This window comes from Endothiovibrio diazotrophicus, from assembly GCF_054657215.1.
In genome coordinates this window covers 1-57,671 of record NZ_BAAHXB010000008.1, presented here as the reverse complement: position 1 = coordinate 57,671, position 57,671 = coordinate 1, and the positions used below count along the sequence as shown (strand labels likewise).

36 protein-coding genes and 1 pseudogene (1 of these 37 running past the window's edge) are annotated in these 57,671 nt (G+C 69.2%); 21 read left to right on the top strand and 16 right to left on the bottom strand.

Translation table 11 applies throughout. From position 1 onward, the window contains the following. A protein-coding gene (locus ACYQ2W_RS03910) for a sensor histidine kinase (RefSeq protein ID WP_459863426.1) crosses the window boundary here: on the top strand, positions 1-566 show its 3' end. It extends 1,426 nt beyond the left edge of the window; 566 of the gene's 1,992 nt are visible here — the last part of the coding sequence; the start codon falls outside the window, past its left edge; its stop codon occupies positions 564-566. Between the two features lie 181 nt (positions 567-747). Here the strand turns inward: ACYQ2W_RS03910 and folE2 are convergent, their stop codons facing one another. The 8 genes from folE2 to ACYQ2W_RS03870 all read right to left on the bottom strand — a co-directional run bounded on the left by folE2 (position 748) and on the right by ACYQ2W_RS03870 (position 9,440). Then, complete coding sequence (gene folE2 / locus ACYQ2W_RS03905) at positions 748-1,566, bottom strand: GTP cyclohydrolase FolE2 (RefSeq protein ID WP_459863423.1); 819 nt, start codon at positions 1,564-1,566, stop codon at positions 748-750. Positions 1,567-1,569: 3 nt separating this feature from the next. Then, positions 1,570-1,950 carry a 6-carboxytetrahydropterin synthase QueD gene (gene queD / locus ACYQ2W_RS03900; RefSeq protein WP_459863421.1) on the bottom strand — a complete coding sequence of 127 codons (381 nt, stop codon included), beginning with the start codon at positions 1,948-1,950 and terminating at the stop codon, positions 1,570-1,572. Between the two features lie 44 nt (positions 1,951-1,994). Next, positions 1,995-3,893, bottom strand: coding sequence for a 1-deoxy-D-xylulose-5-phosphate synthase (dxs, locus tag ACYQ2W_RS03895; protein WP_459863419.1), 1,899 nt, complete (start codon positions 3,891-3,893; stop codon positions 1,995-1,997). Positions 3,894-4,249: 356 nt separating this feature from the next. Further along, the gene (gene ispA, locus ACYQ2W_RS03890; RefSeq protein WP_459863417.1) at positions 4,250-5,137 is read right to left on the bottom strand and encodes a (2E,6E)-farnesyl diphosphate synthase; all 888 of its coding nucleotides are present in this window, start codon (positions 5,135-5,137) and stop codon (positions 4,250-4,252) included. 7 nt (positions 5,138-5,144) lie between these two features. Next, a complete protein-coding gene (locus ACYQ2W_RS03885; RefSeq protein ID WP_459863415.1) occupies positions 5,145-5,405 on the bottom strand; it encodes an exodeoxyribonuclease VII small subunit in 261 nt (86 codons plus the stop codon). Between the two features lie 157 nt (positions 5,406-5,562). Continuing rightward, positions 5,563-6,729 carry a hypothetical protein gene (locus ACYQ2W_RS03880; protein ID WP_459863413.1) on the bottom strand — a complete coding sequence of 389 codons (1,167 nt, stop codon included), beginning with the start codon at positions 6,727-6,729 and terminating at the stop codon, positions 5,563-5,565. A 128-nt stretch (positions 6,730-6,857) separates the two neighbouring features. Continuing rightward, on the bottom strand, positions 6,858-8,423 hold the full coding sequence (locus ACYQ2W_RS03875; RefSeq protein WP_459863411.1) for a methyl-accepting chemotaxis protein: 1,566 nt from the start codon (positions 8,421-8,423) through the stop codon (positions 6,858-6,860). An 18-nt stretch (positions 8,424-8,441) separates the two neighbouring features. Then, positions 8,442-9,440, bottom strand: coding sequence for a hypothetical protein (locus ACYQ2W_RS03870; RefSeq protein WP_459863409.1), 999 nt, complete (start codon positions 9,438-9,440; stop codon positions 8,442-8,444). A 224-nt stretch (positions 9,441-9,664) separates the two neighbouring features. On the opposite strand from ACYQ2W_RS03870, the gene ACYQ2W_RS03865 reads away from it, so the two are divergent. The 4 genes from ACYQ2W_RS03865 (at position 9,665) to der (ending at position 15,276) form a co-directional block, all read left to right on the top strand. After that, complete coding sequence (locus tag ACYQ2W_RS03865; protein ID WP_459863407.1) at positions 9,665-10,234, top strand: CNP1-like family protein; 570 nt, start codon at positions 9,665-9,667, stop codon at positions 10,232-10,234. Positions 10,235-10,269: 35 nt separating this feature from the next. Further along, complete coding sequence (gene parE / locus ACYQ2W_RS03860) at positions 10,270-12,156, top strand: DNA topoisomerase IV subunit B (RefSeq protein WP_459863405.1); 1,887 nt, start codon at positions 10,270-10,272, stop codon at positions 12,154-12,156. Between the two features lie 81 nt (positions 12,157-12,237). Then, on the top strand, positions 12,238-13,704 hold the full coding sequence (locus ACYQ2W_RS03855; RefSeq protein ID WP_459863403.1) for a methyl-accepting chemotaxis protein: 1,467 nt from the start codon (positions 12,238-12,240) through the stop codon (positions 13,702-13,704). A 174-nt stretch (positions 13,705-13,878) separates the two neighbouring features. Beyond that, the gene (gene der / locus ACYQ2W_RS03850) at positions 13,879-15,276 is read left to right on the top strand and encodes a ribosome biogenesis GTPase Der (protein WP_459863401.1); all 1,398 of its coding nucleotides are present in this window, start codon (positions 13,879-13,881) and stop codon (positions 15,274-15,276) included. A 595-nt stretch (positions 15,277-15,871) separates the two neighbouring features. Here the strand turns inward: der and ACYQ2W_RS03845 are convergent. Both ACYQ2W_RS03845 and ACYQ2W_RS03840 read right to left on the bottom strand, forming a co-directional pair. Beyond that, positions 15,872-16,600 (bottom strand): CsiV family protein, encoded by a 729-nt coding sequence (locus ACYQ2W_RS03845; RefSeq protein WP_459863399.1) that lies wholly within the window; start codon positions 16,598-16,600, stop codon positions 15,872-15,874. Positions 16,601-16,610: 10 nt separating this feature from the next. Further along, positions 16,611-17,771, bottom strand: a complete 1,161-nt coding sequence (locus ACYQ2W_RS03840) for a methyl-accepting chemotaxis protein (RefSeq protein ID WP_459863397.1) — start codon at positions 17,769-17,771, stop codon at positions 16,611-16,613. A 179-nt stretch (positions 17,772-17,950) separates the two neighbouring features. Between ACYQ2W_RS03840 and ACYQ2W_RS03835 the strand changes: the two genes are divergently transcribed. From ACYQ2W_RS03835 to ACYQ2W_RS03805, 7 genes are all read left to right on the top strand, one after another. Next, the gene (locus tag ACYQ2W_RS03835) at positions 17,951-18,328 is read left to right on the top strand and encodes a VOC family protein (protein ID WP_459863395.1); all 378 of its coding nucleotides are present in this window, start codon (positions 17,951-17,953) and stop codon (positions 18,326-18,328) included. A gap of 293 nt (positions 18,329-18,621) precedes the next feature. Beyond that, on the top strand, positions 18,622-18,963 hold the full coding sequence (locus ACYQ2W_RS03830) for a thioredoxin family protein (RefSeq protein WP_459863392.1): 342 nt from the start codon (positions 18,622-18,624) through the stop codon (positions 18,961-18,963). A gap of 10 nt (positions 18,964-18,973) precedes the next feature. Further along, positions 18,974-19,933, top strand: coding sequence for a patatin-like phospholipase family protein (locus ACYQ2W_RS03825; protein WP_459863390.1), 960 nt, complete (start codon positions 18,974-18,976; stop codon positions 19,931-19,933). A gap of 233 nt (positions 19,934-20,166) precedes the next feature. Beyond that, entirely contained in the window at positions 20,167-26,598 is a 6,432-nt protein-coding gene (locus ACYQ2W_RS03820; RefSeq protein ID WP_459863388.1) for an amino acid adenylation domain-containing protein, read from the top strand. Then, positions 26,598-35,672: an amino acid adenylation domain-containing protein gene (locus tag ACYQ2W_RS03815; protein WP_459863386.1), complete on the top strand. Its 9,075-nt coding sequence runs from the start codon at positions 26,598-26,600 to the stop codon at positions 35,670-35,672. Before ACYQ2W_RS03820 ends, ACYQ2W_RS03815 begins: the two co-directional genes overlap by 1 nt. A gap of 338 nt (positions 35,673-36,010) precedes the next feature. Then, positions 36,011-36,259, top strand: coding sequence for a type II toxin-antitoxin system Phd/YefM family antitoxin (locus tag ACYQ2W_RS03810; protein WP_459863383.1), 249 nt, complete (start codon positions 36,011-36,013; stop codon positions 36,257-36,259). After that, positions 36,249-36,683: a PIN domain-containing protein gene (locus tag ACYQ2W_RS03805; RefSeq protein ID WP_459863381.1), complete on the top strand. Its 435-nt coding sequence runs from the start codon at positions 36,249-36,251 to the stop codon at positions 36,681-36,683. Before ACYQ2W_RS03810 ends, ACYQ2W_RS03805 begins: the two co-directional genes overlap by 11 nt. A 382-nt stretch (positions 36,684-37,065) precedes the next feature. Here the strand turns inward: ACYQ2W_RS03805 and ACYQ2W_RS03800 are convergent, their stop codons facing one another. Together ACYQ2W_RS03800 and ACYQ2W_RS03795 are read right to left on the bottom strand one after the other, a co-directional pair. Further along, positions 37,066-37,464, bottom strand: a complete 399-nt coding sequence (locus tag ACYQ2W_RS03800) for a putative toxin-antitoxin system toxin component, PIN family (protein ID WP_459863379.1) — start codon at positions 37,462-37,464, stop codon at positions 37,066-37,068. A gap of 2 nt (positions 37,465-37,466) precedes the next feature. Further along, complete coding sequence (locus tag ACYQ2W_RS03795; protein ID WP_459863377.1) at positions 37,467-37,736, bottom strand: type II toxin-antitoxin system Phd/YefM family antitoxin; 270 nt, start codon at positions 37,734-37,736, stop codon at positions 37,467-37,469. Positions 37,737-37,924: 188 nt separating this feature from the next. On the opposite strand from ACYQ2W_RS03795, the gene ACYQ2W_RS03790 reads away from it, so the two are divergent. Then, entirely contained in the window at positions 37,925-38,242 is a 318-nt protein-coding gene (locus ACYQ2W_RS03790; RefSeq protein ID WP_459863375.1) for a PadR family transcriptional regulator, read from the top strand. Positions 38,243-38,318: 76 nt separating this feature from the next. Here ACYQ2W_RS03790 and ACYQ2W_RS03785 read toward each other — a convergent pair whose 3' ends face one another. Next, the gene (locus ACYQ2W_RS03785) at positions 38,319-38,537 is read right to left on the bottom strand and encodes a hypothetical protein (RefSeq protein ID WP_459863373.1); all 219 of its coding nucleotides are present in this window, start codon (positions 38,535-38,537) and stop codon (positions 38,319-38,321) included. Then, positions 38,534-39,127, bottom strand: coding sequence for an ExeA family protein (locus tag ACYQ2W_RS03780; RefSeq protein ID WP_459863477.1), 594 nt, complete (start codon positions 39,125-39,127; stop codon positions 38,534-38,536). The genes ACYQ2W_RS03785 and ACYQ2W_RS03780 overlap by 4 nt, the downstream gene beginning before the upstream one ends. A 133-nt stretch (positions 39,128-39,260) precedes the next feature. On the opposite strand from ACYQ2W_RS03780, the gene ACYQ2W_RS03775 reads away from it, so the two are divergent. Further along, a complete protein-coding gene (locus ACYQ2W_RS03775; protein ID WP_459863371.1) occupies positions 39,261-41,090 on the top strand; it encodes a right-handed parallel beta-helix repeat-containing protein in 1,830 nt (609 codons plus the stop codon). 278 nt (positions 41,091-41,368) lie between these two features. Here the strand turns inward: ACYQ2W_RS03775 and ACYQ2W_RS03770 are convergent. Then, a pseudogene (locus ACYQ2W_RS03770) lies at positions 41,369-41,458 on the bottom strand (group II intron maturase-specific domain-containing protein); the annotation flags it as partial. Between the two features lie 179 nt (positions 41,459-41,637). On the opposite strand from ACYQ2W_RS03770, the gene ACYQ2W_RS03765 reads away from it, so the two are divergent. The 7 genes from ACYQ2W_RS03765 to ACYQ2W_RS03735 all read left to right on the top strand — a co-directional run bounded on the left by ACYQ2W_RS03765 (position 41,638) and on the right by ACYQ2W_RS03735 (position 56,648). Continuing rightward, on the top strand, positions 41,638-42,075 hold the full coding sequence (locus tag ACYQ2W_RS03765; protein WP_459863369.1) for an antitoxin Xre/MbcA/ParS toxin-binding domain-containing protein: 438 nt from the start codon (positions 41,638-41,640) through the stop codon (positions 42,073-42,075). 8 nt (positions 42,076-42,083) lie between these two features. Then, on the top strand, positions 42,084-42,539 hold the full coding sequence (locus ACYQ2W_RS03760) for an RES family NAD+ phosphorylase (protein WP_459863367.1): 456 nt from the start codon (positions 42,084-42,086) through the stop codon (positions 42,537-42,539). 233 nt (positions 42,540-42,772) lie between these two features. Continuing rightward, a complete protein-coding gene (locus ACYQ2W_RS03755) occupies positions 42,773-47,395 on the top strand; it encodes a non-ribosomal peptide synthetase (protein ID WP_459863365.1) in 4,623 nt (1,540 codons plus the stop codon). Next, complete coding sequence (locus tag ACYQ2W_RS03750) at positions 47,392-47,535, top strand: hypothetical protein (protein ID WP_459863363.1); 144 nt, start codon at positions 47,392-47,394, stop codon at positions 47,533-47,535. The genes ACYQ2W_RS03755 and ACYQ2W_RS03750 overlap by 4 nt, the downstream gene beginning before the upstream one ends. A gap of 158 nt (positions 47,536-47,693) precedes the next feature. Next, on the top strand, positions 47,694-50,318 hold the full coding sequence (locus ACYQ2W_RS03745) for a PI-PLC domain-containing protein (RefSeq protein WP_459863361.1): 2,625 nt from the start codon (positions 47,694-47,696) through the stop codon (positions 50,316-50,318). 298 nt (positions 50,319-50,616) lie between these two features. Then, positions 50,617-50,784 (top strand): hypothetical protein, encoded by a 168-nt coding sequence (locus ACYQ2W_RS03740; RefSeq protein ID WP_459863359.1) that lies wholly within the window; start codon positions 50,617-50,619, stop codon positions 50,782-50,784. Then, positions 50,781-56,648, top strand: a complete 5,868-nt coding sequence (locus ACYQ2W_RS03735) for a non-ribosomal peptide synthetase (protein ID WP_459863357.1) — start codon at positions 50,781-50,783, stop codon at positions 56,646-56,648. The genes ACYQ2W_RS03740 and ACYQ2W_RS03735 overlap by 4 nt, the downstream gene beginning before the upstream one ends. A gap of 352 nt (positions 56,649-57,000) precedes the next feature. Here ACYQ2W_RS03735 and ACYQ2W_RS03730 read toward each other — a convergent pair. Next, positions 57,001-57,671, bottom strand: a 671-nt coding sequence (locus ACYQ2W_RS03730; RefSeq protein ID WP_459863355.1) for a sigma 54-interacting transcriptional regulator, incomplete at its 5' end; no start/stop codon positions are given.

Below are 57,671 nucleotides of genomic sequence, written 5' to 3'. Positions count from 1 at the left end.
TCGCCTTGCTGGAGGAGCTGTTGAGCTGGTCACGCAGCCCCAGCGGCGCCATCGAGGCGCGCCCGACGGTCTTCCCCGTCGCCGCGGCGGTGGAGGAGTGCCGTACCCTGCTGCAGGCCCAGCTCGACCAGAAGGGGTTGCGTTTCCAGGGGCTCGACCCGGCGTGCGAACTGCGTGCCTACGCCGACCGGGCGATGGCCACCACGGTGCTGCGCAACCTGGTGAGCAATGCCGCCAAGTTCACCCCCCGCGGCGGGGCGATCGCGGTCACGGCGACGGCCGACGGCGGCGAGCTGCGGCTGGAAGTGGCCGACACCGGGGTCGGCATGAGCACGGAGGCGATGGCGCGGATGTTCGCCATCGAGGGGCGAATCCACACCTCCCGCGGCACCGACGGCGAGGTCGGCTCGGGCCTGGGGCTGCTGCTGTGCAAGGAGTTCGTGGAGAAGAACGGCGGCACCATCGGGGTGGAGAGCCGCCTCGGCGAGGGCAGCCGGCTCTGGTTCACGCTGCCGGCGGCGGACGGCGTGGAGTTCGCGACGGCGGGGGCCGTGCCCGGCGAGTGAGCCGGGTGCCTGCCGGGCTTTGGATGAGTCGGCCGTCCTGGCCGTAAGGGTCGACCGCGCTCGCACGATCTGGCCCGGTTCCAGGGGTACGGGCCGCTGTGCGAGGGGCGGGTACGGGAGACGGTGGAGCGGCTGCGCCACCGGCCCCACGCCCAGCGTGAGGAGTTCCAGGCGGGGTGGTTTACCCCGTCGTCTCCTTATCCCTCTCGATCAACGCATACGCCGAATGATTGTGAATAGACTCAAAGTTCTCCGACTCCAACACATATGCCGCGATCCGATCATCCGCGTTCAGCCGCGCCGCCACGTCGCGCACCATGTCCTCCACGAACTTCGGGTTGTCGTAGGCGTGCTCGGTGACGAACTTCTCGTCGGGCCGCTTGAGTAGCCCGTAGAGCTGGCAGGAGGCCTCCTCCTCGACCAGGTCGATCAGCTCCTCGATCCACACGAAGTCGCGGGTCCGCGCATTCACCGTGACGTGCGAGCGCTGGTTGTGGGCGCCGCGGTCGGAGATCTTCTTCGAGCACGGGCAGAGGCTGGTCACCGGCACCACCACCTTGATGTTGACGTTGACCGCGCCGCGGTTGATCTCGCCGATCAGGGTCACCTCGTAGTCCATCAGGCTCTCGACGCCGGAGACCGGGGCCTTCTTGTTGACGAAGTAGGGGAAGGTCATCTCGATATGACCGGAGTCGGCCTCGAGCAGATCGGTCATCTCCGCCAGCATCACCTTGAACGATTCGACGCTGATCTCCCGCTCGTGGCGGTTGAGGATGTCGACGAAACGCGACATGTGCGTGCCCTTGAAGTTGTGGGGCAGGTTCACGTACATGTTGAAGTTGGCGATGGTGTGCTGCTCACCCTGGGAGCGGTCCTTCACCCGCACCGGATGGCGGATGTCCTTGATCCCCACCTTGTTGATCGCGATGTGGCGGGTGTCGGCGCTGGCCTGTACGTCGGCAATGCCCACGTTGCAGGGGGCGTCGGTCTGGTCGGTCATGCTTCAGTCTTCCTCTGTGTAGCGTACGCAGGCCGTTTCGGTCTCCCACAGGGTGACGGCACTGACGCGCACACGCTCGTCGTTGATGCGCTCGGAGATGCCTCGGTGGAACCAGGCGGCGAGGTTTTCGGCGGTCGGGTTGAGGCGGTCGAAGGGCTCGATCTCGTTGAGATAGCGGTGGTCGAGCAGGTCGGCCTGGGCCTTCGCCTCGCGTTTGATGGTTTTGAAGTCGACCCCCATGCCGAGGGCGTCGAGCTCGTGCGCCACTACCTCCACCTCCACCTTCCAATTGTGGCCGTGCATGCGGCGGCAGTCGCCGGGGTAGTCGCGCAGGGTGTGTGCGGCGGCGAAGCCGGTGATGACTTTGAGGGTGTAGCGGCTCACGGATGGATTCTCTGGTGGTTCCGATCGGGGTATTTCCGATTGAATTACTCGGATTTTAGCGCATCGGAGGCGGTGCTGTCATCCAGCCGGCGGCGTACCGCGGAGGTGATGCCGGCGGCGTCGAGGCCGTACTCGGCGAGCAGCTCTTCGCGGCTGCCCTGGCCGGTGAAGCGGTGGGGCAGGCCGAGTTGGAGCAGCGGGGCGGTGAGGCCGCGTTCCGCCAGCAGCTCCAGCACGCCGCTGCCGGCGCCGCCGGCCACGGCGTTCTCCTCGACGGTCACCAGCAGTTCGTGGTCGGCGGCCAGTTGGAGGATCAGCGCTTCGTCGAGGGGGGCGACGAAGCGCATGTTGGCGACGCTGGCGTCGAGCACCTCCGCCGCTTCGAGGGCGGGGGCGAGCAGGCTGCCGAAGGCGAGCAGGGCGATCTTCGAACCCCGGCGGCGCAGTTCGCCCCGGCCGATGGGCAGCGGTTCCAGATCGGTCCCCGGGCCCGGCTCCAGTGGCACGCCGGGGCCGCCGCCGCGGGGGTAGCGGACCGCCGCCGCGCCGTCGTGAAGGAAGCCGGTGGTGAGCATGCGCCGGCACTCCGCCTCGTCGGCCGGGGCCATGATCAGCAGTTCGGGGATGCAGCGCAGGAAGCTGAGGTCGAAGGCGCCGGCGTGGGTCGGACCATCGGGGCCGACGATGCCGGCGCGGTCGATGGCGAAGAGCACCGGCAGCCTCTGCAGGGCGACATCGTGGATCAGCTGATCATAGCCGCGCTGGAGGAAGGTGGAGTAGATCGCCACCACCGGTTTCTGGCCCTCGCAGGCCAGGCCGGCGGCGAGGGTCACCGCATGCTGCTCGGCAATGCCGGTGTCGAAGTAGCGCTCGGGGTACTCCTTGGCGAAGCGCTGCAGGCCGGAACCCTCGCACATCGCCGGGGTGATGCCGATCAGTCGCGGGTCGGCCGCCGCCATGTCGCACAGCCAGTCGCCGAAGATCCTGGTGTAAGTGGGGCCTTTGGCGCCGCTGGCGGTGGGTTCGCCGGTCTCCGGGTCGAAGGTGCCGACGCCGTGGTAGCCGCAGGGATTCTCCTCCGCCGGGGCGAAGCCGCGCCCCTTGTGGGTGACCACGTGGAGGATGCGCGGGCCCTTCATGTGGCGCAGGTTGCGCAGGGTGGCGAGCAGGGTGGGCAGGTCGTGGCCGTCCACCGGGCCGATGTAGTTGAAGCCCAGCTCCTCGAACAGGGTGCCGGGGGCGACCATCCCCTTGACGTGCTCCTCGGCGCGGCGGGCCAGCTCCATCACCGGCGAGGGCATGTGGCTGAGCACCCGTTTGCCGCCTTCGCGCACCGAGGTGTAAAAGGGGCCGGTGAGCATTCGTGCGAGGTAGTTGTTGAGGCCGCCGACGTTGGGCGAGATCGACATCCGGTTGTCGTTGAGCACCACCAGCAGGTCGGCGTCGAGGTCGCCGGCGTGGTTCATCCCCTCGAAGGCCTCGCCGGCGCCCATCGCGCCGTCGCCGATCACTGCCACCACCCGCCGGCCGCGCCCCTCGCGGCGGGCGGCGATGGCCATGCCCAGCGCCGCGCTCACCGAGGTGGAGGAGTGGCCGACGCCGAAGGTGTCGTAGGGGCTCTCGGAGCGTTTCGGGAAGCCGGTGACGCCGCCCTTGCGACGCAGGGTGGGCATCGCATCGCGGCGGCCGGTGAGGATCTTGTGGCCGTAGGCCTGGTGGCCGACGTCCCACACCAGGCGGTCCTCGGGGGTGTCGAAGACGTAGTGCAGGGCGAGGGTCAGCTCCACCGTGCCGAGGCTGGCGGCCAGGTGACCGCCGGTACGGCTCACCGTCTGGATCAGGAACTGGCGCAGTTCACCGGCGAGCGACGGCAGGCGCGACTCGGGGAGCGCGCGCAGGTCGGCGGGCGAGTCGATGGAGGCCAGGAGCGGCGGGAGGGTCATGGAAAGGGGGAGCGGCGCTCGGGCGAAAAAGGGGAGATATTATGAGGAGGGGGGCGGGGGGATTCAACCGTAGGAGGCGTCGGGCTTCAGGCGGCGGGTTGGGCGCCCTGCGTCCCCGGGGATGTTCCGGTTACGACGCTCCGCGTCGCAACCCGGCATCTTGACGCTCTGCGTCCTACGGGGGTGCGCTGCGGCTTCGCTGCCTTCGTTCGGCACGACGCGGAGCGTCTTGCGTGGGGCGTTTCCACGCGGAGCGTGGAAACGAGAGGGGTGGGGGAGCGGTCAGCGCTGAATCGCCGCTGCCTTCGTGTCGGTGGATGCGCGGTCGCTTATCCACCCTACGCCTGACGTCTTCTTCAGCTCATCCGCTCGACGATGAACTCCGAGAGTTGGAGCAGGAACGCGGTATCGCCGTCGATGGCGGCGAGGCTTGCCTCGGCTTCGCGGTGCAGTTCGAGGGCGCGATCCTTGGCCCCCTGGAGGCCGAGCAGGGCCGGGTAGGTGGCCTTGTCATGGGCCTGGTCGGAACCGGCGGGCTTGCCGAGCAGCGAGGTCTCGCCCTCCACGTCGAGGATGTCGTCGCGGATCTGGAAGGCGAGTCCGATGCACTTGGCGTAGTGGTCGAGGCGCGCGACGGTCTCCTCCGGGGCGTGCGGCGCGGTCAGGGCGCCGAGGGTGACCGCGGCGCGGATCAGGGCGCCGGTCTTGTGGATGTGCATGTCCTCCAGTTCGACGACGTCGAGCCGCTGGCCGGTGGCGGCGAGGTCCAGCGCTTGTCCGCCGCACATGCCGCGGGAGCCGGCGGCCAGCGCCAGCGCCTCGACCATCCGCAGCCGCGCCTCCGCCGGTGCGGTGAGGGTCGGGTCGTGGGCCAGCAGGTAGAAGGCGTGGGTCTGCAGGGCATCGCCGGCGAGGATCGCGGTGGCCTCGTCGAAGGCCTTGTGCACGGTGGGCTTGTTGCGCCGCAGGTCGTCGTCGTCCATCGCCGGCAGGTCGTCGTGGATCAGCGAGTAGGCGTGGATCAGTTCCAGCGCGCAGGCCGGGCCGTCGAGGGTGTCGAGGGGGGCGCCGAGCATCTCGCCGGCGGCGTAGACCAGCACCGGGCGGATCCGCTTGCCGCCGCCGAGGGTGGCGTAGCGCATCGCGTCGTGGAGGCGGGCGGGGAGGGTGCCGGGGGTGGGCAGTCTCGCCTCCAGGGCCTCTTCACAGCGCGCCTGGTAGCGCTTCATTCGTTCACGCAGCATGGGCGGGTCAGTCCTCTTCCGTCTCGTCGTCGAACGGGATGAGGGTCTGTTGCCCCCCCTTCTCGGAGAGCATCTGTACCTTCTGCTCGGCCTCCTTGAGGGCCTGGTGGCAGCCGCGGGTCAGTTCGATGCCGCGTTCGAAGTCCTTCAGCGACTCCTCCAGGGTGAGCTCTCCCTTCTCCATCCGCTCGACCAACTGCTCCAGCTCGTCCAGCGCACTCTCGAAATCGGGGAATTCGCTCTTCGGTTCACTCTTCTTGGTCGCCACAAACACCTCTCCGGGCGGGTCGTCGACCCCGCTATCGCTCGAATCCGCGCACCTTAGCGCAGCGTCTTCGAGGGGTCAATTTGACTGGGGTAACCAGGAAGATCACAGAGGCTTTCGACGTCGGTTGTCGGCGAGCAAGAAGGGGGGAGGGACTGATTCAGGAGGCGCCCCAGTGGGCGGTCTCGATGCCGTCGCCGAGGTCGGCGTCGATCAGCCGGCGGCGCACCTCCAGCAGCCGTTCGATCAGCGCCGGCTCCGCCCGGCCGTAGCCGTCGGCGTCGGGGACGCGCTTGACCACCACGCCGAGCAGTTCGGTGATCGCGTTGCCGATGGAGTTCTGGCTGATGGTGACGATCAGCTTGCCGTCGTCGTTGCGGTAGATCAGCTGCTTGAAGGCGGGCTGCCAGCGGATCGCGTTGGCGTAGGCGGCGTCCTTGATGCAGCGGTCGCGGACCATCTTGGCGGTCTTCAGGAAGTCGTTGTCGAAGAGCAGCACCTCCTCCACCTGCACCGGGAAGTGGACCTCCTTGGGCGGCTCGGCATTGCGCGTCGAGACCTGGGTGAAGAAGGTGCGGTAGAAGTCGATGAAGCCCTTCAGGATCAGGTCGTATTCTTTCCAGAAACGGACCTCCTTGAGGGACTCCACGCCGCCCTGGATCTCCCAGCAGGGGAGACCCTGGGGGTAGCCGGTGAGGCGCACCATCGACTCCTCGGTGTGCAGCGGCTTGAGGATGCGCAGCTCCAGCGCCTTGTCGAAGAACTCCTTGTATACGTCGCGCATGTTGGCCTGAAACAGGCTGTGCTGGCCGCCGTCGGTGAGGTTGGGGTTGGCCGGGTCGGCCAGTGCCGCGCTGCGTAGCTGCGCCATCGGGAAGACGATGAAGTGGTTGTGCAGCATGCGGATGCTCGGCACGCCGGGGGAGGTGAGCGGCCAGGTGGCGTCCAGGCTCGCCTCGCCGGCGAGCACCAGGTGCTCGGCGGGGTCGGGATAGCGCTCGAGCATGTACTCGATGAGGATCTGGTTCATCCGGTTCCACACCCGCCTGGTCTTCTCGGGGACCTGGGTGCGGCGCACCGGGCGGCCGAGCGGGTCGAGGATCACCTTGGAGGTGTTGTAGATGATCGAGGTGTCGAACTCGTTGGAGTGGCCCAGCGCCTTGCGGTAGAGCAGCAGGTTCTCGGGGTTGACCAGCAGGCCGTTGTTGTGGACCAGGTCGTCGAGGTTCTCGGTGGAGTTGAAGAACTCGTTGGGCTTCATCCCCTCCGGGACCTCCAGGGGGATGGGTCGGAAGGGGGTGACGATCTCGCGCGGGCCGGTTTCCATCGGGGACTAACACCTTGATTCTTGTTTCGGACGGAGGGGCCGATTCTAGGCGGGGCGTAGGGGAGCGGGCCAATACGCAGATTTTTTGTGCCTATTTGCGACGTTGCGTGTGCGACTCGTGACACTGGTCAGACCTTGAAGCGCCCGACCACCGTGCGCAGCTCCTCGCCGAGGCGGCTCAGTTCATTGCTCGCCGAGGCGGTCTGGCCGGCGCCGGCGGCGGTCTGTTCGGAGATCGTCTGGATGTTGGTGAGGTTGCGGTTGATCTCCTCGGCGGTCGCCGACTGCTCCTCGGCGGCGCTGGCGATCAGCGTGTTCATGTTGAGGATGTTGCCCACCGCGCGGGTGATCGCGTCGAGCGATTCGCCGGCGTGGCGCGCCTGGCTGACCGTCTCCTCGGCCTTGCTACGTCCCTGCTCCATCACCTCCACCGCCTGCAGGGAGCCGTTCTGTAGCGCCTCGATCTCCTTGGTGGAGTCCTGGGTGCGTTGGGCCAGGGTGCGCACCTCGTCGGCCACCACGGCGAAGCCGCGCCCCTGGTCGCCGGCGCGGGCCGCCTCGATGGCCGCGTTGAGCGCCAGCAGGTTGGTCTGCTCCGCGATGGTCTTGATCACGTCGAGGACGGTGCCGATGTTCTCGCTGTCGCCCTTCAGTTGATCGATGACATCCGCCGAGCGCTGCACTCCGTCGGCCAGCGCGCCGATGGAGGCGATGGTCTGGCGCACCACCTGGCTGCCGGCGTTGGCCTCGCGGTTGCCCTCCTCGGCCGAGCTGCTCGCCTGCTCGGCGTTGGCGGCCACCTCGTGCACGGTGGCCGACATCTCGTTCATGGCGGTGGCCACCTGGCGGATCTCGTCGGACTGACGTTGTACCCCGTCGCTGGTCTGGGCGGTGACCGCGGAGAGCTCCTCGGCGGCGGTGGCCAGCAGGTCCGCCTTGCGGACCACCTCGCGGACGATCCCGGCGAGGTTCTCCACCAGCCGGTTGAACGATTCGGCCAGGGCGCCCACCTCGTCGCCGCTGGCGATCTCCGCGCGCAGGGTGAGGTTGCCGTCGCGTTCGATCTTCTCGACCGTTCCCTTGAGCCGCCCGAGATTGCTGCCGATCAGGTTGGCGAGGAACAGCGACATGCCGATGCCGACCACTACCATCGCCACCACCAGGGCGTATAGGGCGAGGCTGACGTGGCCGTTGGAACGGTGTACTGCTTCGACGATCTCGTTGACCTCCTTCTTGTGCTGGGCGACCTCGTCGCGCAGCTTCTGCATGATCGTCGCGGCGTGTTGCACCGAGCGGTGCAGGCGCTGGCTGCCATTGAGCTTGTCGTCGTCGATGAAGGCGCGGGAGGCCAGCTCAATCTCCTGATAGAGCTTTTCCAGCTCGTTCACCAGGCCGTTCATGTCCGGGTCCTCGAGCTTGGCGAGCAGCCGCTTGAGGTTCTGGTAGCGCCGTTCGCGCTGCTCCTTGGCCCCGCCCTGCATCAGCACCACGTACTCCATGGAGCTGAGGCGGAACTCGGTGAACTCCTCTTCGATGTCGGAGATGGCGCTCTGCATCTCGACCGCCGTGGCCTCTTCGTCGAGCAGATGCTGGTTGGTGTGCAGTTCGCCGAGCGCGAACAGCGAGACGGCCAGCAGGATCAGCAGCAGGACGCCGTTGCTGGCGAGGATCTTGGTGCGTATGGAATTGAACATGGTGGCGATCTCCCCGCGCTACTGGACGGCAATGACCCGATCCAGCATGTACTGGATGTGCTTCATCTCGCGGACGACGTCGGAGGGCGTCTTGCCGGAAGCGGGCTTGGTGGTGTTGGTGGTGGTGTGGATCTCCATCGGTACCTTCAGCAGGTTGAGTTCGGCGATGATGAACTGGGTCTGGAGGAAGACGTCGATCGGCTTCACCGTGGCGAAATCGGCGACCGCCGGCGGTGTGATCTCCGGCAGGCCGTAGCGTTTGCGCAGTTCATTGAGTCTGGTCCGTATGGCGAGCGCCTCGTTCAGCGCGTCCGCCGGCTTCTTGCCCTCCTCGCGGGGAGAGAGGGCGGTGCCGTCGGGGTTCATGCCGTAGATCGCGGTGACCAGTTGGCGCTTCTTCCCCTCCGCATCCTCCGGCAGCCGCTTCGACAGGGCGAGCAGGGTGGACTGCAGGTCTTCGCGGGCGCGCCGGATGTGGGCATAGACCTCGCTCGGGCTCACTTGGTTCCGGCCGTTGAGCAGATCGAGCTTGTAGTAGAGCTCGAGCATCGCCTGGAGGACGTCGGCGGGGCTCTTGCCGTGGTGGGGGCGGGGGGCGAAGTCGATGAAATCGCCACCGTCGCGGTAGATCTCCTCAAGCTCCTCGAACACCAGTCGGGTCAGGCGGTAGACGTCGGTGGGGGTGTACTCGATGGGCGTGGAGAGCGCCAGCGGCGGCGGCCGGCGGTCGTTGGCCAGGGCGTACTCGTAGAGTTCGGCGAGCGCCGCCACGTGCAGCTCGTAGACGTGCATCGGCTTGGCGTTCTCCTCCCGCGAGCGGGGCAGCTCACCGACGGCGGTGCCACGCTTGGCGAGGATGCGGTCGAGCAGTCCGTTGGCGTACTCCACCCCGGAATAGACGTCGTTGGGGGAGTAGCGGCGCTCGGCGTGGGCCTCGCCGGCGGCGAGGAGCAGGGCGAGGAGCAGGACGAGGCCGATCGATGCCGGCCGGCGGCGGGATCCGGGGGTGTGGGTCATGGGACAGTCCATTCTTTCGGTTGTCGGTTGGCGTTCCAAACCGTGATGTTAGCCGATCGCGCTCCTCTCCGGGCAACAGGGACGAGCGAACGACGCCGTCGTTCCATCCGCAATTGCGGGTCGGGGGAACGCGCGCGGTTCCCCGGGGGGCTGCGAAGCTCTACAATCGTCCGCCTCCGGCCGCATCGGGTGGCCGCAGCGGTGAGCGGGGACGGCGAGCAATCATGGTGAAGATGAGAGCGTGGGTGGCGCTGGCGGCGCTGGTCGCCGCCCCGGTGTGGGCGGGGGATTCCAATCTCTACCGCGATGACGACTGGTCGGGAAACTACCAGTTCGAGGACCCCGAGGCGTGGCAGGAGGGGGCGGTGAAACTTCCTCCCTATCCGCGGGACGGGGATCTGAAGGAGGTGCCGATCAACCGCAAGGGGTTCGAGTTCTTCGTCGATACCAGGCACCTGGCGGTGGGCAAGGACGGCGTGACCCGCTACACCTTCGTCATCCGCTCCACCCGCGGTGGCGGCGCGGCGAACGTCTTCTTCGAAGGGATCCGCTGCGCCAATCGCAGCTACCGGGCCTACGGCTACGGCTCGTCGGACGGCACCCTGCACCGCTTCGAGCGCTCGGAGTGGAAGCCGGTGGGAGCCGCCGATACCTTCGGCTACCGCTCCGAGCTTGCGCGTTTCTACTTCTGCGACGCCAATGTCCTGCCGCTGCCGGTCGAGAAGATCGTCGACCGTATCGAACACGCCGCGGACGAGACCTACTTCGGCGGTTCCGGCTTCCTCTTCAACTGATCCTGTCCCTCTCCCATCGGGTTTTTTGTCACTACATGAGCAGCAGTTACGATGCCTCCGCGATCGAGGTGCTCACCGGCCTGGAGCCGGTGCAGAAGCGCCCCGGCATGTACACCGACACCTCGCGCCCCAACCATCTGGCCCAGGAGGTTCTCGACAACTCGGTGGACGAGGCGATCGCCGGCCACTGCCGGTCCATCGCCGTCACCCTGCACGACGATGGTTCTCTGTCGGTGGCCGACGACGGACGCGGCATGCCGGTGGACCTCCACCCGGAGGAGGGGATCCCCGGCGTCGAGGTGATCCTCACCAAGCTCCACGCCGGCGGCAAGTTCTCCAACAAGAACTACCAGTTCTCCGGCGGTCTCCACGGGGTCGGCGTGTCGGTGGTCAACGCGCTCTCCAAACACCTGGAGGTCTACGTCCGGCGCGGCGGCCAGGAGTACAACATCGCCTTCGCCCACGGCGAGAAGGTCTCCGCGCTGGCGGTGGTGGGCAAGGTGGGCAAAAGCAACACCGGCACCACCGTGCGCTTCTGGCCGGAGCCGAAGTATTTCGACTCGCCGCGCTTCTCGGTGCCGCGCCTGAAACACGTGCTGCGCGCCAAGGCGGTGCTCTGCCCGGGACTCAAGGTGCTGTTCTTTGATGAGAACAGCAAGGAGCGGGAGGAGTGGCACTACGAGGCGGGGCTGCACGACTATTTGGTGGAGGCGCTGTCGGGATGGGAGCGACTCCCCGAGGAACCCTTCGTCGGCACCATGAGCTCGGCCCACGAGGCGGCCGACTGGGCAGTGGCGTGGCTCCCCGAGGGGGGCGAGGCGGTCGGCGAGAGCTACGTCAACCTGATCCCCACCGCCCAGGGCGGCACCCACGTCAACGGCCTGCGCACCGGGCTGACCGAGGCGATGCGCGAGTTCTGCGAGTTCCGCAACCTGCTGCCGCGGGGCGTCAAGCTGACCCCCGACGACGTCTGGGACAAGGTGAGCTACGTCCTCTCGGTGAAGCTGGAGGACCCCCAGTTCTCCGGCCAGACCAAGGAGCGGCTCTCCTCCCGCGAGTGCGCGCCGTTCGTCTCCGGGGTGGTCAAGGACGCCTTTTCGCTGTGGCTCAACCAGCACACCGAGCTGGGCGAGCGGCTCGCCGAATTGGCCATCTCCAGCGCCCAGAGCCGGTTGCGGGCCGGCAAGAAGGTGGTGCGCAAGAAGATCACCCAGGGTCCCGCATTGCCCGGCAAGCTGGCCGACTGCACCAGCCAGGAGCCGCTGCGCGGCGAACTTTTCCTGGTCGAGGGCGACTCCGCCGGCGGTTCCGCCAAGCAGGCACGCGACAAGGAGTTCCAGGCGATCATGCCGCTACGCGGCAAGATCCTCAATACCTGGGAGGTGGACCCGGCCGAGGTGCTCGCCTCCCAGGAGGTCCACGACATCTCGGTGGCGGTGGGCGTCGATCCCGGCTCCGACAACCTCGACGGCCTGCGTTACGGCAAGGTCTGCGTGCTCGCCGACGCCGACTCCGACGGTGCCCACATCGCCACCCTGCTCTGCGCGCTGTTCCTGCGCCACTTCAAGCCGCTGGTGGCGGCGGGCCACGTCTTCATCGCGATGCCGCCGCTCTACCGCATCGACGTCGGCAAGGAGGTCTACTACGCCCTCGACGACGCCGAGAAACAAGGGGTGCTCGACCGCATCAGCGCCGAGAGGAAGCGCGGCAAGGTGACCATCCAGCGCTTCAAGGGGTTGGGCGAGATGAATCCGCTTCAGCTGCGCGAGACCACCCTCAATCCCGACACCCGGCGGCTGGTCCAGCTCACCGTGGAGCCCGGCGACGACACCCACCAGCTGATGGACATGCTGCTGGCGAAGAAGCGTGCCGGTGAGCGCAAGAGCTGGCTGGAAGAGAAGGGCGACCTGGCCGAGGTGTGAGCGTGCCCTGCAACGTCCGCCCTGCGAAGAAAGAGCCCGGGGGGGCGTGGCGCATAACCAAATCGTGTGAAGGGGATATCGATGGCCAGAGAGTTTCGAGTTTGGATCTCGTCGATCATGGTGGCCACCGTCGCCATGGTGGCGACGGTGGCGGCCCGTTACGGGACCGACCCCTTCGTTGTCGCCCTCGCTGCACTGACCCTAGCCTTCACCGTCCGCCTGTGGTGGCTGACCGGTGGCGTCGCCCGCTTCCGCGCGCAGGTCGAGGGGGCGGTGGCGGCCGTGGCGAACGGCGCGTTCGACTACCGCTGCGATCCGTACGGCGTTCAGGGTGGGGAGCGCGAGCTGCTGGAGGAGGCCAACCGCATGTTCGAGGTGCTCGCCCGTTTCACCGCGGCGGTCGACGATAGCTGTCGGCTGGCCCGTGAAGGCGCCTTCGAGCGGCGGAGAGCGGGGGGAAGCGGCTTCGCCGCCATGCCGGGTGCCTACGGCGCCGCCGTGGTCGCCATCGGTGACTCGGTCGACCAGATGGAGCGGCGCAACCGCGCCAACCTGAAAAACGTCATCGTCGGCCAGTTGGAGGAGCTCAACTCGCGCAATCTGATGAAGAACCTGCGCCAGAATCAGGCCGACCTGGTGCGCATGACCGACGCCATGGGTGAGGTGGAGCAGGTCACCCTGGCCACCGCCGAGGATGCCGATCGCAGCACCGGGTCGGTCGACGAGGTGGTCGGGGTGATGGCCGGGATGGTCGAGCGGATCGGCGGCATGAGCGAGTTGATGGGGCGGCTGCGCGGGCGTAGCGAGGAGATCAGCAAGGTGTTGACGATGATCACCGAGATCGCCAACCAGACCAACCTGTTGGCGCTGAATGCCGCCATCGAGGCGGCCCGTGCCGGCGAGCACGGTCGCGGCTTCGCCGTGGTCGCCGACGAGGTGAAGAGCCTCGCCGACAACACCAAGCGGGCCACCGCCGAGGTGGAGGGGATCATCGAATCCTTCGTCAACGAGATGGCCTCCGCCCAGAAGGATGGCGTGGCGATGCGCGCCGCCGCCGACGAGTCGAGCGCCACCGTCTCCGAATTCGCCCACCAGTTCGCCCGCTTCTCCACCTCGGCGCGGGAGGCCGCCGGCCACATCGCGGTAATCCGCGACGTCGCCTTCGCCTCGCTGATCAAGGTGGACCACATCATCTACAAACAGAGCGGCTACCTGGCGATCCTCGAGGGGCGCGGCTCCGCTGCCGCCGAGGCGGTGGCGGTGGATCACCACCAGTGTCGCCTGGGCAAGTGGTACGACAGCGTCGGCCGCAAACTGTTCGGCGATACCAAGGCCTTCAGCCGCCTCTCCGCCCCCCACTCGCGGGTCCACGGCGAGATCCAGCAGGCGGTGGCGCGACTCACCCGCGAGGGGGTCGACGACGACCGCGAGGGCCAGGTGGAGATCATCCAGCACTTCCACGACTCCGAGCAGGCCAGCGAGGAGGTGATGGCCCTGCTCGACGCGATGATGTTCGAGAAGCACGGCGAGCGGGCGCGGGTGGCCTGAAAGCCGGAGGGCGTCCGGGACCGTTCGCGGTGGCGCTCCGTTTAGACGTTGTTGAAAAAGCCGTTACGCCGGAGTGCCGCCCCGACCGGTTACCATTTCCCGCCGGCCGGTGCTGCGGTTCTGCTATAATCCGCGCCCCTTTTCGCCTGCCGTTCAGTGGCTTGGAATCCGCACATGCTGCCCGTAATCGCCCTCATCGGCCGCCCCAACGTGGGCAAATCGACGCTGTTCAACCGGCTCACCCGTAGCCGCGATGCCCTGGTGGCCGATCAGCCGGGGCTGACCCGCGATCGCAAGTACGGCATCGGCAAGCTGGGCGATCACCCCTATCTGGTGGTGGACACCGGCGGCCTCTCCGGCGATGAGGCGGGGATCGACGGCGAGATGGCCAAGCAGTCGGTGCTCGCCGCCGAGGAGGCCCACGTCACCCTGTTCCTGGTGGACGCCCGCGCCGGCATCACCGTCGGCGACGAGGCGATCGCCAACTGGCTGCGGCGCATGGGCAAGCGGGTCCACCTGGTGCTCAACAAGGTGGACGGCCTCGATCAGGACGTCGCCGCCGCCGATTTCTTTTCCCTCGGCCTCGGCGACCCGATCCCGATCGCCGCCGCCCACGGCCGTGGCGTTCACCAGATGATCGACGAGGTGCTCGGCGAGATTCCCGAAGCGGAGTTGGCGGAGCCGCCGACCGAAGAGGAGGGGGTCAAGGTGGCGGTGGTGGGGCGCCCCAACGTCGGCAAGTCGACCCTGATCAACCGCATCCTCGGCGAGGAGCGGGTGGTCGCCTTCGACCAGCCGGGGACCACCCGCGATTCGGTGTTCATCCCCTTCGAGCGTGACGATACGCGCTACACGTTGATCGACACCGCCGGCGTGCGGCGCCGCGGGCGGGTCAAGGAGGCGGTGGAGAAGTTCAGTGCGATCAAGACCCTGCAGGCGATCGAGAGCGCCCACGTGGTGATCATGGTGCTCGACGCCCGCGAGGGGATCACCGAGCAGGACGCCGGGCTGCTCGGCTTCATCCTGGACGCCGGGCGCGCCCTGGTGGTGGCGATCAACAAGTGGGACGGGCTCGCCACCGAGCAGAAGGAGAAGGTGAAGAAGGACGTCGATATCCGCCTGCCGTTCCTCGACTTCGCCCGCCTGCGCTACATCTCCGCACTCCACGGCACCGGCGTCGGCGAGCTGTTCAAGTACATCGACGAGGCCTACCGCAACGCCATGCGCAAGTTCCCCACGCCGGAGCTGACCCGGCTGCTGGAGGACGCCTACGCCACCCACCAGCCGCCCCAGGTGGGGGGGCGCTCGATCAAGCTGCGCTACGCCCACCAGGGGGGCTCCAACCCGCCGATCATCATCGTCCACGGCAACCGGGTGGACAAGGTGCCGGAGAGCTACCGGCGCTACCTGACCAACACCTTCCGCAAGGTGCTGAAGCTGGTGGGCACCCCGCTGCGGGTCGAGTTCCGCGGCGGCGAAAACCCCTACAAGGACCGCAAGAACACCCTCACCCCGCGCCAGCAGGCCAAACGCAAACGGTTGGTGAAGCACCTCAAGGGGCGCAAGAAATAGGGCGCCTTTTGCACCACGAAGGGGGCTGATGCGGTTCGTGGGTTCCTGCGAGCCGTGTGCGTTGGGCGATGTTCTTGAGCACGAAGGGCAAGGAGGGAAACAAAGGGCGGGAAGGAGGGATTGCCGCTGTTATCTCGTTTTATCTCGTTTCCACGCTCTGCGTGGAAACGCGCCTCTTCGACGCTCTGCGTCGTGTCGAACGAAGGCACGGCGACTCGGCTTCCCGTCCACCTTTCCGGACGCAGAGCGTCCAAGCCTGCCGGTCACGACGCAGAGCGTCGTAACCAGAAAAGAAGTTCCCTTATCTCGTTTCCACGCTCTGCGTGGAAACGCGCCTCTTCGACGCTCTGCGTCGTGTCGAACGAAGGCGCGGCGACTCGGCTTCCCGTCCACCTTCCGGACGCAGAGCGTCCAAGCCGGCCGGTCACGACGCGGAGCGTCGTAACCAGAAAAGAAGACGCAGAGCGTCATAACCAGAAAAGAAGTTTCCTGCTCGCCCTTCGTGTTCAGTGGCGTAGCGTGTGCCGAGGGACGAGGCGCACCGGCCTCTACGGAGGGGCGGTACGCCCCGTCCCTCGGCACGCCCTGCCCGGTCTTACTGCCCGGGATTGACCGGCGTGGCGATGACCAGGGCACCGACCACGGGGTGGTCCAGATAGTGGAGTTCGCGAGAGCGCATCCGGCGGTGGTTGCGGATGCGGATGGTCTCCATCAGCGGTCGCCCGGGATCCAGCGACGCCTCGGCCGCGGTGGCGGTGCCGATCGGCGCCTGCTTGCGGTTGCGGTGGAGCAGCAGGTCCAGCTCCAGGTGGAGGTATTTGCCGACATAGACCCGCGCCGCCCCCTCCAGCTCACGGTGGCTGAGGAGTCCGCCCGGGACCGACGGCACCCCACCCAGCCCCACGCCCGCCGGCCGGCCGCGGGCCAGCCAGGCGCCGGGGATCTCCGAGCCGGCCTCAATGCGCACCGGGCGGGTGCGCCGTTCGCCGTAGGAGGGTTGGAGCCAGGCGATGTGCTTGAGGATGCGGTAGCCGCCGGCCTTCTTCATCGCCGTCACGATCCCGTCCAGCTCGTGGCGCGAGCGGAGCACGAAGCGGCCGCTGTAGCTCGTCGAGTCGGCGGAGAGGCCGGAGCGCGGCTCCAGGTCGACCACCTCGCCGAGGTCTGGACTGCCCGGATCGTCCGGCCACTGCTCACTGGTGAGGGCGCCCGTGTTTTCGAACAGCAGCAGCTCGATGATGTACAGCGGCGCCGCCGCGTGGGCGGCGGGGGCGAGAAGGCTCCCCGCGAGGAGGGCCAGCAGGAGGATTAGTTGCGGTTTCACGGGGAGGGGATTATACCCGGATCTCTCGCGCTGCGCTGCGCAGGCGGGCGGCGAGCCGTTCCAGTTGGGCGCTCGCCTCGGAGGTCTTGGCGGCGCCATCGGCGGTGGTCGCGGAGGCCTCGTAGATGACGTCGACGTTGCGGTCGATCTCCGCCACCACGCTCTCCTGATAGCTGGCCGCCTCGGCGATCTTGTTGTTCATGTCCCAAATGGTGGCCACCTCGCCGGCGATCATGCCGAGGGATTCGGCGCTCGCCTCCACCTTCTCCACCCCCTCCTTGGCCTGTGCCTGGGCCTCGCCCATCAAGGTGACGGCGGCGTCGGCCCCCTGTTGCAACTGCTGGATGATGTCCTGGATCTGCTGGATCGACTCGTGGGTCTTGCGCGCGAGTTTGCGCACCTCGTCGGCGACCACGGCGAAGCCGCGGCCGTGCTCGCCGGCGCGGGCCGCCTCGATGGCGGCATTGAGCGCCAGCAGGTTGGTCTGGTCGGAGATGCCGCCGATCACGTCGAGCACCACGCCGATGTTGCGGCTGTTCTCGTCGAGGGTGTTGATCGCGCCGGTGGCCTTGTCCATCTCGGCGAACACCGCCTCGATGGCGCACATCGCCTCGGTGGCCACCAGGGCGCCGTTGCGGGTCTCGCCGCGGGCCTGCTCGGTAGCCTGGGCGGCCTGCTGGGTGTTGCCGTTGACCTCCTGCACCTGGGAGAGCAGCTCGGTCATCGCGGTGGCCAGGCGCCGCGTCTCCTCCTGCTGGCGGCGAGTGCCGTCGGTGGCCTGCTCGGCCAGTTCGTTGAGGTGGGTGACCGCCTCGGCGATCTGATCGCCCGATTCGACGAAGGGTCTGACCAGACCGTGGAGCCGTTCGAGCATGCGGTTGAACTGGGCGGCACAGCTGCCCAGTTCGTCGTTGCCGTACTGCTCGGCACGGGCGGTGAGATCGGCCTGGTCGGCGACCCGCTCGAGGGCGGCACGCAGGGCCCGCAACTGGCGCATCAGGCCGAGCAGGGTGGGGATGCCAATGGCCAGCGAGAGCGCGGCGACCACCGCCGCCACCATGGTCCCGCTGCCGACGCCCTCCTTGGCCGCGAAGATCAGCATCCCCAGCACCGGCAGCACCATGGCAACGGCAAACCGTAGGTGGATGGGGAGCATGGGCGCTGCTTTCATGGCGGTCTTCCGATTGGGGAGAGAGGTCGCGCGACGCGAGGCGGGTGCGGCGGGGAGATTCCGCAGGGCTGCGCCTCGCTCGGGCGGGTAACGCAACGCTAAGAATCACAAAATCGAGTGATACTGTCTACAATTCTCAATATATTAAAATTTAATGGAATATTGACTTGGGGGTCCCCATGAGCCGCTTTCTCTCGCTCCACCACGTCAGCCTGCTGGTGGCCGATACCGAACGGTCGCTACGTTTTTACGCGGGGGTTCTCGGGATGGAGGTGAGCGGACGGCGGCCTGAACTCGGTTTTCCAGGTGCCTGGCTGGAGGTGGGGGAGGGGGGACAGATCCATCTGCTGGAACTGGAGAGCCCGGACCCGGTGAGCGGGCGGCCGGAGCGCGGCGGGCGGGATCGGCACGTGGCGCTGATGGTGGACGACCTGGCCGCATTGCGCGGCGCGCTGGAGCTGGCCGGCATCCCCTTCACCATGAGCCGCTCCGGTCGCCCGGCGCTGTTTTGTCGTGATCCGGACGGCAACGCCCTGGAATTGATCGAGCGCTCGTGAAGGTGCCTATTTGTCTTTATCGCCGTTCTTTCTCCAGATCCGTCCTACCCAGTAGATGGCGACGAAGAAGGGGATCAGGATCCCCGCGACAATAAGAAGAAATTCGCCCATCAAACGGCCTCTTTATGGGGAGTGGGTGACTCGGTGACCGCGGCACGCCCCGGGCGGCGTTCCTTCGATCCCACGCTAAGGATACCGTACAGCGAGGGTCGTTTTCATCCGTGCTCTTGCGTAGGTCGCGGCCGCTGGGGACAATCCGCCCCGATCGAATCTTCAAGCGGACGGGTGGTTTCATGACGCAGCACGTAGCGATAATCGAGGTCGACGAGGGGAACTTTGCCGACGCGGTGGTGGCCGCTTCCCACCAGAAACCGGTGTTGGTGGACTTCAGCGCCGAGTGGTGTGCCCCGTGTCGCGCCATCGAGCCGGTGATGCACAAGATCGCCGACGAGATGGGCGAGCGGCTCACCGTGGCCAAGGTGGATGCCGACGAGAACATGAAGCTGTGCGGTCACTACCGGCTGCGCGGATTCCCCACCGTGCTGCTGTTCCAGAACGGTGAGGAGAAGGGACGCTTCGCCGGGTTCAAGCCCACTCCGCAGGTCAAGGAGTTCGTCGAACAGCATCTCGATTGAAGGGCGCCTCGTGGGCTACAACATCCTTGCGTTGGACGGCGGCACCCGGCCGCTGCTGGCGGTCGGCATCCTGGAGCAGTTGGAGAGCCGCTGCCCCGGATTCCTCGATGCCGTCGATCTGTTTGCCGGTACCTCCGCCGGCGCCATCACCTGCGCCTTCATCGCCTTTGCCCCCACCCTGCGCGACGGGCTGCAGCGGGCGCGGGAGTTCTGGAGTTCGCCGCAGAGCTTTCAGGTCGATCCGCTGCGTTCGCTGACCGCGCTGGCGGGTACCCACGCCTTCTCCGACCAGGCCAAGATCAAGGCGGCGTTGGAGCGCCACTTCGGCGACGCCACCCTCGGGGACCTCAAGTGCTCGGTGCTGATCCCCTCCTTCTGCCTCGACAACAAGAGCGCGGTGGCGGAGTCGCGCGGCTGGACGGTGCGGCTGATCCACACCCTCGACCCGGTGATCGCCGATACCGACCTGAAGGTGGTGGATGCGCTCCTGCGCTCCGGCTCCTCGCCGGTGGTCAACCCGGTCTACCAGGGGTATGCCGACGGCGGGCTGTTCGCCAACAATCCGAGCCTGTGCGCGGTCACCTCCGCGCTCGACTACGTCGGCGAGCGGCTGGAGGCGATGCGGGTGGTCTCGGTCGGTCACGGCCGCTCGCAGAAGTTCATCGACTGCGACCGTACCACCGACTTCGGCTACCACAAGTGGCTGCTCGATCCGACCCATCCCATGGCCCTGCTCAAGGTGGTGATGGACAGCAACCGTCAGGCCGTCACCTACCAGTGCAGCCGTCTGCTGGAAGACCGCTTCATGCGCATCGATCCGAGTCTGGCCGCCGGCACCGACGCCACCGGTATCAACTTCGACCGTTACGTGCTGGCGCTCGACCGCGCGGCCAGGGCGCTCGACTATCTGCCGCACGTGCGCCAGCTCAACTCGATGAAGTGGGTCGATGCGGGGCGCGCAGATGGGTGACGGGGCCGAGAGCCCCAACGGTTGAACCCGCAAAGAGACTCAACCGCAGATTAACGCAGATTTCCGCAGATGAATGCTCCGTCCAATCTGCGGAAATCTGCGTTAATCTGCGGTTCACTCAGAGGGGCGAGTCGGAGAGCGGTGCGCCTCGTACCTCGGCACACCCTACGGTCTCGCTGAAAGGGCCATTAGTTTCGGTGCAGTACACGGGCATTCACGGCATGGTGACCTCGATGGAGGGCGCTCCCTTTTCGCTCTCCGCCAACCAGCGGGCGCTCTGGTGGCTGCACGGCTATGCGCCTGCCGGCGCCGCCTACCATCCGGCGTGGGCGGTTCGCCTGCACGGAGGCGTCGAGCCGGCGGTGGTCGATCGCGCCGTGCAGGCCCTCGCCCGGCGTCACCCCATGACCCGGTTGTTGATCGAGGTGACGCCCGACGGGCGCCCGCTGCAACGGGCGGGGGCCGCGGCGCGGATCCCCTTCACCGTCACCGATGCCGCCGCCCGGGAGTATGCGCGCCTGCGTGACGCGCTACGCGACGCCAACGCCGCCCCCTTCCGGCTCGAACGCGAGCCGCCCCTGCGGGTCCATCTCTTCATCCTCGGTCCCGCCGAGGCGGTGCTGCTGGTGAGCATGCACCACATCGCCACCGACGGCTGGTCGGTGGGCGTGCTGATGGAGGACCTTGGGGTTCTGCTCGCGCACCGCGGCGACGCGGCGGCGGCCGGTCTGGAGACCCCCGTGGAGGGGTTTGCCGCCTTTGTTGCGGCGGAGGCGGCCTATCTGGACGGCGCGGCAGCGGCGGCCGACCTCGCCTTCTGGCGCGAGCGGTTGGCGGGGCCGCTGCCGACCCTCGCCCTGCCGTTCGCCGACCGGCCGCGTCCGCGGCTGCGCGCCTTCCGCGGCGGCAGCGTGATGTTCACCCTGCCGGTCTCCACCACGGCCCGCCTGCGCGCCTTCGCTGCTTCGGCCCTGGTGACCCCTTTTTCCGTGCTGATGGCGGCCTGGCTGGCGCTGCTCCACCGCTACGGCGGGCAGGATGAGCTGATCGTCGGCACCCCCACCTGGGGCGGGCGCGATGCGCACAGCCGCGGGGTAGTGGGCTACTATGCCAACCTGTTGGCGCTGCGCGTGCGGCTCGATGCCGATATCACCTTCTCCGCCCTGATCGCGGCGGTAAAGGCGGAGGTGAACGAGGCGCTCGATCACGCGGCCTATCCCTTCGCCACCCTGGTCGAACGCCTGGGGCTGCCCCGCGATCCGGCGCTGACCCCGCTGTTCCAGTCGACCTTCGCCTTCCATCAGACCCGCCCGGAGGACGTCAACCGCACCCTGTTCGCGGTCGACGGTGCGGCCCGCACGGAGTGGGGCGGGTTTTCGGCCACCCCCCTGCGGGTGCCGGAGCAGGGGGCGGGGCAGTTCGACCTCGCCCTCGACCTGACCGACCTGGGCGAGAGCCTCGCCGGTGAGCTGAAATACGACCGCGAGCTGTTCGAGCGCGCCACCATCGGCGCCATGGCCGAGAGCTTCGCCTGCCTCCTCGATGGCGCGCTGGCGGCGCCGGAGACCCCCTTGGGCGACCTGCCGCTGACCGCCCCCGAGACGCTCGACCGCCATCTGCTTCTGGCCAATTGCCCGGCACCGCACTTGCCCGACGCCCCCTGCCTGCACCAGGTGTTCAGCGCCCGCGCCGCCGAGCGGCCCGCCGCAGTGGCGCTGAGTGGCGTCGGCGAGTCGCTCACCTACGGCGAGCTGGAGCGGCGGGCCGACGGCCTGGCCAACCGCCTGCGGGGCCACGGCGTGGGACCCGGTGTGCGGGTCGGGCTGTGCGCCGACCGAACTCCGGCGCAGATCGTCGGCCTGCTCGCGATCCTCAAGGCGGGCGGCGCCTACGTGCCCCTCGACCCCGACTACCCCGCGGAGCGCCTGGCGCTGATTCGCGACGACGCCCGCATCGCCCTGGTGGTCGCCCCGCCGGAGCAGGCGCACCACTTCCCCGGGGCTACCCTGATCTCGCCCGATGACGCCGGTGAAGCGGACGGCGTCCCCGTTGACGGTGGCGCCACCCCCGATGACACCGCCTACGTCATCTATACCTCCGGCTCCACCGGCCGCCCCAAGGGGGTGCCGGTCAGTCACCGCAACGTCAGCCGCCTGTTCGCCGCGACGCAAGAGGCCTTCGACTTCGGCCCCGACGACGTCTGGAGCCTGTTCCACTCGCTGGCCTTCGACTTCTCGGTGTGGGAGGTGTGGGGCGCCCTGCTGCACGGCGGGCGGCTGCTGCTGGTGGACCGGTGGCAGGCGCGCGACCCCGCGCGGCTGCTGGAGCTGCTGGAGAATGAGGGGGTCACCGTCCTCAACCAGACCCCCTCCGCCTTCCACCGCCTGAGCGCCGCCGTGGCGGCGGCGGGCCGGCGGCTCACCGCCCTGCGCTGGGTGATCTTCGGCGGTGAGGCGTTGGAGGCGCGCCGGCTCCGCCCCTGGGTGGAGCGCCACGGGATAGCCCTGGTCAACATGTACGGCATCACCGAGACCACCGTCCACGTCACCCTCAAGCGCGTGACCGAAGTGGAGATCGCGGCCGGCGGCAGCAACATCGGCCGCCCGCTGGCCGACCTGGAGCTGCACCTGCTCGATCGCCGCGGCCGTCCCGTGCCGTTGGGGATGCCGGGCGAGATCCACGTCGGGGGAGGGGGGCTGGCTGGCGGCTACCTGGAGCGCCCGGAGCTGACCGCCGCGCACTTCGTGCCCCACCCGTTCCGTCCCGGCGAGCGGCTCTACCGCAGCGGCGATCTGGCACGCCGCCGCCCGGACGGCGACCTCGACTACCTGGGCCGCTGCGACGCCCAGCTGAAGGTGCGCGGTTACCGCATCGAGCCGGGCGAGATCGAGGCGGCGCTGCACGACGCCCCTGGGGTCGCCGAGAGCGCGGTCGCGGTGGTTCCGATGACGGATACGGAGACGCCGGGCGACGAAGTGCTGGTGGCCTATCTGGTCCCCGCGGCCGGCGGCGCCCCGGACCTCGCCGCGCTGCGCGGTCGCCTCGCCGGGCGGCTGCCGCCGCACATGCTGCCCCAGCACTTCGTGGTGCTGGAGGCGCTGCCGCGCACCCCCGGCGGCAAGCTCGACCGCCGCGCCCTGCCTGCCCCACGGGCAGCGCCCGACGCCGCCTACGCCGCACCGCAGGGCGCCGCCGAGTGCGCCGTGGCCGAGGCCTTCGCCGAGGCCCTCGGCGTCGCGCGGGTGGGGCGCGACGACAACTACTTCGCCCTCGGCGGCGACAGCATCCGCTCCATCGCGGTGATCGCCGCCGCCCGCGCCCGCGGCTGGGCGCTCTCCCTGGAGGCTCTGTTCCGCGGCCAGAGCGTGGCGGCGGTGGCCCAGGCGGTGATCCAGACGGCCACGCCGACCACGGCCGAGCGCCCGGCGCCGGCCTACCGCCCGTTCGCCGCCCTCGGCGAGGCGGAGCGCTCGCGTCTGCCCGCGGATGCCGCCGACGCCTATCCCGCCACTTCGCTGCAGGCCGGCATGATCTTCCACGGCATGGCCGGTGCCGCCGCCGGCACCTACCACGACGTCTTCGCCTTCCGCCTGCGCGGACGCCTCGACGCCGCCGCCCTGGAGCGCGCGGTGGAGGGCCTCACCGCCGCCCACGAGGTGCTGCGTACCCGCTTCGACAGCGCCACCTTCCGGGTCCCGATGCAGGTCGTCGTGGCGCGGGTCGAGTCCCCCCTGAGCGTCGCCCGCGACCCGTGGGACGGGCCCCTGGCCGAACTCATCGCGGAGCAGCGCGAACGCCCCTTCGATCCCGCCCGCGCGCCCCTGATCCGCTTCCACGCGGTGCCGGGGCGGGACGACGACTTCCGCCTGGTGGTCGCCTTCCACCACGCCATCCTCGACGGCTGGAGCCTCGCCGCGCTGGTCACTGAATTGCTAGAACGCTACCGATCAGATGTTGATGGGGCCGCTTTCGACGCACCACCGCCGCCGCGCTTCGCCGACTACGTGATCGGCTACGAGCTGCCGGCGCGCAACGACCCCGCGGCCCGCGACCACTGGCTGAAACGGATCGGCGACCACCTGGGAACGACCCTGCCGCGACCCCTCGTCCCGGTCGCAGGGGGGCTGCGTACCCTCCACCGCGAGCTGGATGCGGGACTAGTACAGCGCCTCACGGAGCAGGCCGAACGCCTCGGCCTGCCCCTGCGCACCCTGTTGCTAACCACCTACCTGCGCGTGCTCGGCGCGATGTGCGGCGACCGCCGCCCGCTGATCGGCGTCGCCCGCCACGGCCGTCCCGAGCGGGAGGGGAGCGAGTGTACCCTCGGCCTCTTTCTCAACACCCAGCCCTTCATCCTGGATCTGGGAGCGGAACCAAGCTGGGCCGCGGCGTGCCGCCGCTGCTTCGACCTCGAACAGGCCGACCTGCCCCACCGGCGCTACCCGCTGGCGGAGATCCTGCGCGCCGGCGGCCGGCGGCAGCTCTTCGAGGCGCTGTTCAACTTCGTCCATTTCCACGTCTACGACCGCGTCGCCGCGCTGGCCGGGACGGAGCTGCTCGAACGCGAGGCGTTCGAGCAGACCGACCTGCCGCTGGTGCTGCACGCGGTGCAGTCGGGGCCGGCGCTGACCCTGCACCTCAGCCACGACCCGGCGCGCCTCGCGTCGGCCGCCGCCGACCGGCTGCTCGCCGCCATGGAGCGGGCGCTGACGGCCCTGACCGACGACCCCGACGCGCCCCACGCCGCCTTCGGCCTGATGGCCGAGGAGGAACTGCGCGCTCAGCCGGAGTCCTGGGGCGGGCGCGTCGCCGCCTATCCGCGCCAGGCGACCATCGACCGGCTGTTCAGCGAAGTGGCGACCACCCGCGGCCGCGCCGAGGCGCTCTGCACCCCCGACGGCCGCAGTGTCGACTACGCCGGGCTGGAGGCGCGCGCCAACCGCCTCGCCCACCTGCTGCAACGGCGCGGTGTGGCGACGGGGCGCTGCGTCGCGGTGCTGTTGCCGCGGGGCGTCGAGCAGGTGACCGCCTGCCTGGCGGTGCTCAAGGCGGGGGCCGCCTACGTGCCGGTGGAGCCCGACCTGCCCGAGGCACGCCGAAGTTTCATCCTCGACGATTGCGACGCCGCCGCGGTGATCACCGACCGCCACGGCGCGGCCCGCCTCGCCACCGCCCGCGCGGTGGTGGTGCCCGAAAAGGTGGAGGATGCGCTGGCCGCCCTGCCCGCCGAGCCGCCCGCGCTGCCGCCGCGGGGGGCGGAGTCGCCCGCCTACGTGATCTACACCTCGGGCACCACCGGCCAGCCCAAGGGGGTCGTCTGCCACCACCGCGGGGTGGTGCGCCTGGTGCGTAGCGGCAACCTGTGCCAGTTCTCCCCGGAGGATCGGGTGGTGCATGCCGGCGCGGTGATCTTCGACATCTGCATGGTGGAGGTGTGGGGGGCGCTGCTCAACGGCGCCGCGCTGGTGATCCTGCCGCCCGGCCCCCCCGAGCTGGCCACCCTCGCCGCCACCCTGCGCGCGACCCGCGCCAGCGCGCTGATGCTCGCCACCAGCGTTTTCCATCTGGTGGCGGACGAGTGCCCCGAGGCGCTGGCGCCGCTGCGCCGGCTGCTCACCGGCGGCGAGGCGCTGTCGCCGGCCCACGCCGCTCGCGCCCTCGCGCACATGGCCCCCGACGCGGCCCTGGTCAACGGCTACGGCCCCACCGAGAACGTCACCTTCACCACCCTCCACCGGGTCACCGCGGCGGACCTGGCGGCAGGGGTGATGCCGATCGGCCGGCCGATCGAGAATAGCACCGTCCATCTGGTCGACCCCTTCGACCAACTGCTGCCGCCCGGCATCCCGGGCGAACTGCTCACCGGCGGCGACGGCGTGGCGATCGGCTACCTGGGACGGCCCGAACTCACCGCCGAGCGCTTCGCCGCCAACCCCTTCCCGGTCCCCGCCGGGATCGACGGCGGCCGCCTCTACCGCAGCGGCGATATCGTCGTGCGCGGGGAGGGGGGGCTGCTCCACTTCCTCGGCCGGCGCGACCGGCAGATCAAGCTGCGCGGCTTCCGCATCGAGCTGGGGGAGATCGAGCAGGCGCTGCGCGCCGCGCCGGGCGTGCGCGACGCGGTGGTGGTGGTTGACGAGGAAGCCCCCGCCCACCGCCTGGTCGCCTACTGGGTGGCGGGGGAGGGCGGTGACTGGCCCACGGTGCGCGACGCCCTGGCCGCGCGCTTGCCCGACTACATGGTCCCGGAGGTGGCGGTGGCGCTGGAGAGCCTGCCGCTGAGCCCGGTGGGCAAGGTGGACCATCACGCCCTGCCGCCGCCGCCCGCGCCCGGCGAGCGGCCGGCCGCTCGCCCGGCCACTCGCCAACCGGGGAGCGAGAGCGAGCGGATCGTCCACGCGGTGTGGAGCGAGGTGCTGGGCCACGACGCCTTCGGCATCGACGACGACTTCTTCGCCCTCGGCGGCGACTCGCTGCACGCCACCCAGGTCGCCTCGCGCCTCAGCCGGCGGCTCGCCACCGAGGTGCGGGTGACCACCGTGATGCTCGCCCCGACGGTCGCCGGGCTGGCCGCGGAGATCGACGCCGCGACCCTCGCCCTGGCCTCGCCCGAGGCGCTGGCGGCGCTCCTCGCCGACCTTGACGACGGGGCGCTGCTTCCCTGATGAACGACCTTGCCCGCCGGCTCGCCGACCTGACCCCCGCCCAGCGTGAGGAGCTGCTGCGCCGCCTGCGCGGTGGCGGCGGGGCGGCGTCGATCCCGCGGCTGGCGGGCGACGGCGCGCTGCCGCTGTCGTTTGCCCAGGGGCGGTTGTGGTTGCAGACGCGGCTCGCCCCCGACAGCCCGTTCTACAACATCCACACCGCCTTCCGCCTGCGCGGTCCCCTCGACGTCGCCGCCCTGGAAGACGCGCTGGCCTATCTGGTGGCGCGCCACGACTCCCTGCGCACCCGCTTCTTCGAGCGCGACGGCATCCCCTGCCAGGAGATCCTCGCCGAGGCCCGTCCGCCGCTGACCCGGATCGACCTCGCCGGGCTGGACGATGAGGCGGCCGAGGGCGAGGCCCAACGCCTCGGCTACGAAGCAGGGCGCCGCCCCTTCGACCTGGGGAATGAGCTGCCGATCCGCGCCCTGCTGCTTCGGCTCGGCGGCGACCACCACATCCTGCTGCTCACCCTGCATCACATCGTCGCCGACGGCTGGTCGCTGTCGCTGCTGCTGCGCGAGCTGGGCGCGGCCTACGCCGCCCTGCGCGACGGTGCCGTCCCGGCGCTGCCGGAGCTGCCGATCCGCTACGCCGACTTCGCCGCCTGGCAGCGCGAACGGCTGAGCGGCGCTGCCCTCGAACGCCAGCTCGACTACTGGCGGGAGTCGTTGGCCGGCGCGCCGCCGCTGCTGGCGCTGCCCACCGACCGACCGCGCCCCGCACAGCCGAGCCATGCCGGCGGGCTGGTCCGCTTCACCATCGAGCCCGCCCTGCGCGAGCGCCTCGACCGGCTCTGCCGCGCCACCGGCAGCACCCCCTTCATGGCGCTGCACGCCGCCTGGCTGGTGCTGCTGGAGCGCTACACCGGGGCCACCGATCTGGTGGTCGGCTCGCCCATCGCCAATCGCACCGTGCCCGAGGTCGAGCCGCTGGTGGGCTTCTTCGTCAACACCTTGGCGCTGCGCACCGAGCTGGGGGACGACCCGCTGTTCACCACCCTGATGGCGCGGGTGCGCGAGGCGAGCCTGGCCGCCCACGACCACCAGGAGGTTCCCTTCGAACAGGTGGTGGAGGCGCTCCACCCCGAACGCGACCCCGCCCACCACCCCCTGGTGCAGGTGATCTTCGCCTACCAGAATGCCAGCCGCGACACCCTGGCGCTGCCCGATCTCGCCTGCGAGGTGCTCGACGCCCACGTCGGCGCCACCCGCTTCGACCTGGAGCTGCACCTGTGGGACCACGCCGGGGTGCAGGAGGGCTACCTCTACTACGCCAGCGACCTCTTCGAGGCGGCCACCGCCGAGCGCATCATCGGCCACTACAAGACGCTGCTGGCCAGCGTCGCCGCCGCGGCCGACGCCCCCATCGGCACGCTGGAGATGCTCGGCGCGGAGGAGCGCCACCGCCTGCTGGAGGCGTGGGGGAGCAACCCGCGCCCCTATCCGCGCGACGCCTCGATCCCCGCGCTGTTCGCCGCCCGGGTCGCCGCTCGCGGCGAGGCGGTGGCGCTGGAGCAGGGGGGGCGTGCCCTCAGCTACCGCGAGCTGGACCAGCGCTCGACCCGCCTCGCCCACGCCCTGCTCGCCGCCCCCGCCGGTCCGGTGGCGCTCTGCCTGGAGCGCACCCCGGCGGCGATCATCGCCACCCTGGCGGCGCTCAAGGCGGGACGCGCCTACCTCCCCCTCGACCCCGCCTGGCCGGCCGCGCGCCTGCGCCGGCTGCTCGCCGACAGCGGTGCCGGGGTGCTGCTCCTGGCCGCCGGTGCATCGCCGCCGGAGGGACTAGCCTGCATTTCTCACCAGCCTCCTACTGCGGACGCCGATCCTCCCGCTGTGACGGGGCGTGCTCCCTCCAGGCTCCTCAACATAGGGGCGGCTATGCCTTCGTCGCCTTCCGGTCCGCGCGCCCCGTCACAGCGGGGTCTCGGCGCCCTCGCTACGGAGGCTGGCGAGAAATGCAGGCTGGGTGTAACGCTCCTGCACCTCGACGACGACGGCCGCCCGCCGCAGGAGGCACCGCCCGCGGCCCTGCCCACGCCGGCCCCCACCGACCCCGCCTACGTCCTCTACACCTCCGGCTCCACCGGCGAGCCCAAGGGGGTGGTGGTGCCCCACCGCGCCGTGCTGCGCCTGGTCTGCAACACCGACTTCGTGCGCCTCGACCCGGAGCAGGTGGTGCTGCACATGGCCCCGGCCACCTTCGACGCCGCCACCCTGGAGATCTGGGGACCGCTACTCACCGGCGGCCGGCTGGTACTGGCGCCGCCGGGGCGGGTCTCCGTCGCCGCCCTGGAGGCGCTGGTGCGCAGCCATGGGGTGACCACCCTGTGGCTCACCGCAGGGCTCTTCCACCTGGTGGTGGACGAGGCGCCGCAGCTCCTAGCGCCCCTGCACCAACTGTTGGCGGGGGGCGACGTGCTCTCCCCCGACCATGTCCGCCGCGCCCTCCAGGCGATCGGCGGCGGGGAGCGCGGCGTACTGGTCAACGGCTACGGCCCCACCGAGAACACCACCTTCACCTGCTGCCACGTGATGCCCGCCGGCAGCCGGCCCGCGGGCGCCATTCCCATCGGCCGCCCGATCGCCAACACCCGCGTGCGCATCGTCGACGGCCGTGGACGGCCGGTGCCGGTCGGCGTGGCGGGGGAGCTGCTGGCCGGCGGCGACGGCCTCGCCCTCGGCTACCTCAACCGTCCCGACCTTACCGCCGAGCGCTTCCTCCCCGACCCCCTGCGGCCGGGCGAGACCCTCTACCGCACCGGCGACCTGGCGCGCTGGCGCGCCGACGGCACCATCGAATTCCTCGGCCGCCGCGACAGCCAGGTGAAGGTGCGCGGCTTCCGCATCGAGCTGGAGGAGGTGGAGGGGGCGTTGCGTGGCTGCCCCGAGGTGCGCGACGCGGTGGCGCTGGTGCGCGGCGAGGGGGCCGGGGAGAAGAGTCTGATCGCCTTCGTCGTCGGGGAGCGCGAGGAGGGCACCGAGGCCGCGCGCTTCGTCGAGAGCTGGCGCGACCTCTACGAGCGGACCTATGCGCCCGCCTCCGTTGAGGGGCCGGACGCGGAGCCGCCGCTGCTCGACTTCACCGGCTGGAACAGCAGCTACAGCGGCGCGCCGATCCCCGAGGCGGAGATGGGCGAGTGGCGCGACGCCACCCTGGCGGCGCTGCGCGCCCTCGCTCCACGGCGGGTGTTGGAGGTGGGGTGCGGCACCGGCCTGCTGCTCTCCGGGCTGGCGCCCGACTGTGAAACCTATCTCGGCACCGACTACTCGCAGGGGGCGTTGGCGCGGGTCGAGCGTCTCAAGGGCCGTCTCCCCGGACTGGAGCGGGTGCGTCTGGAACAACGTCTGGCCGACGACTGGAGCGGGCTGCCCGGACCGGATGGAGAACCCGCCTTCGATACCGTGATCCTCAACTCGGTCTGCCAGTATTTCCCCGACCGCACCTACCTGGAGCGGGTCATCGACGGCGCCCTCGACGCCTTGCTGCCCGGCGGCAGCCTCTTCCTCGGCGATCTGCGCAGTCTTCCCCTGCTGCGCCCCTTCCACGCCTCGGTGGCCTTCGCCCGCGCTGAGGACGGCCACTCGGTGGAAGCGTGGCGCACCGCGGTGGAGAGCGGTGCCGCCCGGGAGGAGGAGCTGCTGGTGGCGCCGGCGCTCTTCACCGAGCTGGCCGCGCGGCGCGGCGACGTGACTGCCGTCGAGGTGCGGTCCAAGCGCGGCCACGCCGACAACGAGCTGACCCGCTTCCGCTACGACGTGGTGCTGCGCCGCGGCGGCGAGCCGGCGGAGCCGCTGGCGGTGGTGTGGGAACCGTGGCCAACGGAGGGGTTGGAGCGGCGCCTGGCGGAGGGGAGCGGTCCCGTCGCGCTGCGCGACGTGCCCAACGCCCGTCTCGCCGAGGAGCAGCAGCTGCTCGCCTGGCTCGACGGCGACGCCCCGGCGGCCACCGTCGGCGCCCTGCGCGGCCTCCTCGCCGAACGGGCGGCGGCCGGCGCTCCGCACCTGGAGGCGTTGCACGCCCTGGCGGAGCGCCACGGTCGCCAACTGGTGGCGGGTTGGCACCACGCCGACGAGGCGGGGGCACTCGACTTGGTGTTCCTGCCGCCGGGCATGGCGCCGCCGCCGCCCGGCGCGATTCCCTGGCCTCGGCGGGCGGCGGAGGGGCCCGCGGCCAACGCCCCGCTGCGCGGCGTGGCGCGGCGCCACCTGGCCGAGACCCTGCGCGCCCGGCTCGCCGAGCGGCTGCCCGCCTTCATGCTCCCCGACCGCATCGTGGCGGTCGACGCCATCCCCCTCACCGCCAACGGCAAGCCCGACCGCCGCGCCCTGCTCGACGGGCTCGACCGCGGCGGCGCGCGTGGCGGCGCGCCGCGCAGCGCCGACGAGCGGGCGGTGGCGGCCATCTGGAGCGAGCTGCTGGGGATCGGCGAGGTGGGCCGCGACGAGGACTTCTTCGCCCTGGGCGGCCACTCGCTGCTGGCTACGCGGGTGGTGGCACGCATCGCCGCGCAACTGGGTGCCGATATCACCCTTGCCGAACTCTTCGCCGCGCCCACCGTGGCGGCCCTCGCCGCGCGCATCGACGCCCGCGACGGCGCGCCCGGCGCCCCGCCGTCCGCCACCTTGCCGACTCTCACCCCCGATCCGCGGCATCGCCATGACCCGTTCCCCCTCACCGACATCCAGCACGCCTACTGGATGGGACGGCGGGGGGATTTCGAGCTGGGCAACGTCGCCGCCCACGTCTATCTGGAGATGAATATTGGGGAGATGGACGCAACGGATCTCGACCCGGCACGCCTGGAGACGACCTGGAACCGCCTGGTCGCGCGCCACCCGATGCTACGCGCGGTGGTGGGGGAAGATGGACGGCAGCGGGTGCTGGAGGCGGTCCCCGCCTATCGCATCGCGGTAACCGACCTGACGGCGGAGGAGGAGGGCGCACGCCGCGCCGCACTCACCGCGATGCGCGACGAACTCTCCCACCGCGTGGTCGCCGGCGATCAGTGGCCCCTGTTCGAGATCCGCGCCGTCCGACTCGACGCCGCCCAGCTGCGCCTCCTCTTCAGCATCGACGCCCTGATCGCCGACGCCTGGAGCCTCTCGCTGCTCTTCGCCGAGTGGCGCCGCCTCTACGATGCCCCCGATGCCGAACTGCCGCCGCTGGCCCTCACCTTCCGCGACTACGTGCTGGCCGAGGCGGCGCTACGCGACGGGCCGCTCTACGCCCGCGCCCGCGACTATTGGGTGGCGCGGGTGGCGGAGCTGCCCCCGGCGCCGCAGCTGCCCACCGTGGCGGAGGCGGCGCAGATCGCTGCGCCCCGTTTCCAGGGATGGGGCGGGCGTCTGGAGCCCGCGACGTGGGCCCGCTTCCAGCGCCGCGCCCGTGGCCGCGGCCTCACCCCCTCGGCGGCGCTGATGACCGCCTTCGCCGACGTGCTGGCGGCGTGGAGCGCGGCGCCACACTTCACCCTCAACCTGACCCTGTTCCAGCGCCTGCCGCTGCACCCGGAGGTGGAGCGGATCGTCGGCGACTTCACCTCGCTCAACCTGCTGGAGGTGGACGCCGCGGTGAGCGTGCGCTTCGCCGAGCGGGCACGGGCGCTGCAGGAGCGGTTGTGGTCCGACCTCGACCATCGCGCCTTCAGTGGCGTCGAGGTGATGCGCGAACTCTCCCGCGCCCGGGGCGCCACCGCCCGCATGCCGGTGGTCTTCACCTCCACCCTGCCGTTGGGGGAAGGGAACGGGGAGACGCGGGGGCGCTTCATCCCCTTCGGCGAACTCGCCTACAGCCTCACCCAGACCCCCCAGGTGTGGCTCGACGCCGGGGTGCGCGAGGAGGGAGGCGCCCTGCTGTTCGGTTGGAACGCGGTGGCGGAACTCTTCCCGGCGGGGTTGCTGGAGGCGATGTTCGGCGCCTATCGGGGGCTGCTGGAGCGGCTGGCGGAGGACGAGCGGGCGTGGAGCGAACCCTCGGCGCCGCTCACCCCGGAGGCGGATCGGGCGGTCGCGGCGGCGGCCAACGCTACCGCGGGGCTGTCGAGCGAGGCGACCCTGCCGGGGCTGGTGCTGGCCCGGGCGGCGCGCACCCCGGAGGCGACGGCGGTGATCGACGCCGAGCGGACGCTGACCTACGGTGAATTGGTCGAGCAGGCGGAACGGGTGGCCGGTGCCGTGCGCGCCGCCGGGATCGAGCCCGGCGAGCCGGTGGCGGTGAGTCTGGAGCGGGGCTGGGGCCAGGTGGTGGCGACCCTCGGCGTGATGCTCTCCGGGGCCGCCTACGTGCCGGTGGACTCCGGACTGCCGGAGGCGCGGCGCCGCCAGTTGCTGGGGCGCGCCGGGGTGCGGTTGGCCTTCTGCGAAGCCGGGGCGGAGGATGTGGCCTGGCCCAAAGGGATCACCCCGCTGAGCCTGCCGCGGGCGATCGAGCACGAGCCGCTTCCCGAGCCGGTCGAACTCTCCTCCGACGGTCTGGCCTACCTCATCTATACCTCCGGCTCCACCGGCGAGCCCAAGGGAGTGATGATCGCCCACCGCGCGGCGGTCAACACCCTGCTCGACGTCAACGCCCGCTTCGGCCTGGAGGTGCGAGACCGGGTTATCGCCCTTTCGGCGCTGAGCTTTGACCTCTCGGTCTACGACCTCTTCGGTACGCTGGCGGCCGGCGGTGCGGTGGTCACCGTGACCGAGGCGGCGGCGCGCGAGCCGCAGCGCTGGGTCGAGTTGCTGGCGGTCCACCGGGTCACCGTCTGGAACACCGTGCCGGCGCTGATGGAGCTGCTGGTGGACCACCTGGAGCGCCAGGGCGGGGCACCCCCCGCCGCGCTGCGCCTGGTGCTGCTGAGTGGCGACTGGATCCCCACCACCCTGCCCGGACGCATCCGCGCGCTGTGGCCGGCGGCGCGGGTGATCGGCCTCGGCGGCGCCACCGAGGGGGCCGTCTGGTCCATCTTCCACGAGATCGACGCCGTCGATCCCAGTTGGAGCAGCATCCCCTACGGTCGTCCCCTGACCAACCAAACCATCCATGTCCTTGGCCCCGATGGCGCGGAGCGCCCCTTGCACGTGCCGGGTGAGCTGTACATCGGCGGCGCCGGGGTGGCGCTGGGCTACTGGCGGGACGCCGAGCGCACCGCCGCCGCCTTCGTCAGCCGCGACGGCGAGCGGCTCTACCGCACCGGGGACCTGGGGCGGCGACTGGCCGACGGCAACATCGAGCTGCTCGGCCGGGTCGACTTCCAGGTGAAGATCAACGGCTACCGGGTGGAGTTGGGGGAGATCGAGGCGGCGCTGGAGGCGCACCCCGGGGTGTCGCGGGCGGCGGTGACCGCGGTGGGTCCGGCGCGGGGCGCGCGGCGGCTGGTGGGTCATGTGGTGGTGGCGGAGGCGGCGAGCGGCGCGCCGGTGGAGCGCGAGGCGGTGGACGAGGCGCTTGCGGAAGGGTGGTGGAACACCGCCCTGAGCGCCGGCCGTGCAGCAGAGGGTGCGCTGCCCGCCGACGAGCGCGAGGCGTTGGTCGTCGTCAGGGCGGAGATGGAGCGGCTGGCGACGGCCGCGCTGTGCCGGACGCTGTGGGAGTTGGGGCTGTTCCAGAGTGTAGGCGAGCGCCACGCGGCAGCGGGGATCGTGGCAACCCACGGATTGCAGGAGCGCTACACCAAGCTGGTGGGGCAGTGGCTGGCGGCACTCGCCGAGGAGGGGCTGTTGGTGCGCGACGGCGAGGGCTTCGTCGCCCCGGCGCCGCTGCCGGCGCTGTCGCTGGAGGAGCCGCGCGAGCGCGTGGCCGCGGCGCTGGCACGCTGGCCCGAGACGGCCCCGGCGCTGGACTACTTCGACCGCGCCCTGACGAGCCACCTGCCGTTGTTGCGCGGCGCGGCCGATCCCCTGGAACTGCTCTTCCCCGGCGGCGAGACCGAACGGGCGGACAGCCTCTATCACCTCAACCCCGCCTCTCGCTTCCAGAACGGTTTGGCGGCGGCGGCCCTCGCCGCCTTCGTCGCCGCGCGCCGGGGGACGGGAGAGGGGCCGCTACGCATCCTGGAGGTGGGCGCCGGCACGGGCGGCACCACCGCGAGCCTGCTGCCGGCGCTGCCGCGAGAGGGGGTCGAATACCACTACACCGACCTCTCCACCTTCTTCCTGGAGCGGGCGCGGGAATGTTTCGCGGCCTACCCCTATCTGAGCTTCGGACTGCTCGACGTGGATCGCGACCCGCTGCATCAGGGGTATGCGGCTCACGACTACCACGCGGTGGTCGCCTCCAACGTGCTCCACGACGCGCGCCACGTCGGCCGCTCCCTCGGTTATCTGCGCAACCTGCTCGCCCCGGGCGGGCAACTGCTGCTCCTGGAGGGGACCCACAACAGCCGCCTCAACATGACCACGGTGGGTTTCATCGAGGGCTTCAGCGCCTACGAGGATGAGCGCTTGGAGAGCAACCTGCCGCTTCTCTCAGCGATCTCCTGGGAGCGGGCGATGACGGGTGCGGGCTTCACCGCCACCGCGAGCCTCCCGTGCGGCGACGAGATCGGCCTCCACCTGATCCTCGGCCGCGCCCCCGACGGCGTGCTTCGTTTCACCCCGCAGCGTCTCGAAGCGCACCTGACGGCACGCCTGCCGGAGCACATGGTGCCGCCCCTGCTGCTCCCCTGGCAGGCCCTGCCGCTCACCGCCAACGGCAAGGTGGACCGCCAGACGTTGGCGGCGGAGGCGGAGGCGCTGGCCGGCAGCGCCGGCCGCAGCGGGGCCGCCGTCGCCCCGGCCACTGCCACCGAGCTGCGCATTCACGCCGCCTGGGCCAAGGTGCTCGGCCACGACCAGTTCGGCGTCGACGACGCCTTCTTCGCCGTGGGCGGCGACTCCCTGCTGGCGATGCAGGCGATCGCCGCCATCGACGAGGCTACCGGGGTGCGCCTGCCGGTTCGCGTGATGCTGGAGAGTGGCACCGTGGGCGAGCTGGCTGCGGTGATCGACACGCAGCTTGAGGAGAGCGATGAGATGCCGGACGGGGAATTCGAGGAGGGGGTGTTGTAGGTTGGCGCTACCGCGCCGACGCAAACGGAGGCAGCGGGGCGAAGGCCGCGATACCCTGTCAGAACGCCGCTGGCGTTGTTGAGCCGGTAGTGGAAGTCGTGCGGCCCCCGCCCCAGCCGTTCCATGTTGATGGGGCGGTTGCGATAGTTTCGCCTTCCCATTGAGTCGCCGCCACCAAGCGGCCCCAGCGCTCCATCACCGTGCGATCCTCCACCTCCGGCAACTCCATACAACCTTCAAGATCCGCCTCACCGGGCCAGTGAGGTGCTCCCGCTGGTGTTGCTTCGTAGGATGTACTACATTTCCGGCTGAGTCATTCGAGAAGGCCGCGGAACGCCATGGAACAGCAGATCACCCTCCGGGAAGCCAATCAGCACCTTTCACGCTACATCGATGCCGTGGAACGGGGCGACGAAGTGGTCATTACCAAGCGAGGCGTGCCGGTTGCCCGGCTGATGCCGATCCCCGCCGAGAAGAGCCTCTCTCCCGCCCAGGTCGAGGCCCGGGAGCGCTCCAGGGAGCGGATGAAGAACGGCTATCCCCTCGGCGGTACCAGGTTCGACCGCGACGCAGCCCATGAGCGCTGAGCGCTACAGCCTCGACACCAACCTCTTGGTCTATGCCATCGACCGTGACGCCGGTGGTCGTCACCTCCGTGCCGCCGAAATCGTCGATCAGGCCATCGACCACGATTGCCTACTGGCCCAACAGGTGTTGGCCGAGTTTTTCCACACCGTCACCCGAAAGGGAAAGATGCCCCTCGACGCGGCCGTCGCGCAGATCGAGGATTGGCAGCAGTTGTTCACCGTCATCACGCCGCGCGCGGACACCTTGAACCACGCCGTTACCGCGGTCACGGATCACGGACTCTCCTTCTGGGACGCCATGCTGTGGGCAACTCTGCGTCCCGCCGGGGTAACGGTGCTATTGAGCGAGGATTTCCAGAACGGCCGCTCCTTGGGAGGCGTGAGTTTCCTTAATCCGCTGACAGGCGACGAGAACGTCTGGTAAATATATGGGCTCAGGCAGTGATGGATCCGTCGGCCTGGAGGAGGTGGGTCGGAGAGCGAGGCCTGAACGGCTTGATGCAACGTTCAAGACCTGACCCCGCGCCTCGCTCAACGACGTTTTGACAGGGCTTGGGATGGCTGGGACAAACCGGCGTAAGTGGTTGAATTTGCATCATTCGTTGGTCGGCGATTTTCTACGCCGCCGGGAGAGGTTCGTGGTTTTGTAGGTTGGCGCTACCGCGCCGACGCAAGCGGAGGCCGCGGGGCGAAGGCCGCGATACCCCGTCAGCCGGCGATGGCGTCGCGACGTCACCTTACAGTCCTTGCCCGATTGGGAATTGAGCGAGCAACGGGTGTTTTGGATGTGGATGTCCAAAGCCCTATCAGAGTCGTTGCGCGAATTCCGCGGGGGTGAGGATCGGGTAGTCCTCGCGGAGGGCCAGCAGGTCGCTATCGCCGCTGACCAGTAGTTCGCCGCCGGCGATCAGGGCGGCCAGTACCGGCGTGTCGGCCTCGTCGTCGGGGACGGTCGCGGTGACTCCGTCGATTGCCACCATTTCGGCCTTGAAGTGGAGCAACAGCAGAAAATTGCTGATTTCTTCTTCTCCCCAGTCGAGCCGTTTGCGGATTTTTTGATAGGCGAGCACCCGGCCGATCTCCTCCAGCATCGGCTCACTGAGCACCAGATCGAAGGCGCCCGCCCGCCACGCCTTGACGATCCGGCCGGGGAGACTCGACGGCAGCATCAGGCCGGATATCAGCACATTGGTGTCGAGGACCACCCTCACCGGTCGCGGGCCGCCGCCAGCGCCTCGGCGATCTCCGCTTGGGCCTCCGTTTCGTCCACGCCGGAGTAGGCCGTCGCCAGTCGGTCGGTGAGTCGGTTGAACTCCCCCTCCATGGCGCGGATGCGCTGGAACATCTCTACGTTCACGAGCGCCGCCACCGGCTTGCCCCCCTTGGTGATGAGTACCGAGTCGTGGCGATACTGTACCTCGTTGAGCAGTTCGCCGAGGTTGTTACGAACGGTCATGGCGGGGGTTTCGCGGAGCATGGTGATTACCTCAATTGGGTTAATTGAGGGGATTGTAGTCGTTATAACGGCGTGGCGTCCCCACGGGGGTTCTAATCCCGATCGCTACAACGAGCTTCTTGACAGGCGAGGAACCCTATGTAGACTTTCGAGTGATCCTATGTAGAATTTCGGTGGAGGTGGATGAGATGGCAGGCAACGAACCCCGAATGACCCTTCAGACCCTCAAGTTGCTGCGGGTGCTGATGGTCAATCCGAATGAATATGTCGCCGGTCCCGATTTGCGCAAGGAGAGTAAGCTCTCTTCCGGCACCCTGTATCCGATCTTGATCCGCCTGGAGAAGGCGGGGTGGCTGGAGAGCCGCTGGGAAGATGTCGATCCCAGCGAAGCGGGGCGGCCCCGTAAGCGTTTTTACCGCGTTACTCGTACCGGGCTTCAATATGCGCGGTCCGCCCTGGACGACGCCGGTATGGTGGCGCCAAAAGGAATTCCGGTGAGAGCGTTCACGCAAATTGATGGCCCTTAATCCGCGTTATTTGATGGACGGTTAGAGCCTGGGAAGCGGCCCCCGGCGTTCATGCCTGAGGCTTGGGTAGTGCAGGCTACTCTCGGGCTTTTCCCCGGCGACCGTCGGCGGTCTCCCAGGGTTTTCGTTCCCGCGCTTGTTCGGCGCGCCGCAACTGGGCGAAGTAGCGATTTTCAAAGGCGGTGGTCAGTTCGTAGAGGAAATCCAGAATCTCGATGGTGGCCTGGTCGGAGAGCTCCTGATGAGCGCTATGGAGCCAGGGGGTGGGATGAACGGGAGAGGTTGGCGTCTTCATGCGCGTTTTCGCTCCTTGGTGGGGGTGGTGGCAAATACCTCGAGGTAGAGCTTCTCGTCGAGCACGGTGAGTTCCCGTTCGGCGGCAACGGTGAGCAGCTCGGCGGCCAGCGTGGTGAGTACGCGGAAGTTGCCGACGGCGTGATCGCACAGCGCGCGCATCAGTTCGGGGGTCATCAGGCGGGCGTTGCCGGCGCATTGAGTGAGGTGCTGGAGGCAGGCCATCAGTACCTCACGGTCGGCATACTCCATTGCCAGTCGGGTGCGGATGCGCGAGCCCAGCGGGAGCAGGTCGTCGTGACGTAGCTTGTGGAGCAGGCGGGCGTCGCCGGCGAGGATGACGCTGAGCAGGGAGCGGGAGTCGAACTCGGTACTGGTGAGCAGGCGCAGCTCGTTGAGCACCGCGGGGTGCATCTCCTGGGCCTCGTCGATCAACAGCACCGGCCGCAGCAGGGCCCCTTCGAGGTGGGCCGTCCAACGTTGGCGTAGCGCCTTGAAGCCGCCCCAGCGATTGTGGGGACGCAATTCGACGCCGAACAGGTCGCCCATCTCGCGGTAGAAGTCGGCGAGGTTGCTGCTGGGGTGGGCGATCAGTCGGCTACCCGATGCCGTTGGCCGCGCGGTCGGGTCCGGGCGTTGAATAAAGCGTCTATCCTGTCGATCCTATCCACTCTCCCCTCCGCGTAAGAATTACGGTTTCAACTGCTCGAACACGGATGCCACGATGAAAAAATACCTCCTGGTCCTACTGCTCACCGGCCTGAACGCTCAGGCCGAGACCTACTATATCGATGGGGCCACGGGCGATGACCTGCACGACGGGCTCTCTCCGAGCAGCCCGTGGGCGACGGTGCAGCGGGCCGCAGAGACCCTGGTGGCCGGTGATACCGCCTACATTCGCGGCGGGGTCTATCCGCTCTACCTGCACCCCTCCGTCCGTGAGCTGGCACCTCAAAACTCCGGCAACGCCGAGCAGGGCTACATCACCTTCGCCGCCTATGCTGACGAGACGCCGATCCTTGATGGGGGTAATCGCACACCGTCCGTTAACGGTCTGGTGAGTATTCGCGACAAGGAATACATCCGCATCTCCGGCCTGACCGTGCGCAATGTCGATGACGGTAACGAAGGGATCGGTATCTATGTTGAAAACGCCCGCCACATCGTGATCGACGGCAACCATGTTCACCACACCGACTCGTCGGGTATTCAGGTCTTTACCAAATCGGCCATGGCGGGGGCGCCCTGTGCCGATATCACCATCGATGGGAATGACGTGGAGGATACCAATCGTCGTGGTCCCAATGAGATGATCACCGTTTCGGGCGTCGACGGGTTCGAGGTGAGGAACAACCGGGTCCACAACCGTCAGGTGGGGAGTCACGGCGGTGAGGGAATCGACGTCAAGCAGGGTTCCAGGAACGGCTCCATTCACCACAACGAGGTTTGGGATCTCAACACGGACGCACCCGGCATCTATCTGGACGCCTGGGATCAGTTGACCGAGAACATCGATCTCTACGCCAACTGGGTTCACGACATCGACACCTTCGGCGTCTATATCGGCTCGGAGCGCGGTGGGGTCTTGCGCGATATTCGGATCTACAACAACGTCATCAATGACAACCGGCGGGGCGCGATCATGCTCGCCGATGAGTCGAGTTTCTCCGGTTCCGAGCCGCTGGAGGCGATCAGCATCTTCAACAACACCCTGGTCGCCAACAGCGTGGCGTTGGGGTGGTATGGCGCGATCACCGTTGAGAACCCCTATGTGGACGGTCTGGCGATTCGCAACAACATCGCCGTCGGTAACGGTGGCTATCAGATCTCCGACTACCCCGCCTCCACGCGCAACGTGGTGATCGACGGGAATCTGCTCGACGGTGATCTGGGTGACGACGATCAGGGGCGAATCGATTCCGGCCTTGACCTTTCGGGGAGCCCTCTCTTCACCGATGCCGCGAACGGGGACTTCAGTCCGCAAGCGGGTTCGGATGTGATTGATCGGGGCTCGAACGGGGCGATTCCCAATGATCGGTTCGACCAGGATGGCGATGGTGATACCGGCGAGAGCCTCCCTTACGATGCCGTTTATGCGTCGCGTATCGTCAACGGGCAGGTGGATATCGGTGCCCACGAGTGGGCGCCGGCTGCTGTGATCTCCAATCCGACCCCGACCCCGACTCCCACTCCGACTGCGGTTCCGGCCGAGATCCTGACCCCGGCTCCCACCCTTCTCTCCTTGGGGGCCCCCGCCAACGGTGCGGTGCTTTCGGCGGACGATACGCCGACATTCCGTTGGGAGGGGGCGGAGGATTCGCTCTTCCGGTTTCAGTTCGCGTGGCTGGTGGATGGGGTGCTGTCGGATATCTATACGATCCCGGCGAGCGGCTGGGGTGCCCTGACGGAGTTGAGGCCGGCGACGGATACGTGGCGGGCGTTCGCGCAGCGGATGGCGCGCGAGCAGGCGCGGGTCTATTGGCGGGTGGCGGAGCGGGCCGCGGACGGGAGCGAGGTTTACAGTGATATCCGCGGCTTCGTTGTCGGCCAATGACGCGACTGATCGGGCACTCGGGTTTTCGTTTAGGGCCCGCGAAAGAATAACTCCCTGTTTTGGGGCGTTGAGACGTCCCTCCGGCAAGGCGCGCAAAGGGGCGCATACTCGTTGTATGCAACCCTTTGCGCAACGCCGCCGGGGGGGCGCGGATCGGCGTCCCAAAACAGGGAGTTATTCTTTCGCGGGCCCTAAGGTCGGTTGCGGCCTCAACACGCTAATCTGCACCAGTCACCCATCGGGTTCATGGCTTCGGGCTCGTCCTTCCAAGGAGCGGGTCACTTCGTGCAGTTGCGGTAGTGGAAGTAATTGGCCCATCCGTGCAGCGCCCGGTTCACCTCCCCCGCCACGTGGGGCATCGGCACCGGTGTTCGCCGTCGGGCACAATCCCAGCCTCTCTACGGGCCAGGACAGCCACCATACAGCTACAGCCCTTCGATATGCCGGCGGGAAACAACCGCACGGCGTCGTCCATGCGCCCCACTTGCCAAATCATCAGGTGAGGGAGAAAATCGGATCAACTGATCCATGATGTGAGGCGCTACTCGTGATCCAAGCGGAACGCATTGCTGACGTAATGGGCGGCGCGGAGGTGTTCCAGCACGCCGTCGGTACCTTGGGCGAGCTGGCGCGAGAGGTGGAGCATGGCCTCCCCAAGCGCTCCGTGAGGGAGGTGGGGCGCCACCTGTTCAGCGGTGATCGGGAGATCACCCGCGAGTTCATCTATCGCCTCATTCCGGAGGCCAGCTACAAGCGGCGCAAGGAGCGACTGACGTCGGAGGAGAGCGCCCGGGTGGAGCGTATTGCGCGGGTTGTGGCCACAGCGGAGTTCGTCTGGGACGACGAGGCGGCGGCGCGCCGTTTCCTGCTCGGCGGGAATCCGATGCTCGAAGGGCGCACGCCCCTGGACGTGGCGATGTCGGAGATCGGCGCCCGGCGGGTGGAAGCGCTGCTCTGGGACATCTTCTACGGCCATCCGGCCTGATCGGCGCGATGCTCGCTTTTCGCGTCGCCGATCGTCGGCACCCCATTTTCGATGGCACGGGGGCCGCGTTACGCGGGGCGCGCTGGAACTCGCCGGGCCGCCCGGTCATCTACGCCAGCGATACCCTCGCCGGCGCGATGCTGGAGGTGCTTGCCCACCTCCATGCCGGCCCGCTGCCGAAAAACCACGCCTACATCCGTATCGGAATACCCGACGATCTCGCGTTCGAGACCGTGACGCCCGAGCAACTTCCGCAATGGCACGCGCCCGAAAGCCCGGCGGCGCGGCGTCGTGGAGACCTTTGGCTTGAACAGGGCGAGACTTGTCTGCTCCGCGTCCCCTCGGTAATCGTCCCCGAGGGGTTCAACATCCTGATCAATCCGCTTCACCCGAAATTTCCGACGATTCGCGCCTCTTCACCTCTTGCCTTGTCTTGGGATGAACGTCTGTTCGAAAGCGCATGACCGATGGTTCCACGGGGCCATCGTCGGAGAGGCCAAACGCGCCACCGCAACGCTCGATCGGAGCCCCCTTGCCGGATCGGTCCCTCCTCCTGGATAGTTCCAACAACGGACGACGGGGTCTTCATTCTTGTTCTTGTCAATGGTGGTACTGTGGGCGGGTTTGCGGCGTCGATCGATACGCAGCTTGGCGACGTGGTGGAGTCGGCGGATAAGGTGCAAGAGGTGGGGGTGTTGTGAGTGCGGTGAGCGAGCTGCTACAGGCGCTGCGTGATGCCGGGGTGCGCCTCTCCCTCGACGGTGGCGAGTTGCGCTACAAGGCGCCGCGCGGCGCCCTGACGCCGTTGCTGCGCGAGCGTCTGAAGGCCCACAAGGAGGAGGTGGTGCGGCTGCTCGCCCGGCCGGCGGAGGAGGGGACCCTGCCCGAGGCGCGGCCCGACCCGGCGCACCGCCACGACCCCTTCCCCCTCACCGATATCCAGCACGCCTACTGGGTGGGGCGCTCCTCCGAGATCGAGCTGGGCAACGTCGCCACCCACTCCTACCTGGAAGTGGACGCGTCTGACCTCGACTTGGCGCGTCTGGAGGCGGCCTGGAACCGTCTGGTGGTGCGCCACCCGATGATGCGCATGGTGATCCTCCCCGACGGCAGCCAGCGGGTGCTGGAGGAGGTTCCACTCTACCGCATCGCCGTCGAGGACCTTCGTGGATTGGAACCCGCGGAGCGGGCGGCGCGGCTGGCGGGGCGGGCGGCGGAGATGTCTCACCAGAAGCTCTCCAGCGAGGAGTGGCCGCTGTTCGAGATCCGCGCCTCGCGCACCGTAGGGACGGCGCTGCGGCTGCACATCAGTGTCGACTTCCTGATGGCCGACACCACCAGCCTGCAGATCATCTTCGACGAGTGGAACCGCCTCTATCGCGAGCCGGATGCGCCGCTGCCACCGTTGAACCTCACCTTCCGCGACTACGTCCTTGCCGAGCGCCGCTTGCGCGACCTGCCGGTCTACGCCGCGGCACGCGACTACTGGCTTGCGCGCGTCGACACCCTGCCGCCGGCCCCGCAGCTCCCCCTCGCCGTGGACCCGGCCACCCTCGCCGCGCCGCGCTTCGCCGGGCGCACCGCCTACCTGCCGGCGGCGCGTTGGAGCCGGCTGCGCGAGCGGGCGAAGGACCATGACGTCACCCCCTCGGCGGCGCTGATGACCGCCTTCGGCGACGTGCTGGCGGCGTGGAGTGAGGCGCCGCGCTTTGTTCTCAACCTCACCCTGTTCCAGCGCCTGCCGCTGCACCCGGAGGTGGAGCGGATCGTCGGCGACTTCACCTCGCTCAACCTGCTGGAGGTGGATGCCGCAGTGAGCGAGCGCTTCGCCGAACGGGCGCGGGCGCTGCAAAAGCGGCTATGGTCCGACCTCGAACATCGTGCCTTCAGCGGCGTCGAGGTGATGCGCGAACTCAACCGCCGCAGCGGCGGCGGCCCCGGCGCGCGGATGCCGGTGGTCTTCACCTCCGCCTTCGGCATCGGCGCGCAGGGGGGGGAGGAGACTCCGTTCTTCGGAACCCCGGGGGAGACGGTGAGCCAGACCCCCCAGGTGTGGATCGATCACCAGGCGAGTGAGCGGGACGGAGCGCTGAAGACCACCTGGGATGCGGTCGCCGACCTCTTCCCGGAGGGACTGCTGGACGCGATGTTCGGCGCCTATGGGGAACTGCTGGAGCGGCTGGCGGAGGACGAGCGGGCGTGGAGCGAGCCCTCGGTGCCGCTCACGCCCGAGGCGGATCGGGCGATCGCTGCGGCGGTCAACGTTACCGCCGGGCCGTTGAGTGATGCGACCCTGCCGGGGCTGGTGCTGGCGCAGGCGGCGCGCACCCCGGAGGCGACGGCGGTGATCGACCCTGAGAGGACGCTGACCTACGGCGAGCTGGTGGAGCTGGCCGGGCGGGTGGCCGGCGCGGTGCGTGCCGCCGGAATCGAGCCCGGCGAGCCGGTGGCGGTGAGCCTGGAGCGGGGCTGGGGTCAGGTGGTGGCGACCCTCGGGGTGATGCTCGCCGGGGCCTCCTATGTGCCGGTGGACCCCGGACTGCCCGAGGCGCGGCGCCACCAGTTGCTGGCGCGCGCCGGGGCACGGCTGGTCCTTTGTGAAGCCGGGGCGGAGGGTGCGGTCTGGCCCGAGGGGATCGTCCCCCTGAGTTTCCCGCAGGCGCTCGCAAGCGAGTCCCTCGCCGGGCCTGTCGATATCGACCCGGACGGCCTTGCCTACCTCATCTACACCTCCGGCTCCACCGGCGAGCCCAAGGGGGTGATGATCGCCCACCGCGCGGCGGTCAACACCCTGCTCGACGTCAACGCCCGCTTCGGCCTGGGGGCGGAGGATCGCGTCATCGCCCTCTCGGCCTTGAGCTTCGACCTCTCGGTCTACGACCTCTTCGCCACTTTGGCCGCAGGCGGTGCGGTGGTCACCGTGCCGGAGGCGGCGGCGCGTGAGCCGCAACGCTGGGTCGAGTTGCTGGTGGCCCACCGGGTCACCGTCTGGAATACGGTGCCGGCGCTGATGGAGCTGCTGGTCGACCACCTGGAGCGGCAGGGCTGTTCGCTCCCCACCGCGCTGCGCCTGGTGTTGCTGAGCGGCGATTGGATTCCCACCACCCTGCCCGGACGCATCCGCGCCCTGTGGCCGGCGGCGCGGGTGATCGGCCTCGGCGGTGCCACCGAAGGGGCCGTCTGGTCCATCTTCCACGAGATCGACGCCGTCGATCCGGGTTGGAGCAGCATCCCCTACGGCCGTCCCCTGACCAACCAAACCATCCACATCCTCGACGCCGCCGGCACGGAGCGCCCGCTGCACGTGCCGGGCGAGCTGTACATCGGCGGTGCCGGCGTGGCCATAGGCTACTGGCGGGATGCCGAGCGCACCGCCGCCGCCTTCATCGACCGCGACGGCGAGCGGCTCTACCGCACCGGCGACCTGGGGCGGCGGTTGGCCGATGGCACCATCGAGCTGCTCGGTCGGGTCGACTTCCAGGTAAAAATCAATGGCTACCGGGTGGAACTGGGAGAGATCGAGGAGGAGCTGGAGTCGCACCCCGGGGTGTCGCGGGCGGCGGTGACCGCGGTGGGTCCGGCGCGGGGTGCGCGGCGGCTGGTGGGTCATGTGGTGGTGGCGGAGGCGGCGAGCGGCGCGCCGGTGGAGCGTGAGGCGGTGGATGAGGCACTCGCGGAAGGGTGGTGGAACGCCGCCCTGAGCTCGGGCCGCGCGGCGGAGGGGGCGCTGCCGGTCGACGAGCGCGAGGCGCTGGTCGCGGTCAGGGCCGAGATGGAGCGGCTGGCGACGGCGGCGCTGTGCCGCACGCTGCGGGCGCTGGGGCTGTTCCAGCGTGTGGGCGAGCGCCACACGGCGGCGGGGATCGTGGCGACCCACGGGTTGCAGGAGCGCTACACCAAGCTGGTGGGACAGTGGCTGGAGGCGCTCGCGGAGGAGGGGCTGCTGGTGCGCGAGGGCGAGGGGTTCGCGGCCCCGGCGGCGCTGCCGGACCTCTCCTTGGGTGAGCCCCGCGAACGGGTGGCCGCGGCGCTGCAACGCTGGCCGGAGTCAGCCCCCGCCATCGACTACTTCGAGCGTGCCCTGGAGAGCCACCTGGCGCTACTGCGCGGCACGGCCGATCCCCTGGAACTGCTCTTCCCCGGCGGCGAGACCGAGCGGGCGCTCGGCATCTATCAGCTCAACGCCGTGGCGGAGTTCCAGAACCGGATCGCCGCCGAGACCCTCGCCGCCTTCGTCGCGGCACGCCAAAGCGAAGGGGGCGGACCGCTGCGCATCCTCGAGGTAGGCGCCGGCACCGGCGGGACCACCGCGACCCTGCTGCCGGCGCTGCCCATGGAGGGGGTCGAATACCACTACACCGACCTCTCCACCTTCTTCCTGGAGCGGGCGCGGGCGCGTTTTGCCGCCTACCCCTACCTGACCTTCGGCCTGCTCGACGTGGACCGCGATCCGCTCCACCAGGGCTACGCGGCCCACGGCTACCACGCGGTGATCGCCTCCAACGTGCTCCACGACGCGCGCCACATCGGCCGCTCCCTCGGCCACCTGCGCCGCCTGCTCGCCCCCGGCGGGCTCGCCCTGGTACTGGAGAGCACCCGCAACAGCCGCCTGCAGATGGCCACCGTCGGCTTCATCGAGGGCTTCAGCGCCTATGAGGACGAGCGCCTGGAAACCAACCTGCCGCTGCTGCCGGCCGCCGCCTGGGAGCGGCTGCTCAACGCCTCCGGCTTCACCGCCTGTACCTCGCTGCCATCGCAGGAGAGCTCCGCCGCAGCCCTCGACATCCACGTCATCGCCGCCCGTGCCCCCGCCACCGTCCACCGCTTCGCCCCGGAGCGGCTGCGCGACCACCTCTCCGCGCGCCTGCCGGCGCACATGGTGCCGGGCGTGATCCACGCCTGGGAGCGCCTGCCCCTCACCGCCAACGGCAAGCTCGACCGCCACGCCCTCGACGCCGTGGCCGAGGGGGGTGTCGAGCTGGGGGAGGGCGCGGCGACGCCGCCGCGCACCCCGCTGGAGGGGGAGATCCTCGCCCTGTGGGAGGAGGTGCTCGGCCGCCGGCCGGGGGAGGGCGCGATCGGGGTCGACCGCTCCTTCTTTGCGGTGGGCGGGGACTCGCTGCTCGCCACCATGCTGGTGTCGCGCCTCAATACGGATCTCGGTGTGGAGCTGAACCTGCGCACCCTGTTCGAGGCGCTGACGGTGGCGGAGCAGGCCGAGCGGGTGGAGAACCTGCGCTGGAGCCGTGCGGCAGCAGACGCGCCGGCCGGCGAGGGGCCGGAGGGGGCGGAGGAGGGACTGGAGACGTTGGAGCTGTGATCCCCGAACGCGTGCCTGAGCGCCCCACCGGGGCCGACCCGCTCGACGCCCTGCTGAGCGAACTCCGTCGCCGCGGCGTCACCCTGCACGCCGTGGCTCAAGCGGAGCCCGAATACGGGGTCGATCAGCGGGTCGGTTGATGAGCGGCGCGCGAGGGGTCCTCATCGGTCGCGGTTAGCCGTCATCCGGAATTTTCCCTAACCGGTCGGATTTCCTATCCATACGGAGCGGTGGTTGAGTTGACGTCCTGATTGCAGGACGGGAAAATCGAGCCGGGATCCAGGGAAGAACAAAAAGGATGATGGATATGGCTATGGTTCGGGAGCCTGGGGTACCAGGCGCGGCGTCTGATGCTTCGCAATCGCAAGGCAAACCCCTACCTCCGGGGGAATGGACCGTCCCGCTGTCGGAAACCGGTTCACTTTGGAACGCCCTCGTCACCCTCGAAAACACCGCCTATGTGCTGTCGAACGGGACCGTGTCGGCGGTCTCGCTGCAGACCCGAACGGTGGTGGGCACCTTCACCCCCACGGTGGCGGCAGGCATGCCGGCGACGGTTAATGCCGGCGCCTCGTTGCAGGCGTTGCCCAACGGTTCAGCGCTGATCTATGCGGTGGCCCTGCCGGCCAATCCCTACAACAGCGAAGCCACCATTACCGTGTTTTCGCTCGACTCCGCCACCATGAAGGCCAACTGGCAAGTTGCTCTGTGGTCGATTCCCACGATCACCTACCAGGACGCCTATTCCGTCGCCATGGTCCCACTGGTCTGTCGCGACGAGGTGATCTATGTGGGGGCACCGCAGAGCGTGACTCTGCTCGATCCGGCCACCGGCTCCGTGCTGTCCCAGGGCGGCAGCCTGGCCAGCGGCCCCAAGGTTCAGCCCTACACCGCCATGGCCCTGGCCCCAAACGGCGAGGCGCTGTGCCTTGTCAGTCAGGATTCCGTGCAGGTGTTCCCGTGCGTGAGCAGCGGCGGCACGCCGGCGCTGGAGTCCCCCGACTCCTTCACCCTCACCCCGGTCACCCCGCCCTCGACCAACGCGCCATTCTCCTGCTGTCCCTCGGTGGTGGCCGGCGTCAATGGCTTCTACGTGGGCTATGCCTCGCAGCTTACCCTGGTGGCCTCGATGCCCCAGATAAGGTTCAAACGCTTTCATTGGAATAAACGCCGGAACTGCTGGAGTCCGAAATGGTCTCAGCCGCTCCTCCGGCCCGCAGGCCAGCCCGGGCGTCCGATCCAACTGGCCCTCAGCCGCAACGGCAGCACCCTGTACGGCTATAGTGTCGGTACCGCCTATGGCTTCGATCCCATCCAAGGAAAGCTGTCGTGGTCGGTCGGCGTGCCGTCGGACGCCTACGGCGCCGCGCCCTACGCCGCACCGGATGGCTGCTGCATTGCTGCGGCGCTCGGTCCGACCTGCCAGCTCACCTACATCCCTGACGCGCACAGCGAAACCGCTATCCGCACCAGCGTCGCGTCCTACAACAGCACGCTCGGGCTGCCCGCCCTGGCCTGGGCCGGTAACGGCGATGCCACACTGCTGGTGGCCGGGGGCACCGGCTTGTTCGGACTCCCCGCCGCCGCGGTGCGAACCCTGCCCTTCTCCCCACCCCGTATCTCGGGGGCCCCGCCACCGTCGTGGGCCCCCACCGTCGCGACCACGCCGCCGGGGCCGTGGATGAGCAAGATGGCCGGCCTGATCGGGTCCATTCCGCTGTGCCAGTTGTCGATTCCGGGCACCCACGATTCGGGCACCTTCATGATCACCTCGTCCTCGGCCACCGGGTTGGACGCGGACGACGGGCCGGGCACGACCGCCGCCAACCGTGCCAAGTCCGTCGTCGCGCCCTGGGCCAAGGCTCAGGGCCAAGACTTCTGCGGCCAGTTGAGCAGCGGCATCCGCTACCTGGACCTGCGGCTGCAGCGCGATGATTACGGCGGCTACCAACTCACCCACACCCTGGTGTCCACCTCCCTGGAGACCCTGTTCTCGCAGGTGGAGGGGTTCTACAGTACCCCCGGCTATGCCAACGAGATCCTAATCCTGGATTTCCAGCACTTCTACGGCTTCTGCGAGAAGGTCATCTACGAGCTGGCGGCCAAGATCCGCGACCGCGACCTGCTTTCGGCGCAGGGCAAAAAGGATCTTGATGAAGAGCTGAAGAAACGCGATCTGAACGAACAGAAAATCCAGGAGATGATTGCCACCGGCCGCGCCAGAATGGAAGCACTGGTGGAGACCATCGCCCTCCGTCTGGGCGGCCTGCAGATCCCCGAGGCGCCCATTGGCGAGCCGATACCGGCCATTTCCGGGCCGCCGCCCGGCACCACCGGCCACCTGATCAACGCCTCGGCCGGCCTGGGGGTCACCCCCAACGCCATCTGGAATACCACGGGTCGCCTAATTGTCCTTTGGGGCGACGACGACAATACCGACTACAGCCGGCATCCCTATCTGTGGCCGCGCCACTCGATGTTGACCTCCATGTGGCCGAACACCTCCAACATGGATGTTCTATACGACCGCCTCAATACCGAAGTCCACACCAGCCACGATACCTTCTGGGTGGTGCAGGGGCTGTTCACCCCCGACGGTGGCGACATCGCCAAGGATATCGCCGATAGCGCCGCCACCTACGTTGCCATCGGCGGCTGGCTGATCCCCGGGATCGGTCCGCTGGTGGGCGGCGTGACCTCCATCTACAAGATCTACGAGTACGCCAAGGGAGATCACCCCTACTCGTCGTTGGAGGACATGGCCAAGGACGTTAATCCCAAGGTAGATGAATGGCTGCTGGGCCCCTGGCGTGGGTTGGGCATCAATATCGTGATCGTCGACTGGAGTAACATCACCCGGTTCGCCCAGACGGTGATCGCCCTCAACCAGCGCTTCGGGAGCTACTCCGGGACGGGGTCGTAGGAGCGCCATAGACCCGGATGCCACCATCCGGATCGCCATCCTTTCAGCATCCCTGCCAAATCGGATACCGGAATCTTCGGCGGCACCATGACCAGCAAATGAGTCGTTCAACTGGCAGAGCCGTTGAACTTTGGTCACGTCCTCAGGGCGTGGTTTTCTACGTTCTCAATAAATGACCCCAAATGGTGCCGCGTCGCGGCCCGTCTTCAGATGGCATCAGCGCCCGACTGGTCCGCCGATTGTTCCCCGGGGATCGGGGGGAGTGGCAATTGGCGTCCGGTAAAGGGATGATCGGTTTATGCGCGTCACCTTGGTCAAGCCGAGCATATCCGGTACCCGGACGATCCTCGCCCTGTGGAAAGAGGTGGAGAACCCGCGCGGGAGCCGTGCCGCCGCCGAAGCGCCGGCCGGCGAGGGGCCGGAGGGAGCGGGAGCGGAGGCAGGACTGGAGACGTTGGAGCGGTGATCCCCGAGCGCGTGCCCGAGCGCCCCACCGGGGGCGCCCCGCTCCACGCCCTGCTGAGCGAGCTCCGCCGCCGCGGCGCCACCCTGCGCGCCGAGGGCGACCACCTGCAGATCAGCGCCCCGCCCGGCGCCCTCGACGACGCCCTCAAGGCGCGCCTCAAGGCGCACAAGGCGGCGATCCTCGCCTTCCTCTCCGGCGGCGCGGGGGAGGGTGGTCTGCCACCCCTCACCCGTCACCCCGGCCCCGGCGACGACGCGCCCCTCGCCTACGCCCAGCGCCGCCTGTGGTTCCTCGATCGCCTCACCGGCGGCGCCAACCCCTTCTACAACATCCCCGCCGCCCTCGACCTGCATGGCCCCCTGGACCGCGACGCCCTACGCCGCGCCCTGCACGCCCTGGGCGAGCGCCACCCGCAGCTCCTCGCCCGCTTCGTCGAGGTGGCGGAGAAGCCCCGCCTGCGCATCCCCGCGGGGAGCCGCATCGAGCTGGCCGAGGAGACGGTGGCCGACGAGGACGCGGCACAGCGCCGCTGCGAGGAGGAGGCGCGGCGCCCCTTCGACCTGGCCGCCGAGGCGCCGATGCGGGCGCGGCTGATTCGTTTGAAGGAGGAACACCACCACATCCTCTTCCTCAACACCCACCACATCGTCTCCGACGGCTGGTCCATGGCGCTGCTGGTGCGCGACCTCTCCGCCCTCTACAACGCCTTCGCCGCAGGCGCGCCCGATCCCCTGCCGCCGCTGCCGGTGGCCTACACCGACTTCTCCCGCTGGCAGCGGGGCTGGCTGAGCGGCGAGCGGCTGGAGCGGGAGATCGCCTACTGGGAGGAGGCGCTGGCGGGGGCGCCGCCGGTGCTCGACCTGCCCGCCGACCGGCCGCGGCCCAAGGAGTCGAGCCACCGCGGCGGTACCGTGGCGGTGCGCCTGCCGGCCGCCACCGGCCGGCGCCTGCACCGCTTCGCCGAGGCCCACGGCGCCACCCCCTTCATGGTGCTGCTGGCGCTCTTTCAGCTCCTCCTTTTCCGCCTCACCGGCCGGCGCGACCTGCTGGTGGGGAGCCCGGTGGCCAACCGCCGGGTGGCCGAGCTGGAGGGGCTGGTCGGCCTCTTCGCCAACACCCTGGCGCTGCGCGGCCGGATCGACCCGGAGGAGGGCTTCGCCGAGCTGCTGGCGCGGGTGCGCGGCACCACCCTGGGGGCCCAGGAGCACCAGGACCTCCCCTTCGAGATGCTGGTGGAGCGCCTCAACCCGCAACGCAGCCTTGACCGCATGCCGCTGGTGCAGGTCGCCTTCGCCCTGCAGAACGCGCCGCAGCGCGATTTCGACCTGCGCGGCCTGGCGGTGAACCCGCGGTCGCTGGAGTACGGGGCGGTGCGCTTCGATCTGGAGGTCCACCTCTGGGAGCGGGCCGGCGAGCCGATCCAGGGCTCCTGGATCTACGCCACCGACCTCTTCGAGCGGGCCAGCGTCGAGCGCTGGGCGCGCCACTTCGAGCGGTTGCTGGAGGCGGCCCTGGCGGACCCGTTACGGCCGGTGGGGGAGCTGCCGCTGATCACCGCGGCCGAGCGCGAGGCGCTGCTGCGACCGCCGCTGCTGGGCGCGAATGAGCCGCTGCCCTGGCCAAACCTCACCGCCGCCTTCGCCGCCACAGCCGCGGCCCACCCCGACGCCGAGGCGGTGGCCTGCGGCGACCAGCGGCTCACCTACCGCGAACTGGAGCAGCGCGCCCGCACCCTGGCGGTGCACCTGCGCGCCGCGGGGGTGGACCTCGGCACCCCGGTGGCGGTGGCGCTGGAACGCGGCGTGCAGTGGCCGGTGGCGATCCTCGGGGTGCTGATGGCGGGGGGCTGCTACGTCCCGGTCGATCCCGACTACCCGGCGGAGCGGCGCGCCTTCATCGTCGCCGACAGCGGCGCCCCGCTGGCGCTGGTGGAGGCCGCCACCGAGGCGGCGATGGCGGAGAGCGCGCCGCGCCTGCTGCGGGTGGACGGGGCGTCGGGTGAGCCGCCTGGCAGCCTGCCGAGCGATGGGGAATCGCCCCCCGTAGGTTGGGTTGAGCGCAGCGAAGCCCAACAGGCCTGCACGAGAACCGCGGCGCACGGCGTCCTGCGGCGGCGTGTTGGGCTTCGCTACCGCTCAACCCAACCTACGGGCTCTTCCCGCAGCCCGTCGGACGGCCAAGCCCGACCGGCTGCCAGTGACCCATGGACCCCGCCGGCCCTCACCCCGTCGCACCCCGCCTACGTGATCTACACCTCCGGCACCAGCGGCCGCCCCAAGGGAGTGACGGTCAGCCACGGCAACGTGCTGCGCCTCTTCCAGGGCTGCGCCGAGCGCTTCGACTTCCGCGCCGACGACGTCTGGTCGCTGTTCCACTCCTTCGCCTTCGACTTCTCGGTGTGGGAGCTGTGGGGGGCGTTGCTGCACGGCGCGCGGGTGGTGGTGGTCCCCCACTGGCAGGCGCGCTCGCCGGAGGATCTCCTCGACCTGCTGGCCGACGAGGGGGTGAGCGTGCTCAGCCAGACCCCCACCGCCTTCCGCCACCTGATGCACGCCGAGTCCGGGCTAGGCGCACGACGGCTGGAGCGGCTGCGCACGGTGGTCTTCGGCGGCGAGGCGCTGCTCCCCGCCGCGCTGGCTCCGTGGGTGGCGCGCTACGGGCTGGAGCGGCCGGCGCTGATCAATATGTACGGGATCACCGAGACCACCGTCCACGTCATCTATCACCGGATCACCGCGGCGGACCTGGAGGGGGCGGGCAGCCCCATCGGCACGCCGCTGCCGCACCTCGCGGTGGCGCTGCTCGACCCCCGCGGCAACCCGGTGCCCGACGGGGTGGCGGGCGAGCTGGTGGTGTGGGGCGGCGGCGTCGCGGCGGGCTACCGCAACCGCCCGGAACTCACCGCCGAGCGCTTCGTCGCCGCGCCGCAGGGGCAGCAGGGACGCGCCTACCGCTCCGGCGACCTGGCGCGACGGCGCGCCGACGGGGTGCTGGAGTACCTGGGTCGCGGCGACGACCAGGTGAACCTGCGCGGCTTCCGCATCGAGCCGGGCGAGGTGGAGGCGGCGCTGTGCGCCGACCCGCGGGTGGCGAGCGCCGCGGTGGTGGTGCGCGAGGTGGCCGACGGCGAGGCGCAGCTGGTGGCCTACGCGGTGCCCGCCGCCGAGGGGGCCGCGCCGCTGCGCCGCCTGCTCGCCGACCCGCCGCCGTTCGGCGCGGAAACCGGCGAGGCGGTGATCGAGCTGCCCGACGGGCTGGCGGTCTACGGCGTCAACCACGGCGAGACCGCCTTCGTCCACGCCGAGATCTTCGAGCGCGGGGTCTACCGGGCGGCCGGCGTCGTGCTGCCCGACGGCGCGCGGGTGGTGGACGCCGGGGCCAACATCGGGCTGTTCAGCCTCAGCGTCGCCCGCCAGTGCCGCGACGCCCGCATCTGGGCCTTCGAGCCGATCCCGTCGGTGCGCGCCCGCCTCGCCGCCAACCTTGCCATCCACGGGATCGAGGCGCGGATCTTCGAACAGGCGCTCTCCGACCACGCCGGCCGCGCCCGCTTCACCTTCTACCCCGGCAACTCCCTCCAATCGGGCTGCCACGCCACCGCGGAGGCCGATCGCGCGCTGATCGCCGAGACCCTGCGCCGACGCGGCCACGAGGGGGCGGCCAGCGAGTCGCTGCTCGACCGGCTGATGGAGAGCGAGGAGATCGACTGCCCGTTGGTGCGCCTCTCGGAGGTGATCCGTGCGGAGGGAATAGAGCGGATCGACCTGCTCAAGGTCGACGTCGAACGCAGCGAGGCGGAGGTGCTCGACGGCATCGACCCCGAGCACTGGCCGCACATCGCCCAACTGCTGGTGGAGGTGCACGACAGCGACGGGCGGCTCGCCGCCATCACCGCGCGCCTGTCGGGGGAGGGGTACCGCGTAGAGGTGACCCAGGACCCGGAGCTGGCCGGCACCGAACTCTACAGCGTCGCCGCCCGCCGCCCCGGCTACGCACCGCAACCCGGGGTCGCCGCCGCCGACCAGTGGAGCGCGCCGGGTCGCTGGGCGGCGGCGGTGCGCGCGGCGCTGGCCGAGCGGCTGCCGGCGCACATGGTGCCCGCCGCGGTGGTCCCCCTCGGGCGGCTGCCGCTGACCGCCAACGGCAAGCTCGACCGCGACGCCCTGCCGGCGCCGCGCCGCACCCGCGCGAGCGTCGAGGAGCTCACCGCCGAGCCGGCCGCGACGGCGCGCGAGCGGCTGATCGCCGCGGTGTGGGCCGAACTGCTCGACCTCCCCGCGGTGGGGCGCCACGACAACTTCTTCGCCCTCGGCGGGGACTCGATCCTCGCCATCCTCTCGGTCTCCCGCCTGGGGCGGGTGGGGGTGGCGGTGAGCACCCGTGAGATCTTCCTCCACCAGAGCGTGGCGGAGCTGGCCGCCGCGGTCGGCCCGGAGCGCAGCGTGCTGGCCGAGCAGGGGGTGGTGCGCGGGCCGGTGCCCGCCACCCCGATCCAGCGCTGGTTCCTCGAGCAGCCGCTGCCGCGGCGCCACCACTTCAACCAGGCGATGCGCTTCACCGCCGCCGCGCCGGTCGACGCCGAGCGGCTGGCCCGCGCCCTGGGGCTGCTGGTGGCGCACCACGACGCGCTGCGCCTCCATCTTCCCGACAGCGGCAAAGAGGAACTGGTGGTGATGCCGCCGGAGGAGACCCCGGCGGTGCCCGTGGAGCGGGTCACGGCCGACGCCGAGGGGGCGCTGCTGCGGGCGCAGGGGAGCTTCGACCTGGCGCGCCCGCCGCTGCTGCGCGCGCTGCTCATCGAGGCGCCGGATATGCCCACCCAACTGGTGCTGATCGCCCACCACCTGGTGATCGACACCGTCTCCTGGTGGGTGATCACCGACGACCTGAACGCCCTGCTCAACGCCCTCGCCGCCGGCCGCGAACCGGTGCTGCCGCCGAAGAGCAGCGGCGCGCACCAGTGGGCGGCGCGCCTCGCCGAAGAGGCGGGGGGCGACGCCCTGGCCGCCGACCGCGCCTACTGGGCGGCGCTCGCCGTGGCCCCCGCGCCCGCGCCGCTGCCGTGGGACGGCGCGGACCCCACGCGGGCCGCGACCGCCGCCGACGTCGAGCGGGTCACCCTGATCCTGAGCCCGGAGCAGAGCCGGGCGCTGAGCGAGGGGGTGGCGCCCGCCTGGGAGGTGAACCTCGGCGAACTGCTCGCCGCCGTGCTCGGCTGCGTGCTCGGCGAGTGGAGCGGGGCGCGCGAGGTGTGGCTCGACCTGGAGGGGCACGGCCGCCCCGAGCTGTTCGACGACCTGCGCCTGGAGCGCACCGTCGGCTGGTTCACCGCCCTCTATCCGGTGCGCCTCACCCTGACCGGCAGTGCGGGCGCAGAGGCCGTGCGCGCCCTCTGCGGGCAACTGCGGGCGGTACCCAACGGCGGCATCGGCTACGGCGTGCGCCGCTACCTGGCGGGCGACCCATCGGCACCCGCCGCCGCGGTGCGCTTCAACTACCTGGGCCAGGTGAGCGGCATGGCAGGTGGCGACGGCCCCCTCCAGCCGACCCCCGAGCCGGTGCCGGGCTGCCATGCCCCCGACGCGCCCCTGAGCCACCCCTTCGACGTCCTGGCCGCCACCGCCGGCCGCCACCTGCGGGTGGAGTGGGTGTTCGCGACGAGCCACCTGCGGCGCGCCACCGTCGAGGCCCTATCCGCGCGCTTCCATGCCCTGCTGGAGGCGCTGGCGGAGGGGCGTCACTTCCCGCTGGCCGATCTGAGTGGTGATCAGCTGGATGCGCTTGGTGCCCTCCTGGCGGTCGCCGATGAGACGGCGGACGATCCGTTTGCCGATTTCATGACAGAAGCCCAAGGCCCGGTGTGAGACAGATTCTTGTGCCCATATTCCTTCGGACGGGTACCGAGCACGTTGGTCATGATCATGCCGCGAAAGGGGAGGGAGCCGCCATTCGGCTTATTGAACGAAGCACCGAACATCAAGCGTGAGGGGCGCTGGTCTGACCAAGCTGAACGAAACCACTCACGCTGAATTACCACCTTGCTTCAAGAAGGCGCCGCGCTTTACCCCGCGTCCATCTCTACGCACTTGTTGACTTTTTCTTGTCTTCTTTGGGCGTATTGCAGACATCGCCAAGGCAGGCTTCTGATCTTTGAAATGCAACAATGGCAGATCCTCGCATGATGTGAGGTGGCAACTGAGTCATGGACCTAATTGTCTAATCACTTTCTCTATTGCCCTTCGCAACGTTGTAGACCGTTGTCCGTGAGCAGCCGGTCAGCTTGGCAGTAAGTATGACATTGGAAACTACGTTAAGAATGCGCATGATCAGGGCGTCGCGATCAATACCGTGACCGAATGGACTTCCTTCATGGTGGTTGAAAACATGATTGACGAGTACGGATGCTGTCTCTTCGGCATTGATCGGACCATCATTACTTGAGTTGTGTAACGCGATATTCTCGATTGCGTCACATAGCTCTCGTAGATTGCCTTTCCATAGGCATTCCGCAAGAAGAGATAACGCATCTTCGTCGAAAGTTTTAGCGGGAGATTCTGGGGAATCGCGCAAGCTGATTTCGGCAAGAAAGTGAGTGCTCAGCTTTTTGATTCCTTTCCTGTTTTCTCTTATCGGAGGCAAATAGATGCGCCAGCGGCAAAGTCGACTATATAACTTAGGCAAGAAGAGATCCCGTTCTATCATCGCGGGTAGTGATTTAGTCGTCGTGGCGATTAGGCGGAAATTGGCTTGGCGCAATTTGGTGGGTTCACCCATCCGATAGTAGGTGCCGTCATCCAACGCCCGCAATAGTTTTGATTGCACTTCCTTAGGAAGATAATCTATGTCATCCAGGATTAATGTTCCACCGTTTGCTTCATCAAGAATTC

Excerpts from the sequence above, each read along its gene's own strand:
- folE2 (WP_459863423.1), bottom strand. The coding sequence starts at position 1,566 with ATGACCGACCAGACCGACGCCCCCTGCAACGTGGGCATTGCCGACGTA.
- dxs (WP_459863419.1), bottom strand. The coding sequence starts at position 3,893 with ATGACCCTCCCGCCGCTCCTGGCCTCCATCGACTCGCCCGCCGACCTG.
- ispA (WP_459863417.1), bottom strand. The coding sequence starts at position 5,137 with ATGCTGCGTGAACGAATGAAGCGCTACCAGGCGCGCTGTGAAGAGGCC.
- ACYQ2W_RS03880 (WP_459863413.1), bottom strand. The coding sequence starts at position 6,729 with ATGGAAACCGGCCCGCGCGAGATCGTCACCCCCTTCCGACCCATCCCC.
- ACYQ2W_RS03875 (WP_459863411.1), bottom strand. The coding sequence starts at position 8,423 with ATGTTCAATTCCATACGCACCAAGATCCTCGCCAGCAACGGCGTCCTG.
- ACYQ2W_RS03870 (WP_459863409.1), bottom strand. The coding sequence starts at position 9,440 with ATGACCCACACCCCCGGATCCCGCCGCCGGCCGGCATCGATCGGCCTC.
- ACYQ2W_RS03865 (WP_459863407.1), top strand. The coding sequence starts at position 9,665 with ATGGTGAAGATGAGAGCGTGGGTGGCGCTGGCGGCGCTGGTCGCCGCC.
- parE (WP_459863405.1), top strand. The coding sequence starts at position 10,270 with ATGAGCAGCAGTTACGATGCCTCCGCGATCGAGGTGCTCACCGGCCTG.
- ACYQ2W_RS03855 (WP_459863403.1), top strand. The coding sequence starts at position 12,238 with ATGGCCAGAGAGTTTCGAGTTTGGATCTCGTCGATCATGGTGGCCACC.
- der (WP_459863401.1), top strand. The coding sequence starts at position 13,879 with ATGCTGCCCGTAATCGCCCTCATCGGCCGCCCCAACGTGGGCAAATCG.
- ACYQ2W_RS03840 (WP_459863397.1), bottom strand. The coding sequence starts at position 17,771 with ATGAAAGCAGCGCCCATGCTCCCCATCCACCTACGGTTTGCCGTTGCC.
- ACYQ2W_RS03835 (WP_459863395.1), top strand. The coding sequence starts at position 17,951 with ATGAGCCGCTTTCTCTCGCTCCACCACGTCAGCCTGCTGGTGGCCGAT.
- ACYQ2W_RS03830 (WP_459863392.1), top strand. The coding sequence starts at position 18,622 with ATGACGCAGCACGTAGCGATAATCGAGGTCGACGAGGGGAACTTTGCC.
- ACYQ2W_RS03820 (WP_459863388.1), top strand. The coding sequence starts at position 20,167 with ATGGAGGGCGCTCCCTTTTCGCTCTCCGCCAACCAGCGGGCGCTCTGG.
- ACYQ2W_RS03815 (WP_459863386.1), top strand. The coding sequence starts at position 26,598 with ATGAACGACCTTGCCCGCCGGCTCGCCGACCTGACCCCCGCCCAGCGT.
- ACYQ2W_RS03810 (WP_459863383.1), top strand. The coding sequence starts at position 36,011 with ATGGAACAGCAGATCACCCTCCGGGAAGCCAATCAGCACCTTTCACGC.
- ACYQ2W_RS03805 (WP_459863381.1), top strand. The coding sequence starts at position 36,249 with ATGAGCGCTGAGCGCTACAGCCTCGACACCAACCTCTTGGTCTATGCC.
- ACYQ2W_RS03795 (WP_459863377.1), bottom strand. The coding sequence starts at position 37,736 with ATGCTCCGCGAAACCCCCGCCATGACCGTTCGTAACAACCTCGGCGAA.
- ACYQ2W_RS03790 (WP_459863375.1), top strand. The coding sequence starts at position 37,925 with ATGACCCTTCAGACCCTCAAGTTGCTGCGGGTGCTGATGGTCAATCCG.
- ACYQ2W_RS03785 (WP_459863373.1), bottom strand. The coding sequence starts at position 38,537 with ATGAAGACGCCAACCTCTCCCGTTCATCCCACCCCCTGGCTCCATAGC.
- ACYQ2W_RS03775 (WP_459863371.1), top strand. The coding sequence starts at position 39,261 with ATGAAAAAATACCTCCTGGTCCTACTGCTCACCGGCCTGAACGCTCAG.
- ACYQ2W_RS03760 (WP_459863367.1), top strand. The coding sequence starts at position 42,084 with ATGCTCGCTTTTCGCGTCGCCGATCGTCGGCACCCCATTTTCGATGGC.
- ACYQ2W_RS03745 (WP_459863361.1), top strand. The coding sequence starts at position 47,694 with ATGATGGATATGGCTATGGTTCGGGAGCCTGGGGTACCAGGCGCGGCG.
- ACYQ2W_RS03740 (WP_459863359.1), top strand. The coding sequence starts at position 50,617 with ATGCGCGTCACCTTGGTCAAGCCGAGCATATCCGGTACCCGGACGATC.